We start from the raw sequence: 55,990 nt of genomic DNA, 5'->3' as shown, positions 1-55,990 counted from the left end.
GTCGAGAAGCTGCAGAACCGCCGTTTCGGTGCGGTCGCAGGCTTGAGCGTGCCGCTTGCTGCGGCCCTGGTGGCGGCAAATCACGGCGAGGCCGCGCTGGACACGATCAACCAAGCCATCGCCCAGGCACGGCGTTGCGGCTTCCTGATGGAGATGCCCGACATGCTGCGGGTGAAAGCGGAGGCGCTGATCCGCAAGGCCACGCCCGACATGTTGCAGGCGGAGCAGAGTCTCGCGCAATCGCTCGAATTGGCGCGCCGACAAGGCGCGCTCGGTTACGAACTGCGCACGGCAACCGTGCTTGCGCGGCTACGGCAGCGCCAAGGCCGCTACCGAGACGCAGAAGAACTTCTTGCACCCGTGTATGGCCGTTTCACCGAGGGGTTTGGCACGCGCAGTCTCAAGACAGCCTCGGATCTGCTCACTGAGCTGCGCTTCTACCGATCGGACAGGCTTGCGGCGCATGAGCGGGCTCTTGGTGAGGACGCCCGAGCTACTGGGTCGCCAGCTGCGCCATCAATGTCCTCGCGCGGCGCAGATCGGCGATCTCGAAACCCTCGGTGAACTTGCCGTACACGGGCTCGAGAATATCCCGCGCGTCGGCCGGCCGGCTCTGGCTCATCCGCAATCGTGCCAGACTGATCGCCGTTCGCAGCTCCCAGAATAGCGCTCCCTGACCGCCCGCCACCTCCGACGCCTGGACAAAGGCCTGCTCGGCGGCTGCCGCGGAATAATGCGCGCCGGCGTGCAGCAGCAATTCGCCCTTGATGCGCCAGAGCTCCGCCACATACCAGCGTTCGTCACGTGCTTCGCATCGCGCCAGCGCCTCGTCGACGGTCGCAAGTCCTTGCGAAATCTCGCCGGCTTTTCCGAGACATGTTGCTAGCTCCCCGAGGAGAAGCAGAAAGCGTGGCAGAAATCGCGCCTCGCCCGCCAGGCCGAGCGCCTTGCGTAGCAAGGACAGGCCGGCCTCGAGGTCGCCACCGCGCGCCACCACCATGCCCCTAAAGGCGCGTGCCCAGACGCTCCACAGCCGGATCGGGTGACGTTCGGTATGCTCGATCAGCATCGTGCAATAGCGCTCCGCCAGGACGAGATCACCGGCGAGAAAGGCGATCGGGCAGGCGCCCTGTCCGAGCACGCTGCAAAACGTCAGGGCATGACCGTTCGTGCGACCTTCCTCGACATTGCGATCGACCACGCGCAGCGCCTGATCCGCGAAGCCGAGCAGCCAGAGGATGCGCGCCTGGAAGTAATGTGCCGAGGCGCGCGGGTCGAACCGGAAACGGATGACCTGCGGCTTTGCCGTCAGGTCGGAAAGACGGGCCAAGGCCCGGTCGATGTGACGGTGCGCCAGCCGCTGATCGCCGAGATAATGCATGGTCGTGGCGAGGAGCCGTTCTGCCATCATCCGATCGACCGAATTGCTCGATCCGGCCACGACATCCGCAAAACGGCGCGCAAGACCGAGTGCCTTGCGAAACTCGCCATTGTTGAACTGATCGATACAAAGGCCCCAGAGCGATCGCAGCAGATAATCATTGTCGCCGAGCTGCTCGGCGAGCCCAAGAGTTTCGACCCAGGCAGGACCTGCTTCCCGGGCCCTTCCAATGCCATACATCAGCGACCAGGCGCGCGCAGCCGACAATTGCATGCGCAGCTGCCGCGCATTCACCGCGCTGTCGTCGAGATGGGCCAGCGCCAGCTCGGTCCGCTCGCGGCATTCCGCAAGCAGAGACAATTGCACCCATAGCGGGATCGCCGCCGCGGTCAGCGCCACTCCGATCTGCGCGTCGCCCTCGGGCGAGAAGGCCCAATCGAGGCCCGATCGCACGCTGTCGATATGGCGACAATAAAACTTGAGCCCCTCCGCCTGCGGCTGGGTTTCGCTATCGGCTTCAGCTCGCGCAAGGAAGCCGCAATAATATTGAGCGAGACGGCGAGCCGCGCCGGCAAGCTCTCCGCAAGCGCGCAGCTTGTCCAATGCGTAAGCGCGCGTGGTATCCAGCAGCCGATAGTGAGGGTGATCACCGCCGATGTCGGCAAGAACGAGCGACTTGGCCACCAGATTGGCCAGCCGACCCGTAAGCTCACCGATGCCCTCGCCGGCCACCACGATCGCGGCTTCGAGCGAAAACTCTCCGGCGAAGACGCCGAGCTGCCGCAGGATGCGCGCCTCCATCTCCGGCAGCAGGTCGTAGCTCCAGTCGAGCGTCGCGCGAAGGGTTTGCTGCCTGGGTAGCGCCGTCCGTCGGCCGGTCGTCAGGAATTTGAACCTGTCGTCCAGAAGCACGGCAATCTTCGCTGGACTCAACATCACCGCGCGCGCCGCCGCGAACTCGATCGCGAGCGGAATTCCGTCGAGCCGCCGGCAAATGGAGGCAACGGCTCCGAGATTTTCCTCATCCGGCGCAAAATTCGAACCGAGCGCCCTCGCCCTCGTCATGAACAATTCCACGGCGGTGTAAGCAGATGCGCCGCCGCATCCGACCCGGGATTCGGGCGGCACGTCCAGAGGAGGAACGCGATAGACGTGCTCGCCGTCGATGCGCAGCGCTTCGCGGCTGGTCGCAACGATGGTGGTCCCGGGACAGCGGCTGACGATCGCGTCGGCCAGTTGAGCCACCGCATCGACGACATGCTCGCAATTGTCGAGGACGAGCAACAGCTGCCGCGCGCCGACCGTGCGTGCGACTGCCCCCGGCGAGATGTCCTCGCCTTCGAGCTTGATTCCGAGCACGCTGGCGACGGCCGAGCAAACCAGCTTGGGATCGGGCAGCGAGGCAAGCTCGACCAGCAGCCGATCCGCAGCAAAACCGGGCGGCGCCGTTCTGGCGGCTTCCAATGCAAGCGCCGTCTTGCCGATGCCGCCAGGCCCGACGAGGGTCACGACCCGATAGGCCGAAAGAAGCTCCCATAGATGTGCGATGGCGGTGGCCCGACCGATTAGATCGAACGATGCATTCGGAATGTTGGTCGAGCGCAATTGTTGGGATGCTGAAGATTGTAGCGGCGCATCCGTCTGGCGGATCTGCCATGACCCCAGCAGGCGATATCCGCGTCCGACGTCGGTTGCGAGCATGTCGCGGTCCGCGCGAAAGGCTCTTCGAATCGCGGCGATGTGCACCCGAAGTGCGCTCTCCTCGACAAAAACGCCCCGCCAGACACGCTCGGCCAAATCGTTCTTGGTGACCAGATCGCCTTCGGCCCGAACCAATTCCGCAAGGATCTCAAAGGCGCGCCCGCCCAGAGGAACGACCTCACCCTGCGCGCGCAATTCGCGCCTGGCAAGATCGATCTCCCATTCCGAGCAGGTGTAAACGGGACGCTGGCCCGACTCAGCCATCATTGGCACGGCCCCGAATGGTTCATTGGTCTTGCGTGCAGTCTATCACCATCCTTCCAGGAGACCAGTTTGCCAGGCGGAAGAGCAAGACCCGGGTTCCTCTTGCACCCCATACCCTTCAGCAGCCGCGGCAGATCGAACCTTCCAGCATTTTCTCAAGGCGGGCGTCGTCCTTGTCGATGGTCGCGTCCGTGCCGAGCAGAGGCCGCTTCATCGCATGACCGCCGCCCTCCGACGAGGGAAGTGCAGTGCCGAGCGAGTTCGTCCCAGGCGCCGCGGCACTCGTACCGAGCGCGCCGCCGCGTGCCATCGACATATGCGATCCCATGCCGCCGCGGGCAGATGCTGCGCCCGACAGTCCGAGACAAGCTACGACGCAAAGGAAAGAGAGCAGTCTCATGGCTTACACTCCGCATGTTCCATGACCTGCACTCTCAAGTGGGCGTCGCGATTGATTCGACCATGCACGATCGTGCGAACGATCATGACAAAAGTGACAGGATTCGATGTCGAAGATGGACCATTCGATAAACCCCGCCTGCATGCTGGTTATTTCCGCACTCGTCTTCTCGCAAGAGTGATGCGTACCGGACAGGTTTTTTCCGCTGCACTGCCTATATGACTCGGTACAGAAGACAATTTCCGGAAACGTCACCAGCCGAGCAGCGATCATCGCCAAGCGACTCTCCGCACCTCACGAGCAATGGAGAATCGCCATGAATGTATTCAAGACCATGATCGCCGCCGCGCTGATCTCGACGGCAACGATATCCTCGGCCTCCGCGGTTTGGTCATTCGCCGACCAGGAGCCCGCCGCATTTGCATCAATGTATCCGGATCGCGACGTGCTAAACGGCGGCGCGCTGACGCCGGCAGGACGAATGGGCCTGGAGCGGCCCGGCGGCGCCGCGCCGGTGTTCGGAGCAGCGCACCCTTACGTCCGTCACTGGCATCGCTGAGCGAACGACGAAGGGCCGGCCTGCGCACGCAGCCGACCACGCCCGTCCGTGAATCCGCACGGGAGTGCGTCCGCGCCAAGTGGCGCACCCCGCCGGTCTCGCAGCATCGCGACCGCGCAGAATCGACTGTCGACCGAGCCGCCACCACGACTTCGTGCAAAGGCGAAAATGATCGTTCGATTGATACTGCTGATCTCGCACGCGCATACACATGTCTGACGGGCGAGCCGAGGCGTTCCCGGCATCGCTTTGTCAAGGAGACATGCAATGACTAATCTGAAGCTCTTGTCGGCCGGGCTGGCCGTCGCCGCCATGATTGCCTCCCCCGCGATGGCTCGCGAAGGCGGCAACAACACGCGCCGCACGAATGTCGACTCCTATGCGTCGGTTCAGCGCGTGCCCGTCACCTCCAAGCGCAACTGCGTTCGCGCTCCCGACATCGGTGCATACGCGACCGCGCCCTGGCGCCGGCCTCCCTGCGAGCCCACCTCCGGCTACTGAGCCTGTGGGCCGTACGAGCCCTTGGCTGCAAGGCAAGCGACAGCGCTGAGTCGAGAATTCTCCTCTCAGCGCTTCGCGGATTCGACGTCGCAGATGGAAGGAAAATGGCGGCGTCATGCCGGCCGTTGCTCCAACCAAGCCGATCGCCGCAGCAATCGATCCTCGGCAACTTATCTTCCCAATCGCTAGATCAAGTCAGCCGCAGCCGCATTCCGCCACCGCCTCGGCGAGTCGCCCGCGAAGCGCCTGAATGTCGTGGTGAAATGAGCCTGGCTCTGAAAGCCTACCGTCAACGCAATCTCGACGATCGGCATCTCGCAATTTCGCAGCAAATCCTTGGCGCGCCGTATCCGTTCGCGCAGGATGTATTCGTGCGGGCTGCATCCCGTGGCGATCCGGAACTGGGCGGCGAAATGCATGCGACTCAAGCCGGCCACTGCGGCAAGATCCGCGAGCTGGACCTTCCTGCAAAAGTGACTTTCGATGTAGTCGAGCACCCGCTTGAGCCGCCACTTCTGCAATCCCTGAATCTGCCTGTCACTCGCACCTAGGCAGCCGCGGACTCGCCCTTCGAACTGCCCCGGCCTGCCTGACTGCAAGGCAGACAACCGCGCAACGACGGCAAGGCGCAGGGCGTCGACGCAGATAGCGCCATCGGCGGGCGTCAAGCTTTCTACCGCGGCGAGAGCTTCGGCCAGGCTCCGGACGACAGGATCATTCTCGTTGAAGGCGAGCATCCTTGTCGCGGAGACCGGCAGCGTCGCGGACACGCTGTGCCGTGGAACCCGGACGCGCAGAAAGCCAGTATCATGCGGTCGATCACGCGATACCCTGGACTCGCGCCGTGGATCGGTCTCGACCGCTATGACGAGGCCGAGCTGATCGAAGACAATTGCGGCCGCGTCCCGGGCCGGCAGATCGTCGCTGCGCGAAACGACGGCTTTCGGAAGCGGCACGACTGATGTCATCGCGGCCGAGCGGAAGTCGGAAGCTCCGTCATCGGAGATGATGGCGGTTGGCTCGCAACCATGCCTCGGTTGTCGCGGCGGTGACAGCTGGGACATTGTTCTTACTCTAACTGCACTGGTCCAAACCGGAAGGCGCGCAACCAGCGGAATCCGCGAGCGGTGGGGCGCCTCCATCGATACGATCGTAGCAAGGCCGGGTCTGGTCGCGAGTTAAGAGACGTAAAATCAGGAAATTTCAGACGCGCTCCTGCGGACGCGTGTCGGCCCCGTCGCGCGATTGTTGCGCTCGGCCGTCGCGGCTCTCTGATTTGACACGCCTATCATCGTCACGAATTCGTTTAGGGAACAACGAGCATGTAGAGCGGCGGGGCACTGACGGCGGACGCCCGAACACGGCGAAGGTCTTCTTGACACGCCAACCGCCTCCCCTGTAGGAGACCGAGGCATAGTCATGCTTTCATAGTATTGCCAAGAGACGGTGATCTTCGGAAAACCATGACTTTCCTGGCATCACGACGGTGAATCTGATCCGCGGATCCCTATGTCGTCTTCGCCGGCCAATCGAACCTACGCCTTTGGAAACTGGCTCATCGATTGCCAGCGCAGAGAGCTGAGACACGACAACATCGCGGTGCCGATCGGCAGCCGTGCATTCGAGCTTCTCGAGAAGCTGGCGGATTGTGCCGGTCTTCTGGTGACCAAGGATGAACTGATCGGGAGCGTCTGGTCAGGCCAGGTCGTCGAGGACAACACGCTCCAGGTCCATATCTCCGCGGTCCGCAAGGCGCTCGGCAGGGATCGCGATCTCCTCAAGACGGTCTCGGGCCGGGGATATACTCTCGCGGGAAGCTGGCGAAGCGGACATCCGGATCACTCCGCAGCCGCAACCATATCCGCGCTAGCCGCGTCCTCCTTTTCGAGCAACCTGCCGAATGTGCGCGCGCCTCTGATCGGCCGCGAGGATTCCCTGAACGAGTTGATCGATATCCTCTCCGCATACCGCGCCGTGACTCTCGTCGGCCCTGGAGGCATCGGAAAGACCAAGCTCGCCATCGAACTTGCGCGGCGCGTCGCATCGTCGTTCGACGATTCCGTCGCGCTGGTCGAGCTCGCGACCTTGCAGGATCCACCGCTGGCGGTCTCTGCGACGGCCCGTACCCTGAAGCTCGCCTTGAGCGACAAGAACGTCTCGCCCGCGAGCATCGCCCAAGCCGTCGGCTCGCGGCGCCTGCTTCTCGTCCTTGACAATTGCGAGCATGTCATCGACGTTGCCGCGCAAATCGCCAGCGCGGTGCTTCGCTATTGTCCGAGTGTCTCCGTTCTTGCGACCAGCCGCGAAGCGCTGCGCATCGACGGAGAATATGTAGCGGCCATCCCGCCGCTATCGGTCCCAGGATCAGACATCCTTGATCCCGATCGGCTGCTTCGGGAAAGCGCGGTGCAGCTCTTCGTCGCGCGAACGCGGGCATTGCGAGCAAGCTTCGTTCCCGACCCAGGCGATTTGCTGAAGATCGCCGCCGTCTGCCGGCGGCTCGACGGGATTCCGCTCGCGCTGGAGTTCGCCGCAGCTCGAGTCGCGAATCTCGGGGTGGACACCGTGTTGAGCCGCCTGGACCGGCGCTTCGAGCTCCTGAGCAGCGGCCGTCGCGACCAGCTGCCGCGGCACCAGACCCTGCGAGCGACGCTGGACTGGAGTTACGACCTGTTGTCGCCCGAGGAGCAGAGGCTGCTTTGCCGGCTTGCGATATTTCCGGCCGGCTTCACGCTGGACGCGGCCATTGCAATGATGGACGGCGACCTGTCGCGGTCGGACGTCATCGAGACATTGTTCAATCTGGTTGGCAAATCGCTGGTCTCTCTGAATCCCTCGTTCGAGGGACGATGGCGCCTGCTCGAGACCACGCGGGCCTATGCTTTGGAGAAGCTAGCGGAAGCCGGGCTCGTTGCGCAAATTGCGCGACGGCAAGCGGAATTCCTCAGGCAGCTCGCTACGCCGCTTGGCGGCACTTCCCCGACCTCCGTCGATGTGTCCCGCCTCGCCCAGGAGATCGAGAACGTGCATGCCGCGCTCGACTGGGCCTTCGCGCCTGATGGCGATACTGCGCTCGGAATCGAGCTGACGGCCGGTTTCGTTCCGGTGTGGATGCAGTTGCTGTCCTTCGTCGAATGCTCCAGCCGGATCGAGCACGCCCTCGCCCATCTCGGCCCGGGGTTGACCTGCGATCCGGGGATCAAGGCACAGCTCCATGTCGCATTGGGTTTCGCGCTTCTCAACACGACCGGCTCTGCCGACCGCATGAAGGCGGCGCTCAACATCGGCCTCGTGCTCGCCGAGGAGCGGTCGGATCTCGAGCTTCAGCTCAAGGCCGTGTGGACGCTATGGAGCTACAATCTCAACTCGGGCCAATATGACGCCGCCAAATCCGTCGGCGAGCGATACCTCGAGATCGCCCTGCGAACGGAGAACTCCGCCAACGAGACCGTGGGGCGGCGCTTGATCGGCGCCGCCACTCATTTTTACGGAGCGCAGGAGGATGCAAGGCGGGAGCTCACCCTGTCCCTGGATTACGAAGCTTGCGGATCGAAGGACGGCCCGAACCAGATGTGGTTCCTGCTCAACCAGAGCGTTCTGGCCAAGGCCATGTTGGCCCGCGTCTTGCTGCTCCAGGGAAAGGTGGCGGAGAGCAGAGCTCTTGCCGCCGAATGTCTAGAGGAGGCGGAGCGGGAAAAGGACAAGCTTGCGATCGCCTACGCTTTGCGGAACGCCGTCTGCCCGATCGCGCTCATGACGCATGATCTCGCTGCGGCCGATCAGGCGATCTCGTCTCTTCTCGCACTCGTGACTCGCGAGGGAATAGCTTTCTGGACAAGCTGGACGTCATGCTTGAAGGGACAGTTGCTCGTCCTGCAAGGTCAGTACGACGATGGAATAGCGTTGCTGCGGGGTGGACTGAAGGCGCGCGCCGAGAATGGATGGCTGATGCGCAATCCGGAGTTTCTCGGATCGCTCGCCGAAGGCCTGCTCGCGAGCGGCGAAACTGCGCAGGCCCTGGCTGCCGTTGAAGAGGCCTTGAACATCGCCCGGGAAGGTCGGCAATTGTGGTGCCTTGCGGATCTTTTGCGCATCAAGGGCGAAGTTCTGCTGGCGGATGCCCCGCTCGATCTCTCCCGGTCGGAATTGCTGTTCGCCGAAGGGCTGTCCGTTGCCAGAGAGCAACAATGCCGCTTCTACGAGCTAAAGATCGCGGCGGCCTGGGCCAGGATCATGGCAGGGTCGGATCGCCAGCAGACCGCGCTCGACCTCGTCGGTCCGATCAGCGCGCAATTCGATCGGGACCTCGATCTTCCCGCGCTTGCATTCGTGCGCGGGCTCGTTGCAAGCCCGGCGACGACAGGTGGTGGCGACCGGCCAGCCTCCTGCACCTGCCACTGATACCTTCCTCCTCAATCCTACGGACGATGCTTGATCATGATCTCTCGACGACGACTCCTGGGCGGCGTTGGCCCTGCGATGCTTTCGCCCGCCATCATCCGTGCCCAGGGCACCAGACCCATCAGAATCGGCGAGATCAACTCCTATAGCAGCGCGCCCGCATTCACCCTTCCCTATCGTCGCGGCTGGCAGCTGGCGGTCGAACAGTTGAACGCAAGAGGCGGCCTGCTCGGGCGCGAGGTCGAAATCATCAGTCGCGACGACGAGGGCAAGCCGAGTGTTGCGCTTCGCGCGGCGGAAGAGCTGGTGCGCAGGAACGGCGTCGACCTCTTGGCAGGTGCGTATCTGTCGCATGTCGGGCTGGCAATCAGCGACTTCGCGCGGCAACATCGGATCCTGTTCGTGGCGAGCGAACCGCTCACGGACGCTCTGGTCTGGGACCAAGGACATCGATATTGCTACAGGCTGCGCCCATCGACCTACATGCTTGCCGCCATGCTGGTGGAGGAAGCAGCGCAGCTGAAGGCGACGCGGTGGGCGACGATCGCACCGAACTACGAGTACGGACAGTCGGCCGTGAGGTGGTTCATGCATCTTCTCCGCAGCCGTCGTCCAGACGTCGAGTTCGTTGGCAGCCAGTGGCCGCCGCTCGGATCCATCGATGCAGGCGCGGTCGTGAACGCTCTCGCCCAGCACAATCCGGTCGCAATCCTCAACGTCACCTTCGGTCCCGATCTCGCCCGTTTCGTCCGGCAAGGTCATGATCGCGGCCTGTTTAGGGGACGACGCGTCGTGTCGTTCACGACCGGCGAGCCGGAATATCTCCATCCGCTCGGACAAGACGCGCCGGAGGGGTGGATCGTGACCGGCTATCCCGTCACCGAGGTCCTGGATGATACCAACAACGGTTTCATATCCGCTTACGCCGCGCGCTATGGCGAGGCGCCCACGATGGGCTCCGTGGTCGGTCACGCCCTGATCAGCTCGCTGGCGGCTCCGATCGAGAAGCTCGGGACGCTCGATACCGAAAAAATGGCCGACGGGTTCGGCAATATCGGCTTTGACACGCCGTTTGGACGAGCGATCTGGCGCGCCATCGACCATCAGAGCACCATGGGAACGTTCGTCGGCCGCACCACGGTCAGGGACGGCAAGGCCGTGATGGTGGACTGGAAATATCGGGACGGCGAAGCCATGCTCCCGCCCGATGCCGCGATACGCAAGCTACGCCCCGCCATATGAGGCACAGAACTCTCAGCATCCCGGCGGCAGGACCGGCGCCACGCCCGGCGTCGGCGCTGCGCCTGTAGCATTGGCCGGCAACACAGTCGCGGGCGAGGCCAGGTTCATCGAGACGCCTTCCATGCAGGCGGAGCTGTTCGGGCTGGGCACAACGGCGCTTGGATCAATGCCGGTGCCGCCAGCGGCGCTAACGTCCGCCGAGATGGTGCCCGGTGCCGGACTCGCCGGCACCTGTGGGATCGAGAGTGGCAGCGATGCAGCAGTGGCCACCTGACCTCCCGGGGTTGAGCTACATGCGACCGTAGCGCCCGTTCCTGCCGGCGAGGCTGCGGGAATGGTTCCGATGGAGCTTCCGGTCAGTCCTGTGACCGGCAATATCGGAGCAACACTGCCCGACGTCGACAAGCCGGGATTCGAGACAATCGGCGTTGCCGGCACCGGCATCGGGGACGCCGATGGCGCAGCGCAGACGACCACCGTCCCCGGCATCGTCGGATCGGAAGCGAGCGGAACGGGCGCGAGCGTGGTGTCGGGCGCGTTTGGCTCGGTCGCTGCGGAAAACGGACCCGGACTGTTCAACGGCGAGATCACGATAGCGCCCGGCACCGTGGGCAGGCCCATCGCCGTGGTGCCCGTCGTTGCCACCTGCGCCTTGCTCGGCAAGCTCCCCAACAGCAGCAGAGCGAACATCGTTGCGACCATAGTCCGCATCATCACCACGCCCTAACTCATTTCGACCTTGCGAACGGTCACCTTGCTGCCCTCGGTCAGGTTCACCGCCGGATTGAGCACGACCTGGTCGCCGGGCTGCACCCCCTCACGCACTTCGACCGTGGTGCCGAAATCCCTCGCGATCGAGACCTGCTGCAAATGAACGGCGCCGTTGCGCACGAGCGCGACGTGAAGGCCGTTCTGGTCGAACACCAGCGCATCGGACGGGACGATCATCGACGGTGTCTTGCGCGGGATCGATAGTTCGACAGTGCAGTAGATGCCGGGGCTGAGCAGACCATCCGGATTCGGCACGTCGATCTCGGTCAGCAGTGTTCGGCTGCCCGGCTGCAACGCGGTCGCGATCCGCGTGACCTTCCCCGGAAACGACCGGCCCGGAATCTCGGGGACGCGGATATCGGCGTCGACGCCGGGGGCGACCCCAAAGGCCTCGTCCTGCGGTACGAAGACCTGGGTTCGGATCACGTCGGAATGCATCAGGGTGAACATGAAAGTCGATCCGGCCTGCACCAGGCTGCCATTGTCCACGTTGCGCTGTGTGATCACGCCGTCGAACGGCGCCACCACGCGCTGATAGGCCTTCTCCTGCTGGAGGACCCGGATCTGAGCCTCCTGCGCCGCGATGTTGGACTGCGCGACGCCGACGGCCGCCTGCTGCGCACGCAGGGTGAGACGGTCGTTGTCGCCTTGCTGCGCCGTCAGCCAGCCCTGCTTGACGAGATTGCTGTCCCGCGCATTGGTGACGTCGGCGAGCTCACGGCTTGCCTGCGCCTGCTGCAGCGCCGCCTGGTTCTGAGCGAGGGTCGCCTGCGCCTGCGCGATCTGCTGGTCCAGCTCCGGCGCAGTGATGTCGGCGAGCAGATCACCCTTCTTTACATGAGCGCCGATATCGACATAGCGCTTCTCGATATAGCCGCTGGTCCGCGCAAAAATGTTCGCTGCCTCGAACGCGGTCGTCGTCGCCGGCAGGCTGACCTTCATGATGTCGCCGCTAGGCTGGACCGCCGCCACCCGAACATCCGGCACGGCGGTTCTGGCCTGCTCCGCGACTGCGGCGACCTCGCGCGCGGCCTGATAGTGCCGCCAGCCGCCAATGCCGAGACCGCCCGCCAGGATCAGAACGATGCCGCCTCCGAGCAGCGCGCCACCGTAACGGCGGCCTGATCGCGTCTCCTTGCCGGGCAGCTCCACGATCCGCAGGTTTTCCGCACCGGGCCGGCCTCCCGTCTTGTCATCATTGGTCCGTATGCGAACGTCACTCATTGCGGTTGCTCCTCGAATACGCCGTGATGAAGCTTGCCATCGTTGCCCTTGCGCAGCATGGCGAACAGATAAGGCACGACGAGCAATGTCGTCGGGGTCGCGAACAGCAGTCCGCCAATGACGGCCCGTGCAAGAGCTGCATTCTGCTCCTCGCCCGGGCCTCCGATCGCCATCGGGATCATGCCGACGATCATCGCGGCGGCGGTCATCAGGACGGGACGGATCCTGGTGCGGCCGGCGCTCAGCGCCGCCTCGAATGCGGAGTGTCCCTTCAGCTGCTCGTCGCGCGCGAACGTCACCAGCAGGATGGAATTTGCGGATGCCACGCCGACTGCCATGATCGCTCCCATCAGCGAGGGCACGTTCAGCGTCGTTCCCGTGATGAACAGCATTGTCACGATGCCGCAGAACGTTGCCGGCAGCGCGAGGATGACGACGAAGGGATCGCCGAAATTCTGGTAGTTCACGACCATCAGCAGGTACACCAGGATGGCCGCGAACAGCAGTCCGATTCCGAGATCGCGGAACGACTGATGCATGCTCTGGATCTGCCCGAGAACCTGGATCGAATTGCCCGGCTGGAGCTGCTTCTGCAGCGTGGACGTAACCTTGTTGATGTCCGCTGCGACGCTGCCGAGATCGCGTCCCTGCACGCTCGCGTAAACGTCGAACACCGGCTGGACATTGGCCTGGTTCGAATTGGTGGGGACGGTGCCGCGCTTGAAGGTCGCGACATTGCTGAGCAGGCCCGGCACCGTCTGCCCGCTTGCCGCAACCGAGGTCGACACCGGCGTGTTCCCCAGGGCGTTCAGCGAATTAGCCCTATACTCCGGCGTTTGCACGGCGAGGTAATAGGGAATGCCCGACGTCGGATCGGTCCAGAAGTTCGGCGAGACCTGCGCAGACGAGCTGAGGCTCACATTGATGTTGGTCGCAACGGTGCTGGCGTTGAGGCCCAATTGCGCGGCCCGGGTCCGGTCGATGTCGGCATAAAACGCAGGAGCATCGACCTCCTGCTGGAGATGGGCATCGACGACGCCGGGGATCGTGGACAGACTCTTCTGCAGCTCCTTTGCCACGGCCAGATTGTTGGCTCCGTAACCGACCGTGCGAACATCGATCTGCGCCGGCAGCCCGAAGTTCAGGATCTGCGTGACGATGTCGGCTGCCTGGAAATAGAAGGTGTCTTCTGGGAATGCCGATGGCAGCACCTGGCGCAGCTTCGCGACGTAATCCGCGGTCGGCCTGTGTCCGTCCTTCAATGACACGAGGATGGTGCCGTCATTGCCTCCAATCGTCGACCCGTCCGTGAAGGCGAGATTGTAGGCGCGCGCCGGAAGACCGATATTGTCGACGATCAGCGCCCGGTCCCGCTCCGGAATCACCTCGCGGATCTTGTCTTCGACTGCCTGGAAGATCGCTTCCGTCTTCTCAATGCGGGTGCCCGCGGGCGCGCGAACGTGAAGCTGGATCTGGCCTCCGTCGATCAGGGGATAAAAATCGCGGCCGACATAGACGAACATGGTGGCCCCGAGCGCCAGCACCAGCACGGCTGCAACAGGCACGATAGCGCGACGATGCAGCAAGGTCAGCAGGAGCTCGGAATAGCCATTGCGCAGCCGTTCGAAGCCGCGCTCGAACGCGGCCGAGGCGCGCGCGAAGATGCCCGACGGGCTTTCGCCCTCGCCGTGGCGCCGCTCGCCCTTCAAGAGCAGGCCGATGGTGATCGGCGTGAGCGTCCGCGACAGCCCGTAGGACGCCAGCATCGCGAACACCACGGCGAGGCCGAGCGGCGTGAACAGGTATTTGGCGGGCCCCTCCAGAAACACGACCGAGGTGAACACGCAGCTGATCGCGAGCGTGGAGACCAGTGTAGGCACCGCGATCTCGGCGGCGCCGTGCAGCGTCGCCTCGGGCAACGGCATGCCCTCTTCGGTCCAGAGCCGATGCGTGTTCTCGATCGTCACCGTGGAATCGTCGACCAGGATGCCGACCGCGAGCGCAAGTCCGCCCAGCGTCATCGTGTTCAGGGTCTCGCCGAGGAAATTGAGGACGACCAGCGAGGACAGCATCGCCAGCGGGATCGAGATCAGGACGACGAGCGTCGATCGCCACGATCCCAGGAACATCAGGATCATCAGCGCCGTGAGCCCGGCTGCGATCGCGCCCTCGCGCAGCACGCCATTGACGGAATGGGTGACGAACACCGACTGATCGAACAGCTCGTTGATCTTGAGCCCCGCCGGCGCCGAGGCACGAATCGATGCCAGGGCGTTCTTCACGCCATCGACGACGGCGAGCGTAGAAGCATTGCCGTTCTTGATCACGCTGAGCAGAACGGAACGGTGGCCGTCCTCACGCACGATGTTCTGCTGCACCTGGGAGCCGTCACGGACCTGGGCGACGTCCTTCAGGAAGATCGTGGCCCCGTTCGCGAACTTGACCGGAATCTTGTTGAGATCCTCGATCGAAGCCGGCGTCGCGTTTGTGCGAACGGTGTACTGGGTGTCGCCGATCTTCGCCGTGCCGGTCGGCAGCGTCAGATTCTGGGTGTTCACCGCATTGACGATGTCGAGCGGCGTCAGACCGCGCGACAGCAGTTTGTCTGGATCGATGTCCACCATGATCTGACGGTATTTTCCGCCGGCGGGCGTCGGCAGCGTCACGCCGGGAACGGGCGCCAGTTGCTGGCGGACCCGATAGATGCCGAAATCATAGAGCTGCTGCTCGTTCAGGCTGTTGGATTCCAGGCTGAGCTGGAGCACCGGCACACTCGAGGCATTGAACTGCACGATGATCGGCGGCTGAATGCCGGGCGGCATCAGGGCGCGGATGGCGTTGGTCGCCGACACGATCTGCGAGATCGCGAGATCGAGATTGACGTCGGGCTGGAAGTAGATCTTCTGGACCGACAGGCCGTTGAGCGTCTGCGCCTCGATGTTCTTGATGCCGCTGACATTGGCGCTGATGGAATACTGGCTATAGGTGCTGACGCGCTGCTCCATCTCCGGCGTTGACAGACCGGTATAGCTCCAGATCACCGTGACAACGGGGATGCGGATCTCCGGGAAGACGTCCGTCGGCATCGACCGGATCGCGATGCCGCCGAGAAACAGAATCAGCGCCGCAAGCACGTAGAATGTGTGCGGAAACCGCAGCGCGAAGCGAACAATTCCCATGGTGGTCTGCCTGGAACGGGTGGTGCGGGATGGGAGGACAGATGAGGGCGGGCGGATATCCGTTCAAATGAAAACGCGTTCAGGGGATCATTGCCGGGACATTCGACGCGCTTGGGCGGACACGGCGTGCCGCAGGTGGCAATACTTCAGCGGCGCGTGCGGCATCCCGCGCAGCGAGGATGACGGCGCGCCTGACCTTAGCGAACGCGCGGATCTCGATCTGCCTGACGCGTTCGCTGGAGATCGACAGCTCGACGCCCAGCTGATCGAGCGTGACCGGGTGATCCGCCAGCCGTCTCGCTTCCAGGACGTGGCGCTCGCGCGCCGTGAGCTCCCCCAGCGCGGCACGTAGGGCACTGCTGCGGCGTTCCGTCTGCTCACGATTGGCTAGGACCGTCTCCGCGTCGACGGCGTCATCGACCAGCAGCGTTTCCCATTCGGCGCCATCCTCCTCGCCGCCGACCCGCGCGTTCAGCGACATGTCGCCGTTCAGGCGCGCATCCATCTCCATCACCTCGCGGGCGCTCACCCCGAGCTTCTCGGCGATGACAGCGGCGACATCAGGCGTGAGCCTTGCCATTGCGCCCCCCATGGCCTTCCGCATCTCACCGCGCAGCCGGAAGAACAGCTTCTTCTGCGCCGCCGTCGTGCCGATCTTGACCAGGGACCAGGAGCGCAGGATGTAGGCGTGAATGGAGGCCTTGATCCACGGCACCGCGTAGGTGGAGAACCGCGCGCCGCGGTCGGGCTCGAAGCGTGAGGCGGCGATGACGAGACCGAGATTGGCCTCAGCGATCAGATCGACCAGCGGCAAGCCATATCCCTTGTAGCCGCGCGCGACCTTGGCTGCGATCCGCAGGTGACTGGTGACGAGCGTATTGGCCGCGCGCTCGTCCCGTGTCTCCTGCCAGCGCCGCGCGAGCTGCTGCTCCTGACCGGGCTCGAGAAGTTTGTAGCGCTTGATGGCCGTCGCATACGCGCTGAGGAACGGGACCGGCGCAGCACCAGCATCATTTCTCGCGACCTCGTGACTGATCTGCATCTATCGCTCCCACGTTCCGAAACTGTTGTCAGGGTTTAGAAGGCTTCCGCACGGGTTGGCCACTAAACTGGGCGTCACACATCTGAATTCGGCTTCAGAGATCCGACATGTCCCGGCATCGAGAGCATCGCGCACGGCAATCACATTCAGCTCGCCCTTGCGTGACCCGGGATTGGAGATCGGCGCGCGGTGGACTTTGGCTTTTGCCGTGGAGGCCAGGATCTCTATCCGCCCCCCGGGCGCCGGACCGATGATAAGCCGAAAGCCATGCAGCTTGACGATGGCGGCCACCAGGCTCAGCCCGAGCCCAACGCCCGGCGTGTTGCGGATCTTGTCGGAGCGGTAGAACCGCCGCAGCACCGCTTCGCGCTCCTGCTCGTTGATGCCGGGCCCGGTATCGCTCACGCGCATGAGCGCCGTCCTTTCGTCCGATTCGAGTTCGAGCTTCACCTGCCCGCCTGCCGGCGTGAACTTGACGGCATTGTCCACGAGATTGGCGATCGCCTCGAACAGCAGGTCGCGGTCGCCCCACACATCCACGTCGCGATCGATGACGGCCCCAAGCGCGATGCCCTTGTCTTCGGCGATGGGCTCATAAACGTCGCACACCTCGCGCAGGATCTCGTCCAGCGCGACGGTGCCGAAGCCGGCCGTGCGGCGGTTGTTCTCGATCTCGGTCAGGCGCAGCAGGGCGGTGACGATCGCGAGCGACTGGTCGATGCCGGCAATCGCCTTGTCCGTGATCTCATGGAGCTGCTCCAGCGTGGTCGCGTGGATTCGCCCGCGCTCCAGCGCCAGCCTTGCCCGCGTGAGGGGGGTTCTGAGATCGTGAGCGATATCGTTGCCGACGCCCGCTAGCGCGTTGATCATCGTCTCCATCTCGTCGAGCATGCCATTGACGATCCTGGCCAGCCGCGCGAACGGATCGTCCGCATTGTCCTCCGGCAGCCGCTCGCGCAGCTCACCGGCCACGATTCGCTGCACCCGCTGGTTCACCTCCTCGACGCGCTTCTGGGCGCGGACGCTCAGCCAGGCGCCGGCGAGCACGCAGAGGCAGAAGGCGGGCAGCAGGCCGAGCGCAAGCGCCTGCCCCACCACGCTCGATATCTCGCGTGTCTCGTCGACGTTCCGTCCCAAAACCAGGACATCGCCGTCATCCAGGCGCCTGCCGACAGTCCTCACGATGGGCCCGCGGCCCGCGACCGTCTCGAGCCGTACGCCTTGCACCGTTCCATCGAGATCGAGCCCGCTTGGCACGCGGTCGATGTTGCCGGCAAGGCGCGCACCGCTGGCGCTGAACAGCCCGGCATAGTGCACATGCCGGGAATCCTGCTCGAGATGATCGGCAACCGCGCGGGCGCGGCGGTCCGGCGGCAGATCGACCATGAAGATGATCTGCGTGGTGATCATGCGGTCGGACCGCGCGATCAGATAGTCGTCAAGCTTCCGATAGACGAACGCGAACAATCCGACGACGAACAGCGCGAGGGTGGCGGCGACCGCCAGAGCCCAGAGAAACGTGTTCGAACGGATGAATTGCATCTGTCGGCTCGCTATTGCCGAGCGCGCAGGATGAAGCCTGAACCGCGGACATTGTGGATGAGCTGCACCTCTCCGGGAGCATCGACCTTGTGACGGAGCCGGCCCATGTGCACGTCGATCAGGTTGGTGGTCGCAGGAACGAACTTGTAGTTCCAGACCTCTTCGAGCAGCATCGCGCGCGTCAGCAATTGATCGCTCCGGCGCATCATGTATTCGAGCAGGCGGAATTCGCGCGGCAGCAGATCGATCTCGCGTTCACCGCGTCTGGCGGTGCGCTCAATCAGATCGAGCTCCAGCGGGCCCGCCACGAGAACGGTTTCGCGGTTCTCCGTCGGACGGCGCAGCAAGGCCTCGATCCGCGCGACCAGCTCGACGATCGCGAACGGCTTGGTGAGATAGTCGTCGCCGCCCATGCGCAAGCCACGCACGCGGTCGTCGACCGCCCCGAGCGCGCTCAGGACCAGCACCGGCGTCCTGATCTGGTCGTTGCGTAGCGCCTCGACGACGGTCAGCCCATCCATGCCCGGCAGCATGCGGTCGACGATCATCGCGTCGGGATGCGAGGTACGCGCCCGGTCGAGACCTTCGACGCCGTTCGGCGCCCACTGCACCTCGAAACTGCGCTCGGCAAGCTCGGCGACGATCGCCTCCGCGGTTTCAGTGTCGTCCTCGATCAGGAGAATCCGTGTCATGAGCCTCGTCCCACCTTCTGCGCGGCGGGTCGGCCTGCGGCGGGACGGCGTGGGCCCGGCGGTCTGCGACGGCATGGTCACCGTCCCGTTCCGAGCGCACGGTGCCGTTTCCCCCTGCGATCTGCCACGCGCTGCATGACCAGATGGTGCTGCGGAGCAGGCCGCAGCACTGAATTGATTTTCAGGAAGCCGGCCGTCTTTGCCACCAAGGGCGTCAGCAGGACGACAACGCGTCGTGCCATCGTCGTGATCATCTTTCGCCTCCATTCGAGCTGCGCTGTAACGGAGATATGCCCGCAATGCGCGCGCCGTTACTCTCGTAAGGCAACGAAGGTTGCCTATTCGCACGATCGTGGTCGCGTTGGCGCAGCGGCTCACAGGCCGTTGAAAGCCGGTGAGCAATTCGTGCATTTGGATCGACCCGGATCGCGCGCATCTCCTGAAGGAGCCGGCTTGATCGGCCCGCTGTCACCAAAGGAGAAGTCGAATGATCACTTCCAAGCTCTTGCCGATGGGTCTGATTGCAGCTGCCTTGATCGGAGGTCCCGTCATGGCGCGCGAACACCATGCCGCCATGCGGCAGCCCGCGATGGAATCCGACACCGTGGCATCGAGCGCGCCGATCTATCAGGACGGCCGCGCCTGCGTTCCGGCGCCGCGCGTCGGCGCGTTCGCGACGGCACCGTGGACCGGCAACAACGTGCCGTGCGAGCCCGGCACCGGCGCGTTCTGATCGCCACACATCACATCGCACGAAGGGAGCGGTCTGAACTGTTCAGTCCGCTCCCTTCGGCGCGCCGCGCCGATGCGCACCGGGATCGCTTTTCCGGCTGGCTGCCTCATTCTTGAAGCCGAATTTAGTGGGATTGCCGCGCACCGTTCCTACCTCTGGGGCATCACGAGCTTAGCCATCAGGCGCCATCTCGATCCGGCGAACACGAAGCGGACGCGAACTGCGATGACGGCGGGCGGCTCGACACGAAAGGAGTGTCCCATGAAACGAGCGATCATGATTTTGGCAACGGCAGCGCTGGCCTCGACCCTTGCCGTCGGCACGGCTGCAGCACATGGCGGTGGTGGAGGCGGCGGTCACGGCGGGTTCGGCGGTGGCGGCCACGGTTTCAGCGGCGGCGGCTTTGGCGGCGGCCATATGGGCTTCGGCGGCGGCGCGCATTTCGGCGGGATTGGACATGCCGGAGGCTTTGGCGGGGAACGATTTGGGGGCGAGCATTTTGGGATTGGCCACGTCGCCTCTGGCGGCGCAGGCTTCCGCGAGCATGCGTTTCATCACTTCGGCCGTTATCGGCCCGGCTATGGATACTACGGCTACTATCCGGATTGCTACGATTGGTACGAGCTGCACCCCGGCGTGCCGTTGCCGTTGAGCTGCAGCTAGTCTGCACGCGTGGTGTTCGGCCCCGACCGCATGCCACGATCCAGGCCGACGCAGCGCCTCGTTCTCGCGTCGGCGACACGTGGACCTTCGCGACATCTGCCGTCATCTTTTCCACTGTGTGATTTCGGTCACAACAGAATCATCGGCCATCGCCTACAATAGCCAAGCATGGCCGCAAACAAGGTAACGGCGGTACGCACGAGGCTGGGGAGGCGATCAACAGCTACGGACTTTTTCAAAGCCGCCAGGGTGCAGAACCCGGCGGCTTTTTTCTGTGGTGACGGGACGACTGGCGAGAGCGCTGCCTTGCTGCCCAGGGGAGTGCGTGAGCCCGTGACAATTGCCGCTATGACGGTGCCGGGCCCTTCCTCGATTCGCGCTCTTCTTCGACCTGCCGTTCCGCTTCGAGCCAGAATTCCAGATCGCGGTCGGCTGGGCGGCCAGCCTGCTCCCAGAGTTCGTAGGCGCGTGCCCGCACCTTGCCGCGCCGCATCATGCGGCGGAGCTTCTGCCTCATCTCCTCGGCGAAGCTCCTGAATCCACGAGACGTGGTTTCGTCCTTGACGAGCGCGGCCGCTCGCGTGGCAAGCTCGATCTGGTGCTCTATCTTTTTCTGCTCGTCCACTGCCGACGCTGCCGTGGGAAAGGAATGTTGTAGAGCCGTATTCGTCAGACAGAATTCCCATCCGGCAAGTTCTGTTCCCCTGACAGCGGGCGCGCCATTATTGTTGGAGCATGATCCTTTCGGACAAGGCCACACGCTTTTCAGACCGTGCTAATGCCACGTCGTGTCCGCTTCGACGATCACCACCCTCACTTCAGGATCTTCGGTCGTATTGCAGGTGCAGGGCATCCCTTCACCACATCTGCAGCCGCCCAGATCTTCGTTCCAGGCCCGCAGCGGATGATTTTCGCAGACCCATCCCAGACCGAAGCAGAATGGGCAGGCCTTGTCGGTCACAACGTATCCGGCGTCCGCAACGTGTTCGACTCGTCCTCGTTGCGCAGCTCCTGCTCGGCGGCGCGCCAAAATTCTTCGTCGCGACCTTCGGGCTTGCCCGCCTGCTCCCAGAGCTTGTGCGCACGTTCTCTGATCTCTTGCTCGGTCGGCTCGGGCATATCGTCTCCTGCTGATGAAGCACGGCCCCACCCTGGGGGGTATGGGGGGCTTGGAGGCGGGGCCGTGCAGACCAGCGATCGGCGGCGACGCTGGCCCGCGGAGTCAAGCCGCGATGGATGCGAGAGTTCCTATTCGTGCGTGAGCCGCACCACGCGGCGCGAGCTCCATCAATTCGCCGATAAGCGTTTTGCGCCCGGTGGTAATAGAGGAGGGCAGGACTGCAGAGCCAGGGATTCTCACGTCACACAATAACGACCTTCAAGAGAAGCCGCCCAAGGCGGAGCTTCGCTGGCGTGAACGGCAACACTGGATGCGGCTGGAGATCAGGACTTGTCGTGCGCGTATTTTTCCAGCAGCAGCCGGTTATATTCGGCCCGCATGGCCTTCCGAGAGATATGGCCCTTGCGGTCCTTGGCAATCTTCAGAAGGTCGGGATCAGTCGGTGCCCGAAATTTCCGCCCAAATCTTGCAAAGAGTCGGGTCGCCGGCGCCGACCCCGTTCCAAACAGCCAGTCAAACCATTTCATCGTGTCCTCCCGGACAAAACGACAATGACGACACTATCATCAGGAATTTGCGGGTCAAACGGACAGCAAAACTGCACTTTCCGAAAGGCTCCCGCCACGTAGTGCAGAAGGTGTAGCGCCTGAGCGGACCCAAGTTGAACGCCGTTTCAAGGCCGCAAGCCTCTGCCCTTCGCGCCCTTGCCATCCCGCCTCGGTCTCGAACACCGGACATAGCTTTGCGTTCTCGCGGCGCGTTTCGCCCGAGCTTTGCTTGATCGCTTCACCCTCTAAGCCAAGAGGGCGCAGGGAAGGCCGGGTGCTGACATCGCACCCGCGGTCTGCTGCGCAAAATTCACACGCAGAAGAACCGCACAGCAGCATACAGGTGGTGCCGATCACTCGGCCTTCCCTGCGCGATGGTCGGACGGCTTATGCCGTGCTCTCCCGGGAGCCGAGTTCCTTCTGGCCTCCCTCGCCCTCGCGGAATTCACCGGCCCTACGCCGGTTGACGCAGATGCCGCATCCGCCAGGGCTTGACCGTAGCAACGACGGCCAGGACCACACGGTTTTGCCGTACGCACAGCCCGCCATTTCGCCGCAGTATTCCCGGGCTCCGTCGACAGAGCCGGAAACTTACAGGCGAGACAAAGCCTAGCAGCGCCGTTCGTCCGCGCGAAGTCTTGGGCTCACGGAGAGCAATCCGCCCTGCCCTTGGCTTTCGCGCCCGACGCTGCCGCGTCCACCGCAAGCCCGGCTCGCGAACGTGACGACCACACGATCGCCCCTCAAGGATGAGCCGGAATGGGCGATGTGTACGATATATCCGAATTTCGGTAAACAGGAATATTTTGCGGCGGACGGGTTGACTCGGTGCGAAACAGGGATAGCCAGCTGCTTTTGGCAGCAAAGGAGTTGCCGAGTCGATTGCGAGCAAACTCGTGTTTGCTCGAAGCCTGCCCGATAACCGGCGGCAGTCAAGTCATCCGAACCCAGACGCCGTTGGCCGCGGATGACTTCACCGCAGCATCGATCAACTTCACACCTGCAAGCCCATCCTCGACCGTCGGAAAGACGACATCGGGATGCGGCCTTTCGCCGGCCGTTGCCGCACGGATGGCACGCGCCGCCTCGGCATAGATCGTTGCGAAACCTTCAAGGTAGCCCTCGGGATGTCCTGATGGAATGCGGGTGACCCGACTCGCCTCACCCGACGCTCCGGCCCCGCCGCGGGTCAGGAGCTGCCTGGGCCTGCCGTACCGTGTGAACCACAGGTGATTTGGATTCTCTTGCGCCCATTCGAGACCGCCCTTGCTCCCGTAGACACGCAGCGTGAGCCCGTTCTCATTGCCGACGGCAACTTGGCTCGCCCACAGCATGCCCCTGGCGCCGCCCTTCCACTTGAGAAGAATCTCGACATCATCATCGAGGCGGCGCCCCTCGACAAATGTCGACAATTGCGCGAGCAGCTCGTCGAGCTCGAGCCCGGTGACGAAGCACGCAAGATTGTAGGCATGGGTGCCGATGTCGCCAATGCACCCACCGACTCCGGACCGGGACGGGTCCGTACGCCATGCCGCCTGCTTCTGGCCGGTGGCCTCCACCCGCTCCGTCAGCCAGTCCTGCAGATACTCGACCTTGACGAGACGGATCTCGCCGAGATCACCATTTGCGACCATGGCGCGCGCTTGCCGGATCATAGGATAGCCGGTGTAGTTGTGCGTGACGACGAAGATCCTGCCGGTCTTCCTGACCAGCGCCACCAGTTCCTCAGCCTCGGCAACCGTTGACGTCAGCGGCTTGTCGCAGATGACGTGGATGCCAGCTTCGAGAAACGCCTTGGCGACCGGGCTGTGCATGTGATTGGGCGTCACGATCGAAACCGCCTCGATGCCATCTGCTCTCGCAGCTTCAGCCCGCGCCATCTCCTCGAAGGAGCCATAGGCACGGTCGTCGGCAATGCCGAGGTCCTTTGCGGAGGCCTTGGCTCGATCCGGATCCGACGCGAGCGCGCCGGCCACCAGTTCGAACTGGTCGTCGATGCGAGCGGCAATGCGATGGATGGCCCCGATGAAAGCACCTTGGCCGCCGCCGACCATCCCGAGACGGATACGACGATGGCCGCCAGTTCCATTGCCTGCTTCGATAGCCATGTTGCACCCTCTCGTCAGGAGATGCCGAGCATCTTGCGGTTGGCAGCATCGTCAGTGCCGGTGCCTGCGAAGTCGTCGAAGGCTCTCTCAGTAACCCGGATGATATGGTTTCGGATGAACTCGGCGCCCTCCCGCGCGCCTTGCTCGGGATGTTTCAGGGCACACTCCCACTCGAGCACCGCCCAGCTGTCGTAGTCGTATTGCGTGAGCTTCGAGAAAATGGCGCCGAAATCGACCTGACCATCTCCGGGCGACCGGAAGCGCCCGGCACGGTCGACCCAGCTCTGGAATCCCCCATAGACGCCCTGGCGGCCGGTCGGGTTGAATTCGGCGTCCTTGACGTGAAATGCCTTGATGCGCTGATGGTAGATGTCGATGTAGTCGAGATAGTCGAGCTGTTGCAGGACGAAGTGCGAGGGATCGTAGAGCAGGTTCGCGCGCTTGTGGTCATTCACCCGCGCGAGGAACATCTCGTAGGAGACACCGTCGTGAAGGTCTTCGCCAGGGTGGATCTCGTAGGCGAGATCGACACCGTGCTCGTCGGCATAGTCGAGGATGGGCCGCCAGCGCCTGGCGAGTTCGTCGAATGCCGTCTCGATCAGGCCAGCGGGACGCTGCGGCCAGGGGTAGACATAGGGCCAGGCAAGCGCGCCGGAGAAAGTCGCCTGGGCAGTAAGCCCGAGTCGCCTGGACGCAAGAATGGCGCGCTTGACCTGATCGACCGCCCATTCCGTGCGGGCCTTGGCGTTGCCACGCACTTCCGGCACGGCGAAGCCGTCGAATGCCGCGTCATAGGCCGGATGAACGGCGACGAGCTGGCCTTGGAGATGGGTCGAAAGCTCGGTGATGGAAAGGCCGTGGCGTGCCGCGACACCCGTCACCTCATCGGCATAGGCTTGAGACTCCGAAGCCTTGTTTAGGTCGAAGAGCCGGCCGTCCCAACTCGGAATCTGAATGCCCTTGTAGCCCAGGGAGGCGGCCCATCCGCATATCGTGTCGAGCGAGTTGAACGGCGCCGCGTCGGCGGCGAACTGAGCGAGGAATATCGCAGGCCCTTTGATCATCTTCATCGCATGGTTCCTTTTGCCTTGGACGTCGGGGGCGCATGCCTTCATGGTGTGAGCGACACAACGGACTACGGCGTGCAACGAGAAGAAGCTCTATACCCACACAGGGCGGCTCGCAGAATGGGTCGAACGAAGCGAAACCATTGATAGCATCCGACGCGAAGCGCGATGCGATTTCGCAAAGCTCGATCCATCCTACAGAATTCTCAGCCGGCGCAAGCTCGTTCGATTTCAGTCATGTAGGATGTCCAGTCGAACGCAAAGACGCCGACCTTCGGCAGTTTGATTTCGCTGTCATCTCCATTCTCGTACGCAAAGTCGGACCAATGCACGACGCCTTCGCGCCGCGAAACGAGCGCGGTGATCGCTCCGCACGCAAGGTCTCCGCATTCCGGGCAAATATACAAAGCCACGCGGTGACTGCCGCCGATCCGAACGGCCGTCAGAAGTCGCGCGACTCCGTTGTTCAGGCGAAGGGCAAGCTCGGGCTCCCGTTGAGGGACCGAAAGACAACCGGACAAATCGAAGTTGGAGGCCCCGGTAACAGCAAAGAGAGATTGGCCGTTGACGACAAAATCGAAGGTGTATCGCTCCGTCTTCGCGGAGCCTCCACCACCGCTTCGGTGAAGCACTGCAAGTTCAAGCTGGTCGGACATTCCCCAACACTCTGCGCCTAGTTGATCTATGCAGTACGAGCGACGCGGCCAGCAGAGCGATACGACCAGCACAATGCAACCCGTCAGCGTCGGGTCGAGCGCACTCGAACTTCTGGAGAAATGTCAGCGATTTAGGTGAGTGTGGTAGCGGGAGAACGCTACCGCCTTTCCCCACACCAACCAAATTTACGATATCTCATCCAGACTTGCGCTTGAACCAGTTCATGAGCGCCGCGGTGGGCTCAGCTCTTACACTCTTAGAAAGGCCGCGAACCCTCAGTGCGGGCTAACTCGCCGAAACTCGAAAAGTAGCGCATGTTCGGCGCCAGCATCGTACCCGGCCTCAATTCAGTACCCGTGCAGTCTCGATCTGGAAGCTAACGGAATGGAGAGCACTTCCTCTAAGTCAAAGAAGATATGCCTTGACCAGCAAATCGGGATCTGGGAGGGGACAGACAGCTTCCAAGATCCACCGCCCTCTTAGTACACAGTGCAGCCAGCAACCGCTCGGGCTTATCTCCCTTCAGGGTACGCTGACCCGCTTTGCCGGCGCCGGGAAGCCGGCGCGGAGTTGATATGCGAAATGCACTCTCATTTTCGATGAACGGTACTGAGTCTGGGACGGCGGGCCGGGCTGTGATCGCGAGGAGTGGACGACGCGCCCGCCCCACATCAGAGCTGCCCAACAGGACATCGGATCGCGAGGTGAACGCTGCCTTAGATGATCCGAGAACGCCCGCAGCCGAATAGACGTATCGGTTCTCGCCCCAGCGTATTAGCTCAGCTTGGTCCTCCTGCGCGAGTTCGAGCGCTTGTCAGCGTGCCTGCGATTAAAGAACAAACGCCTATTTCGCGGCGGCGTTTTCGGCCTTTGGTTTCTCGCAAAGAAGCTGGCTTTCCGCCCGACGGGCTTTACTCCAGATGCCCCGGGCATGGTGACCAACCAATCCTGATAGCTGCGTCGCGGGTACGATGCCGATAAAACCGGCGGCGTGAGGACGGGCTGCGTGGGTTACTTGGGAAAAGAAAAAATGTCCGCAAACCGCGTACTTTGGTTCGGCATCGTTCTCGCGCTTTGTCTCGGCCTCGGTGTTTGGCTGGTTTTGCCCGGCGGACGAGCCCGTAAGGAGGATGGTAAGGACCATGGTCTCCGTGCGGACGACGCCCTAGTCGACAAGGTTAAATCAACTTGGCGAGCGCAGGAAGGCGAGATGGCGGAGCAAATCTTCGCGAAGGCCTCGATGGTCGCCCACTTCGTTCGCAGGGGATGGGAGCTTGGACCAAAGAACGACAATGGCGAGCTCGTTGTCTTTTCATGGACCAAACGCCGGTCTGATGAAGGAAAGGAGGGGTATAAGGTCACATCGGAAGCGGCCCCCGAAGGCACGGTGAAACTTGTGGCCACCTATGCAAAAACGATGGAACTAGGCTGGCCACCGTTCGCATTTTCGCTTGTTGCTGACGAGCAAAGGGGCGAGAATCGTCGTTTTTTGCATGATCCGGCTGGCCTAAACTTCCCGACGACCTCGCAAGGCAGCCTGGATGCTCTACGGCGCGGCCGCTGCAGCAAGGAGATCTGTCATGCACGAGTTCGCTAGACTATCGCCGTGTCCACGTTCTGCTCCGCCGCGAGGAATGGCGTCACGGCCAGAACGAGACTTGCCGAATCTATCGCCGGTTGGGCCCGCAGCTGCTCAACAAAGCGCCAAGGCGCGGGTCAGAGCCAATCTGCGTGATGATCGCAGGCTAGCAACCGGTTGAACGAGACCTGAGCGATGGATGTTGTCCACGATCAGTCGGCGACGGGCATAAGCTGCCCGTGCTCAGCGGACTGACGCTTCCTGAGGCTACTCACAGACCGCTAACCGTCGCCTGAACCCGATATTCGGGTGTGATAGGTCCGCCGCAGCCTGGCGAAGCCCCGATCTGTGGCCATAAAGCGTGCTAGCATCAGCGCAATCAGCTTGGAGGGATCAACACGCTGGCCGGCTTCGTTTGCCAAAGCTTCCGCATATACCACGAGGTCTCGGTGAACTTGTGCAGGAAGCTCAGCCGTGACCTTGACCGGCTTGTCGTCTGGCACTGCCCCTATCCTGAGCTTTGGCACGGCGTCACCCTCTGTATGCTTCAAGAACAAGATCACGATTGACAATGACGCGAACTGGGAAACCAGGTCGTACCGTCAGAGTAGGCTGAATGTTGAGACTGCGCCGAACCACCTGCTGACCGGTCTGGTTCAGTGAGTCCGAAGCGCCGTGCCGCAATGCCTGGATGATTGCGCTGTCGTTGCTGTTCGTGTCCGAGCTGGCTCCCAGTTCGGTCCCGACCGCCAGAAACGTCGATAGTGCCGCAGCCTTGAAGAGCTCGCCCCAGTGATGGTCGACCTGGTCTTCGAGGCCTGCATAGCCTGCGGTGTCCGCGCCAGGCTGCCGCTCGAGAACGATAGAATGTCCATTCGGCATGATCAGCCGGGTCCAGACGAGCAGGACCCGGGACTGGCCGAAAGTGATCTGGCTATCGTAGATGCCGATCAGACGCGCCCCCTGGGGCACAAGCAGAAAGCGACCCGTCGGCGTGTCGAAAACATTCTCGGTTACCTGCGCGGTAATTTGGCCTGGCAGGTCCGATCGGATCCCGGTGATCAGGGCTCCCGGAAAAATCGTCCCAGCCTGCACGATATATGGTGAAGCTGGCTTGGTGACGCGATCAGGGCTGACTGTGCGGCGGTCCACAGACGCGTTCACGAAGGCAAGCTTGCGGTCCTGACCGTTCTGCGTAAATCCGTCGTCATTGGCACTCGTCGGGCTTTGTGATGCGATGCGATCGCCCACTACACCTGCAGCCGTGGGCTCACGCGCTTCTCTCCCGTTGGCCGGAGCGAACAGATGGCTGATGCGGGCTGCTTCGGTCTCTTGATCCCGGCGCTGCTGTTCCGGATCAGCGCCGATCGTCGGCGACTGGCCTTGGGCTGCAAGGATCGGCCGACCGAGGTCCCCGGGAAGCGGCGGCCCCAATTGCGGGATGGGTTGGCGCGGAATGCCAGCGTAGTCCTTCGGCAGCGCCGTAATACCATCGGCGACATTGTGATGGTCGGTACTGTAAAGCTCATCGGCCGCATGGTCTCGAGGGCGATTCTTCTGCAGCGACCACAGCACGGCTCCGCCGATGACAAGCAGGGCGACCGCGCTCACTCCCGCCAGAACTTTCCGCGACAACCGCGTCACGCGCGGGTGCTCCGCTCTCAAGCGAAAGCTTCCGGATTGATCCTCTTGGGTCCCAGGCAGAGACGCTTGCTCCTGATCGTTTCCATTTCTGACATTCATGACGACGGCCTCCCGTCGGCCCGGACAATACGGACCTTCTGCTGGTGCTCGCCGCCAAGCCGCAGTTCGGCGGCAGCAAAAAGCCGATCGACGATCAATACGTTGCCGTAAGCGCGATAGTTGACGAGTTCAGTCTTGCCGTCTGGACCGATGACGAAGAGCGGAGGCATCTCGCCCTGCACGATGCCTTGCGGGAATTCGACATAGACCTTGCGGCCATCGTCATATGCGGCGAGCGGCCGCCAGGGAGGACTGTCCCCTTCAATGGCATAGCGGAAGATACGCTGTGCCGGATCCGGAAGAACGGGTTTCAGAGCGACCGAACGCGATCGTTCGCGTACCGTTTCAGGATAGTACCAGGCAACGGATGGCATGTATGGCCGCTCGCGGGATCGGAGCTCAATCAGGTACGTGCGCCGGTCAGTATTGACCACCAGGTTGGTCTCGATCGAAGCTCGGGTCGGCTTGACCAGGATATGGACGCGTCGTGTATCGCCGCTCCCGCTCTCGGTATCGCCCACGACCCAGCGCACGGTATCTCCGGCCGCGATCGGCCCCGATCCCGTCAACTGCTCCCCCTCCTCGAGCGCAATATCCGTGATCTGCCCCGGTGCGGCGTAAATCTGATAGAGCGCCCCTGGACTATAGGCGTAGATTTGCGCCGCATTGAAATAGCCCCGCTTGCGCGGCTCGACCCGAGCTGCGCTGTTCGCCGTCTCAACCCGGCCGACCGGCTCGGGCTCTTCCTTCCCTCCCGACTTACCGCCCAAAGCAGGCTTCCAGAGTGGCGGAACGTGAAGCGGACGCGGTCGGTCGTCCACAGCCACTGGCGATGCCGGCAACGGAGGAACTTCCGCGTCGTAGCTAATTTCTGGCGGAATGTAAGTCGCGCAGCCACCTAGCGCCGATGAACAAAGCAGAAGCGCGGATAAAATCGCTCGCTTCGAGGTCAGGAATTCGGACCAAGTCGAATTGAGCTCTCTTTGTGAGTTGAGATGTTTCGAACGAACGTCAGACAGCGTCTTGGTCACTGACTCAACTCCTTTGACCAGTTGATGGCGCGGACGTAGACGCCAAGGGGATTCTTGCGCAGGCGTTCGGCATCGCGGGGCGTCTCGATCACGATCGAGAGAATTGCAGTCCAGCGCTCAGTCGAGCTCAGCGAGCCATAGTCGTAGACGCGCTGGGTCCAAGCGACGCGAAAGCTTTCCGACGACGCGCGAATGACGCTTGAGACGTCGACGGAGATTTGCGCCTTGCCCAGTTTGGCAAAGGGATCATTGTTGCGCGCGTAGTCGTTGAGCGCAGCGGCGCCGCGATCGGTTGTAAACTCATAGGCGCGGAGCCAGTTTTGCCGCAGAACGATGCCGTCGGCCGGCAGACCTCTGACATCCTCGATAAAGCGCGCCAGATGGTAGGCGATCTGCGCATCAGTGGGTTGATAGTCGATGTTGGCCGGCGCAACCCTTTGGGCCTGGCCGAGATGATCGACTTCGACCACCCAGGGCGTGATCGAGCCCTGGCTCGATCGCCAAACAAGGCTACCTGCGAGACCAACTGATAACATCAAGCAGCCGAACGCCATCAAGCGCCAGTTCTTGGCCTGCACGCGGGCAGATCCAATGCGTTCGTCCCAAACCTGCGCTGCCTTTTGATAAGGCGTGATGGGCTCGGGCATGCGCCCGTAGTGAACGGAAGGTCGTTTAAACATCTATCATTGCCCCTGAGATCAAGTGATCGGTGTAATGTCGGGCGGCGTCTGAATTTGAGGCGCCGCCCCACGGCGTGCGACGAACGCGCATTGGCGGCGTGTCAGCGCTCTCCTTCGGACAAATCGACGGACGAGCCGCTGCCGCCGTGATCGCCTGCGCGCACCGCCTGTCCGGCTGCCGACGCACCGTGCCGAATGGTCTCAGCACGTTTCATGCGCCGCGCCCAATCGGGCTGCCCTTCGGTCGAAGTGCTCGCGGCCTGCTCGGCCCCTTGCCCACCACCGCTGAGGACGGCCGCAGCGCGGCGCAACGGGCTCATGGCAGCCGAGCTGCCGGCCTCTGCCACACCGGCCAGGCCGCCGCTTCGATAGGCGGCGGATGCGCCGCTCAAGACGGCGCCGCCCCCACGCGCGGCGCCCGCCAACGCTCCGCCAGCGAGTCCAGCACCACCCACGGCAATACCTGCGCCGGCAGCAACAACCCCGCCAGCGGCAAGGCCTGTGCCAATCGCGGCGCCGGCGCCGAGCTGCGGCCCGCCGGACACCAGGCCATTTGCGATTCCCGGACCAAAGATGCCGAGGCCCAGCAAGGAGAGCGCCGCAAGCACCAAAGTCATCGCATCTTCAATGGTCGGCTGTGCGGCGCCGAAGCCTGCGGTAAATCGCGAGAACAGGGTCGAGCCGATGCCGACAATGACGGCCAGGACCAGGACTTTGATGCCGGAGGATATGACGTTGCCCAGGACGCGCTCTGCCGCGAAGGCAGTCTTGCCAAACAGTCCGAAGGGGATGAGCACAAAACCAGCCAGCGTCGTGAGCTTGAACTCGATCAAGGTGACGAAGAGCTGGATCGCCAGAATGAAGAAGGCGAGCAACACCACGACCCAGGCGAACAGGAGAACGACGATCTGGACGAAATTCTCGAAGAAACTGATGTAGCCCATCAGGTTGGAGATCGAATCGAGCAGCGGACGGCCGGCGTCCAGCCCTACTTGGGCGATCTTTCCCGGTCGCAGGAAATCTGCCGCGGAGAGGCTTGCGCCTGATGCTTTCAGTCCCAAGCCGGCAAAGCTTTCGAAGACGATGCGCGCCAGGCTATTCCAGTGGCCGATGAGGTAAGCAAAGACGCCGACGAAGAGCGTCTTCTTGACGAGGCGCGCGATAATGTCCTCATCCGGCCCCCAACTCCAAAACAACGCAGCAAGCGTGATGTCGATCGCCGCAAGGGTCGTTGCGAGATATCCGACATCGCTACCCAGCAGCCCGAAGCCGTTGTCGATATATCGCGTGAACGTTTCCAGAAACTGGTCGATGATTCCGGTGCCGGTCATGGCTTACTCGCGTCAGGTGTCGCCTGGGGCGGACATCCTTGCGGCATGCGACTCTGGTCCTTTGGGGCGGGCAGCAAGACTGCGGCGGAATCATCGTGGCCTGCATCCGCTGGACCGTCTTTCTTGCCAAAGAAGCGACGCCGGTTTTCGTCCCAAACCCGCTTGCAACGTTGATAGCCCGCCGCGCTCTCCGAAGTGACGCTGCGGCAGCGTGCGAGGTCTGAGCTCGTTGCGCCTGTCGTCTGCTCTGCCTTGGGCGGCGGCGGAGATTCCTCTCCACCACGAAGCTGAATCGTGCAGGCAGCGACGGCGAATACGCCGATTGTCGTAAGCAGCGACAACGCCTTGAACGCCCTTACATCGGTCATCAGTGGAACATCCGCACGTCTTGAGACTGATAGCCCTGTCCGGGCGTCAGGAACCGCCGAAGCTGTTCTCGCCCCTGATCTTGGGCCGAGGCGCGCTGAGCTGCTTCGAGGCTCTGCGCCCTGCCCTGCGCCGCCACGGCAGCCGTGAGATCGGCGAGTTGTTGCGCTTGAAGGGCGAGGATCTGATTGCCCGCCTGGGTTGCCTGCAGGGCGCCACTCGCACCCTGACTTGATGTTACAAGCGCTGAGGTCTGTATGCGGTTGGTGTCGAGATTGCCGACGACGCCGGCCTGAACACGGAGGGCATCCTGCATTGCGGCTACAGAATTTTGCCAACGCGATTGAGCGTTGGTGATCAATGCCTGGTTGGACTGGCTCCCGTTGACCGGCGCATAGCTGGTGGAGAATGCGCCATCGATTTGCTGGACGTCGTAGGCGATGCGCTGGGCCTGGGCCAACAATTGCTGGGTCCGCTGGATCGAGGATTGCAGTTGCTGCAACGATGAATACGGCAGGTTCGCCAAATTCTTTGCCTGGTTGATGAGCATCTGCGCCTCGTTCTGCAACGAGGTGATCTGATTATTAATCTGCTGCAGCTCACGCGCAGCGGTCAGGACATTCTGAACGTAATTGTTGGGGTCAAAGACGATCCACTGCGCCCGCGCGGGCGCCGTGGTACCAAGCACCACCGCGACGGTGCCAGCAGCCGCCAATAGGCCAAGTCGCATCATAGGGATTTCTCCAGATTTGCGAGATTGGGGATCAGGTCTATGGCCCAAGCGACACCACGGTGCTGGAGCCAGGCCGGCACGAAGCCTTCAGGACCATATGCGCTGAGGAGCTGCGCGATGGCAGCTTGGTCTGTCTTGGAAGACGCTGCGGTGAAGGCGAGCGCAACCTCGCCAAGGCCCAGTTCAAACATCCGGTTGCCGCGGCGGGACTGACAGTAGTAGTCGCGCTTTGGCGTTGCCCGGCTCAGAAGTTCGATCTGGCGATCGTTGAGTCCGAAGCGGCGGTAGATCGCGGTGATCTGCGGCTCGATCGCCCGCTCGTTCGGCAGCAACAGTCGCGTTGGGCAGCTTTCGATGATTGCCGGCGCAATCGCGGAGCCATCAATATCCGAAAGCGACTGCGTGGCGAAGATGACGGACGCGTTCTTCTTACGGAGCGTCTTCAGCCATTCCCGGAGCTGGCCAGCAAAATCCTCGTCGTCAAGAGCAAGCCAACCTTCATCGACAATCAGCAGCGTCGGCCGACCATCGAGGCGGTCTCCGATCCGATGAAAGAGATAGGCCAGCACGGCCGGTGCCGCGCTCGTTCCTATCAAACCTTCGGTTTCAAACGCCTGAACCGAGGCTTCGCCCAGGCGCTCGAATTCGGCATCGAGCAGGCGCCCGGACGGACCACCCAGGCAGTACGGTTGCAAGGCGCGTTTCAGCGAGTTGGATTGGAGCAGGACTGACAGGCCCGTCAGGGTGCGCTCCTCCCTCGGCGCCGAAGCGAGTGACGTCAGCGCGGACCACAGATGATCCTTGACCTCTGGGGTGATCTCGATCTTCTCCCGCGCCAGGATTGCGCCGAGCCATTCCGTTGCCCATCCGCGCTCGGAAAGATCGTCGATCCAGGCCAGCGGCTGTAGCGCGAGGGGCTGGTCGCCTCCGTCAGTCAACGCACCGCCGAGGTCGTGCCAGTCTCCGCCCATGGCCACCGCGGCCGCCCGGATCGAGCCGCCAAAATCGAACGCGAAGACCTGAGCATTCGGGTAACGGCGGAATTGCATCGCCATAAGCGCCAGGAGCACCGACTTTCCCGCGCCTGTCGGTCCGACCACTAGGGTATGGCCGACGTCGCCAACGTGGAGCGAGAACCGGAAAGGTGTCGATCCCTCGGTCTTGCCGAACAGGAGGGGTGGCCCCTTGAAGTGCAGATCCCTGGACTCGCCTGCCCACAGGGCCGACATCGGAATCATGTGGGCGAGGTTGAGGGTGGAAACCGGTGGCTGCCGCACATTGGCGTAGACGTGTCCGGGCAGACTGCCAAGCCAAGCTTCAACGGCGTTTACCGTCTCGATCATGCAGGTGAAATCGCGGCCCTGAATGATCTTCTCGACCAGCCGCAGCTTTTCGTCGGCTGCACCGGGATCGCCGTCCCACACAGTGACGGTCGCCGTGACAAAGGCTTGTCCGATCTGGTCCGACCCCAGTTCCTGCAACGCCGCGTCGGCGTCCAACGCCTTGTTGTTGGCGTCGGTATCGAGCAGCGTCGATGCCTCGTTGGTCATGACCTCCTTAAGAATGGCCCCAATGGACTTCCTCTTGGCGAACCATTGGCGGCGAATCCTGGTCAACAGCTTGGTGGCATCGGTCTTGTCGAGCATGATCGCCCGGGTCGACCAGCGATACGAGAATGGCAGGCGATTCAGATCGTCCAAAATTCCCGGCGTCGTCGCGCCCGGAAATCCGACGATCGTCAGAACTCGAACATTTGCCGAGCCCAGCATCGGCTCGAGCCCGCCGGTCAGCGGCTCGTCAGCCAATAGCGCATCGAGGTACATGGGAATTTCGGGTACCCGAACGCGATGACGCTTGGTCGAGATCGTTGAGTGCAGGTAAGTCAGCGTGTCCTGATCATCGAGCCAGGCGCATTCGGGCATGAAGCCTTCAACAAGCTGAAGCACGCGATTGGTCTGATCGATAAACCCACGGAGCACCTCGCGAGCATCTCCTCCAACCGTCCGATCGCGGCCTTCATAGAGCAGTCGCTCTGCCCTGGCGGCGCCCTCTTCCGGCGGCAAATAGAGGAAGGTCAGAAAATAGCTGGACTCAAAGTGGGCGCCTGCCTCCTCAAATTGAGCTTTGCGCTCGGCATCGACCAGTGCTGACGCAACATCAGGAAAGGTATTCGGCGGATAAGCCCCCCCAAAATGACGCTGCGCCTCCACGAACACGGCCCAGCCAGATCCGAGGCGGCGCAAGGCATTGTTGAGACGACCGGCGACGGCGACCAGTTCAGCCGGCACCGCGCTGTCGAGGTCGGGTCCGCGGAATTTGGCCGTCCGTTGGAATGAACCGTCCTTGTTCAGGATGATACCCTCGTCGACCAGGGCAGCCCAAGGCAGGAAGTCGGCGAGACGCGCGTTGGAATGACGATATTCGGCAAGATTCATCATGACCGTGAGCTCAGGTGTTGAGATGGCCGGGAAGGCGCACGTGTCGGCGCACCACGTCCACGAAGGCAGGGTCGCGTTTGGCGGCCCAGACGGCGGCCATGTGACCGATGAACCAGAGCACGAGACCCGCGATCCACAGCCGCAGTCCAAGTCCAAGGGCCGCTGCAAGCGTGCCGTTAACGATCGCGACTGACCGCGGCGCACCGCCCATCAGGATTGGCTCAGTGAGCGCTCGATGAACGGGGACGACAAAGCCTGTGACCTGCTCATGCATCAGATCACCACGCCGCCGCCGAACGAAAAGAACGACAGAAAGAAGCTCGACGCCGCAAACGCGATCGACAGACCGAACACGATCTGGATCAGCCTGCGGAACCCACCGGACGAATCGCCGAACGCGAGCGTCAGCCCGGTCACGACGATGATGATGACGGCGATGATCTTGGCGACGGGGCCTTCGACCGACTGCAGGATCTGATTGAGCGGCTGCTCCCACGGCATGTTCGACCCAGCCGCCCATGCAGGGGCTGTCGCCAAAACAAGGGTACCGAAGGCGGTCAGTGAAGCCGCATTTCGAAGAAGGCATATTTGCTGACGCATGTCAGTCTCCTGCTGATGAAAGGCTGTAGTCGCCAGAGGGCCCGAGCCCTGAGACGAGGGCGAGCTCCGCGAGACGACGATCGACGCCGCGGCCGACAAGCACGGCGACTAGGTTGATGGTTTCGGCGATCAGGGCGCGCGGAACCGTGACAACGGCTTCCTGGATAAGTTGCTCGAGCCGTCGCAGCGCGCCGAGCGCGGTGCCCGCATGAATAGTGCCGATGCCACCGGGATGGCCGGTGCCCCAAGCCTTGAGCAAGTCGAGCGCTTCGGCACCGCGGACTTCCCCAACGGGGATGCGATCAGGGCGTAGTCGGAGCGAGGAGCGGACAAGGTCCGACAGCGTGGCAACGCCATCCTTCGCCCGTAGCGCGACAAGATTGGGCGCCTTGCACTGAAGTTCGCGCGTATCTTCGATCAGCACGACTCGATCGGAGGTCTTTGCCACTTCAGCTAAGAGCGCATTCGTCAACGTCGTCTTGCCGGTCGATGTCCCACCGGCGACGAGGATGTTCTTACGAGCAGCGACCGCGCTCTTCAGAGTCCTGGCTTGCTCCGAGGTCATAATCCTCCTGCCGACGTAGTCGTCGAGCGTAAACACGGCTACTGCGGGCTTGCGGATGGCAAAAGCCGGTGCCGCAACGACCGGAGGCAACAGACCTTCGAAACGCTCGCCGGTCCCGGGCAGTTCGGCCGAAACCCGGGGCGCGCCGGCATGCACCTCGGCGCCAACGTGATGCGCTACAAGGCGAACGATGCGCTCGCCGTCGGCTGCGGACAGAGTCTCGCCTGTATCGATCAGGCCATTCGACAGCCGATCAATCCAGAGCCGCCCATCCGGGTTGAGCATCACCTCGATGATCGCTTCGTCTTCGAGGTAACCGGCAATCGCAACGCCAAGCGCGCTACGCAGCATTCGCGCACCGCGCGAACTCGCTTCCGTTTGAAAGGTATGGATTGCCACCGTCGCTCCCACCGAATGAGGGCGTCCACACACGGCCCTCGGATGGGGATGATTAGAAAAGGCACCAATGGACTTGGCGCAACAAGCGCTTTCAATGATCGTAGGCTGGCGTAGAAAAAGAAAAGGGTTCGAACAGCTATTTGACGTCCACTAGGCGTCGCATCGATTCGCTGCGGGTCGCGCAGTTCATCACCACTCTGCATCGTCATCGCTTTGCTCACAGAAAATGCCTGCTTCGACCGCGTCGAAAGCACTGAGCGGCATGATGGAAGGAATTGACCCTGCGCGCGCGCGCCTCCGTGATATTGAGAACTTGAGCCAAGGTAGCGCGAACCAGATCAACGCCGAGACCTGGATTACGACATTGAGACCGAACGCGACCTGATAGGCCACAACGGATCTATGACCATCCTCCGTGGGCCACTGCTCCAGGATCAGACCCGTCGCGTATTGGGCCAGAAATGCCCAACCAAAGTGTAGAACGTTCAAGGCGCCGTTGGCCCGACCGGCAAGTTCCGCCGGAAAGTAATCCGCTATCACCGCGAAGCTGACCACGGTTGCAGTTCCGACAATTGCGACAACGGACCATGGCAAGACGGACGGCAAAGGCGCTCGTAGTATCAATGCTAGCTCAGCTGCGATAAACAGCACTGCAATCATCGATAAAATCGTCTCAGCCCCGATTTCTCTTCGTTTGAGGTAATGGACTGTCGTACCGAACAACCAGGCACCGCCGCTAAGTACGATCGACATTGTGAACAGCTGTTTGACCAGACTTGCGCGATCAAACCCCTCTACATCGGTCAACCACGGCGATGCCCACAATCCCTGCAGGGACCAAGCCGATCCAACGCAAGTCGCCGACAACGGGGCCATTCGCCAGAAGCGCTGATCATCGAAAACGGAGCTAAGGGTGGCCGGCGCTGTTGATGGGACAATGCCTCGCTCAGGAACCACGACATAGACAAGAATCGCCGTGGCACCCGTAGCGGCCGCCAGCATCTCAAAGAGCTGCCGCCAGTCCGTCCAGGTGAGTAAGTGTTCGACGGGAGTGGTGGCGGTCACCGCTCCTAGGGACCCCAGCATGATCATGTAGCCGTTCAGCAAGGCAACTCGTTCCCTGGGAAACCAAAGAATGATCGACTTCAGTCCTGCCGTCAGTGCCGCTGCCACCCCGAGCCCGATCATTGCGCGCGCGATCAAGAGTGACAGGAAGCTGGTCGACGCTGCGAATAAGCCGGCGCCCGCAGCGGCGATCAAAAGCAGTGCACTCTGGACGCGACGGGGACCAAAGCGGTCCAGCAAGATGCCGACGGGGATCTGAGCCGCTGCGAATACCAGGAAATAAACTGACGTAAGCAACCCGAGGTCGGCAGTCCCAAGCCCGATGTCTAAGCTGAGATGACCGGCAATCAAAGCGTTGATCGTTCGAAATAGATACGAAAGATAGTATCCAAAAGCAAAAGGGAGAAAAACGCACGCGATTCGACGCAATGCTATTGAGACTTCCATGCTGGCCCCTCTCGCACTCAGCTTGTTCGAGCCGATAGCGCGGCCAGCTTTTGCCAGTTCGGCTAAATTGCTACGGTCGTACGCTGGCGTAGAAAAAGAAGGGGGCGGCTCGATGGAGTATCTCAGACACGCCGTCAGGATTCTCCGACTGGCTCCTGACGGACGACCTCTTCTGGAATCTCGCGCAGAAAGCTCTGCCCCTTTTGCAAACGGCGCCCGAGCGCCTGGACAAATCCATCAAAGCGCTCCCTGCCCTTTGCCTGCGCAGCCGCCTGCGCATCGTTCGGCAGCGGCGGCGTAATCGTCAGCCAGAAGCGGATGAAGAGGGCCAAGGTCTCTGCCGTCAAGCCGACGTCACGCTCCAGCCTCTGCATCTGACGCGACAGCCGGTCCAGCCGACGGGTGAATGCTGCTTCCTGCCTGTCCGCTCCGTCCGGCGACAGAAATGACGCGACTGCCGCTTCCACGATCGCAGACCGGGAAAGCTTCTTGCGATCGGCAAGCTCCGAGATCTGTTTCAAAAGCTCAGGTGGGAAGTAGACATTCATCCGGTCGCGCATATTTCCTCAGAGCTCCATACCGTCCTTCGGATCCATGGCGACTTGACGGGCAACACCGCGCATCTGTTGGCGTATGAGCCGGGATTGACGGACCGCATCCTCGTCATCATCTAGAACGGCAGCGAATTCTTCTGCCGGTGTCGGTTCGGTCGTCGTCTCCTTGACGATCGCGACGTGATCAGGGAGTTCGGGCTCGCGGCGCAGGCCACTGTTCGCCGTGTCTTTCTCTCCTTGCTCCTTGTCGGTTGGCGGGCCAGCCGGCTTCAGAGGCCCGAGCGCTGACCACCCGTCCGTTCGCGATGATCGGCCGGCGCTCGGCGGATCGGGCGGCGGCAGAACCCGCTCGGTGAACCGCCGATCCTCGTAGTAGCGGACCTTCTTCGCCCGGATCGGCGCCGCACCCGCCACCATGACGATCTCGTCCATCGGAGGAAGTTGCATGACCTCTCCGGGGGTCAGCAGCGGCCTTGCAGTTTCCTGGCGCGAGACCATCAGGTGCCCCAACCAGGGGTTCAGCCTGTGCCCGGCGTAGTTCTTCATGGCCCTCATCTCGGTCGCCGTACCGAGTGCGTCCGACACCCGCTTGGCCGTCCGCTCGTCATTGGTCGCGAAGCTGACGCGGACATGGCAGTTGTCGAGGATCGCATTGTTGGGCCCGTAGGCCTTCTCGATCTGGTTGAGCGACTGCGCGATCAAAAAGCTCTTGATGCCGTAGCCCGCCATGAAGGCGAGCGCGGACTCGAAAAAGTCAAGTCGCCCAAGAGCCGGGAACTCGTCAAGCATCATCAGGACTCGATGCCGGCGATCGCGAGCGTGCAGATCTTCAGTCAAGCGCCGGCCGATCTGGTTCAGCACCAGACGAATGAGGGGCTTGGTCCGCGAAATATCCGATGGTGGCACCACGAGGTAAAGCGTCGCGGGGCGGCATTCTGCAATCAGATCGGCAATCCGCCAGTCGCATCGACAGGTCACCTGGGCCACGACGGGATCGCGGTAGAGGCCTAGGAACGACATCGCGGTCGAGAGGACGCCGGACCGCTCATTCTCGGATTTGTTGAGGAGCTCGCGCGCGGTCGAGGCGACAACGGGATGAGAGCCATTCTCGCCAAGATGCGCTGTGGTCATCATCGCCTTCAGCGTCGCCTCGATCGGCCGCTTCGGATCGGACAGAAAGGCGGCCACGCCGGCCAAGGTCTTGTCCGGCTCGGCATAAAGGACGTGGAGTATGGTGCCGACCAGGAGCGAATGACTGGTCTTCTCCCAATGGTTCCGCTTGTCGAGGGAGCCTTCGGGGTCAACCAGGACGTCGGCGACGTTCTGAACGTCGCGAACCTCCCATTCCCCACGCCGGACCTCGAGCAGCGGATTGTAAGCGGATGATTTCGGGTTGGTCGGGTCGAATAGCAGGGCGCGGCCATGTCGCGAGCGGAAGCCGGCGGTCAGTCGCCAGTTCTCACCCTTGATGTCGTGGACAATTGCTGACCCGGGCCAAGCCAGCAACGAAGGAATGACGAGCCCAACACCCTTACCGGACCGTGTGGGTGCAAAACACAAGACGTGCTCCGGTCCGTCATGGCGAAGGTAGTCATGGTCGAGCTTGCCGAGCACCACCCCATCCGGGCCGAGAAGTCCGGCCGCTCGAACCTCTTCCGCATCGGCCCAGCGCGCCGAACCATAGGTCTCGACATTCTTGGCCTCGCGCGCCCGCCAGACCGACATGCCGATCGCCACCGCGATCGAAATGAACGTCCCCGACGCGGCGATGAAGGCCCCCTCGACAAAGATCTGAGACGCATAGGCGTCGTAGACGAACCACCACCAGAAGAAAACTGGTGGGTAGTAGACCTTAAAGCCCAACAGTTCGAACCAGGGTTGCCCAAGCTCCGGCTGGTAGGCAAGCCGCCAGGCGGTCCACTCGGTTGCTCCCCAAATGGCGAGCAAAACGATCAGACCGACGACGATCACCTGTCCCCAGAGGATCTTGGTTCCAGACATCCCAAACGCCTTTCCGCTATTAATTGGGGGATAGCTAGAGGCCCAGGTCGCGCTTGCGGCCAAAGCCCCATTCGATGCCGCCACCGTCCTTCACGACGCCGGTGACATGTTGGCCGGATCTCTTTTCGAGTTCACGCGACCAGGGCACGAGCTGGAAGCCGAGCCCACTGTCGATCATGGCGAAGCGTCCGGAGGCGAGTGTCAGCCGATGGCGATACGTGCCCGCTACATGCTCCCCTGAGGTGGACTTCACGTGAGGCAGGCCGGTGTCGGCCGAGACCTTTGCTGTCACCTTGTCGAGTTCGCGTCGGCGCAACGTGTTCAGGAGGTCGCGCTGCAGGATGATGCGCTGGCCCTGCCGCCGCGCCAGCCCCTCCTGGATCAAATGCGCGGTACGGGCTTCCATGGCGTCGCGGGTCTCGCGGCCGAATCCGCCCATGGCGAGCGGCATAGGCTCACGTTCGACAAGCCTGTGGTCGAGCCAGGTCGCCCCTCTCGCGGTGACCTGCGCACCAAGATCTAGATCGGAACGGGTCGTGAGCAACAAGGTGGGGCGCGGGTCCCCGGCATGACCGAAGCGCCGAACCTCGACGATGCCACCAACTGGTGGAGCCTGTTCGAAAACCTCAACTCCTGGAAAGCGCACGTGGTGAGCGCGCCCGTCTGTTCCGTCAATGAGGGCGTAAGCTTCTCCGGTCAGTTCGTCATGCAATCCCCGATCGACCAGTCGTCCGATGATCTGGGCCGCCGGTTGCCCACCTTCGATGACATAGTCGGCAACGCCGCGCGCTTCCCCACGCTGAGTAAAGACGCGATGCATGGTCTTGATGATGTCGCCGCGCATGCCGAGCTCGCGCAAGTTACGCTCGGCCTCGAGCCCGACCATCCATTCCCCTGGTGCGGCGGATGCAGCAAGGCCCAGCTTCTCCAGGTGCTGAAGGCGGCCAACCATCAGTCGCCGGATTTCAGGTTCGGAGTTGCCGGGATTGTCTGGGCGAAGATCGATATAGCCGGTCTCATCTGCCGCCAGCCGGATCTCCCGATCGAGCCGCGTCCATCGTTCCGCCGCGACTTCCCTCTCCAGCGAATTGCGGATTTCATGCTCCGGCTTTGGCCCAAGTTCGATGGCGACCAGTTCCTCGGCGCGTGAACGCAGGCCGCGGCTGATGTAGTCGCGGGAGATCACGAGATCCGCCCCTTCCTCATCGACTCCCCTAACGAGAAGATGGACGTGAGGATTGTCCGTATTCCAGTGATCGACGGCCACCCAATCGAGCCGCGTGCCGAAGTCGACCGCCATCTGTCGGGCGAGATCGCGCGTGAAGGCTTTGAGGTCGGTCATCTCGCCAGCTTCCTCAGGCGAGACGATGAACCGGAAATGGTGGCGGTCGTCCTTACAGCGCTCTGCGAAGGCAGCGCCGTCGGCACGGTCGCCGCCGGCATCGAACATCTCGGCGCGCTCGCCGCTTTGCGTCACCCCGTCGCGCTTCAGATATGAGAGGTGGGCAGTGAGTGGTGCCGAGCGGAACGCTCTTCCTTTGTGTCGGACAACACGGGCCTTCACAACGACGCGGCGTGTCGGGCTGAACATCCGGCTGCGACTGAAGGCGAGCCGGCCGCGGCCAAACGTCGAGCGCCCATAAGCAGCAGAACTTCTGCCAGCCGCGGCCTGCCCCGAGGTGTGTCCGGCTTTCTTCGCAGCACGTAGCACCTGGTTGAAGAAGGTCTTTTGCTTCGGCGCGCGGGTACTGCGGATGCGTCCGGGCCGAACACGCAGATCGCTGTCGCCTGCGGTCATGGCCGGGCCTCCCAACGATCAAAAGCGCATATGGTGCCAAAAAGGCCCTTGATTACATTCGTCAAAATGCAAGGCGCGGCACGCGCCCCGACCGGCCGGCACGCCGGAACCCAAGCCATGTCAATGGCTTGCGGTTCTAGCGGCGAGCCCCTTTTATCTCGCCGTCCTGCCGTCGTGGTCTCCCAGTCGCCGGATCCCGAAAGAGCCGTCGCGACTCGGCAGCCGGCTCGCGAAGCCGCCACTGGTTCCGAGCGCTTGCGATAGCGATCGTTACCCGAAGGGCCGAGACACCCGAAGGGTGGCTCGGTGAGGAGCGAAGCGACGAGTAGAGCGCGGGCCGAAGGCATCGCCCATACGCCATCAACACGCGGCACCTGCTTGGTGAAGCACACGAAGACTTGCGAACCCGCGCACTTGGTCATTGCGATACTCCCGCATCCGATCGAGGGACGAACACGCCAATAGGCCGGGGGACCATGGGCGAAACATCGGGCGCAGAGATTGCAGTTGTGACGCCGCCCGACGGCATGAGCGCCGGCAACCGAACGCGTGTTTTCATGAGACCGGATCGCGTAACGAATAGCGTTGCAGCTGCTGCTGACTGTCCGCTGGACGTCCATCTCGGCGGCAATTCGATGCCCAGTAGATTTGCAAGCTTCGCGACGTAGGCTCGCGTCTCCTCTGGCAGAGAGCCGCCCGCGAGATGCTCTTCATAGCGAGATGGTCCCGCGTTGTACGCGGCAAACACGCCAGGCGAGCCGTACCGGTCGAGCAGTTCGCGTAAGTAAGCCGTGCCGGCCAGAATGTTGTAGCGCGGGTCGTAGGGGTCGTTCCCGAGATTGTAGCGCTCGCGAAGTTCCGCCCAAGTCGCCGGCATGATCTGCATTAGGCCCATTGCGCCTTTGGGCGACTTGGCGTGCACGTCTCTAGCGCTTTCGACGTTAATGACCGAACTGATCCAGTTCACCGGAATTGCAAAACGCTTCGAGGCTTCGTCGACGAAAACTGCAAACGGGTTGCTTGCCGGAGCAACCGCTTGAGCCAACACTGATCCACTCTCGGCTAGAGCATCACGGTCCGACGCAGCGAAAACAAGCAGCAGCGACACGACAGCCCAAACTCGCACGCCCGACCGAGCCAAGCACGCCGTCGTGCTCGCGCCCGTCCAGGTCAAAGCCGCTTCGCGCCGGCCATGCGGCCGCCCTTGACCGCCGCGGCGCGCGTCGGCCCTGCAAGCGTTGGTCGTGACGGAGGAATGGCCCCGCGATCGATCGAACAGAGAAATGCTGGAGCAAGAGCGTCTAACACGCACGATCACTCCTCCAACGTCCACACCGGCAGCGCACGGCCGATCACGCTAGATGCCGGTAAGAATCCAAAATATCGGCCATCCAGAGAGTCGTGAGACTGCCAGTTCATCAGAAAGAGCTCGTCGTCACCGACGACGCGGCAGCCCTGCCACTTCGGCAGCGGCCGGCCGCGTCTGTCGCGATCCTGCGCCTCGCCCACCGCCACTTCGTCGACCGAGATCGCGAGCCCGCTTCTGCAAACCGTCTGCCCGGGCAGAGCCAGAACTCGTTTGAGCATGGGGACGCCAATGGGCAAATAGCCGTTAAGGTCGAGGAAGGTCGCGAGCGGCTCCGGCGGCTGCACGGCGACCAATTCAGTGACTTGGAAGTGGTCCGCCGGTCGGAGGCTGTAGAGACCGATCGGCACGCTCGCAGATGCGTTCCAGATGTAAAGCGGAAGCGGCTCCAGAACGATCGTCGCGACGAGCGCGGCAGCGACCCCAAACGCAGCGGCCAGCACCACTAGGCGGCCCGTCATCGCATCACCTTTTGGCGATGAAGCCAGGCCTGGTGGCGCGCTTTCGTATATTGGCGCGGGTTTTCATTGACGGACAGGCGGTTATGAGCGTGATGCCAATGATCAGGCGCGACGTCGACGGGATCGATACCGAGTGCCTCAACGGCATCGATCATCTGCAGCACGCGCTCGACCTTCGGCCAACCTGACAGCCGCAGCAAAATCTCCCCGCCTGGTTTCACATACGGCACGGTCGAGCAGCGCTGTCCAGGCCCGACGGCGCGCAGTATGTCGATCCGCGAAATGACCGTTCCATAGTCGTTGGACGTCCAACGTACGAAGGCAAAGATGCTGCCGGGCGCAAATGACAGGACACGCCGGTGGCGATCGATCTTGCGTTCCTCGACAACGCGACCGAACCGAACGCGGTTTTCAATCCGCTTCTCGAGCCACAACACTTCCACTTCCGTGAGATCGCTCATGCGGCGGCTCCCTGACGGTGGAGCTGGTAGCCGTGTGCTTGAGGCTCGGCGGAGAGTGTGCGTGGCCCGCAAGGGCGAGCTAGTCTGAAGGACCGCCGTTTTCGGACGCCGCCAACGCGGCTTTCCGCCTGGTCCGTTAGAAGAAATCCGAAGGATTTCTGGTTAGCCGGGGTACTGACCGGTGCCCCCTCGCCGGCCGAACTGCAGCGAAAATGCCTCGCAACGATTCGCGAACGGAACGCGCGGTGCGGTCCGGCGGTCGGCGGTGGAGGCGAATGATGGACTTCTATGCAGGGCTCGACGTGTCGCTGGAGGCGACCAACATTTGCGTGGTGGACGGCGATGGCCAGGTCGTCCGGGAAGCGAAACTCGAGACCGATCCGGACGCGATCGAGCTGTTTCTGGCGGAATGGGGCATCCACCTGAAGCGTGTCGGCCTGGAAGCCTTCTCGTACAGCGCCTGGCTGTTCACGGCGCTTTCCGAAAAGGGCCTGCCCGTGATCTGCATCGAGACCCGGCATGCCAAGGCGGCGCTGAATGCGATGCTGAACAAGACCGATCGCAACGACGCCAGGGGCATCGCGCAGATGATGCGGACCGGCTGGTTCCGTGCGGTCCATGTCAAATCGGAAGGCGCGCAAACGCTGCGGGCGCTGCTCGTGGGACGCAAGGCGCTGCTCGGCAAGGTGCTCGACATGGAGAACATGATCCGCGGCCTGTTGCGTCCGTTTGGCCTCAAGGTCGGCGAGATCTCGGTCGGCCGCTTTGACGCGCGGGTGCGCGAGATCATGGCCGGGAAGAAGGAACTGGAGGCCATCGTCACGCCGCTCTTGGACGCCCGCGGCGCAATGCGGCTGCAGCTGGCAAAGCTGCAGCGCCTCGCGCTGGCGGCGGCGCGCAGCGACAGCGCCGTGCGGCGGATGATGACGGTACCCGGTGTCGGCGCGCTGGTGGCGCTGACGTTCCGCGCCACCGTCGATGATCCGGCCCGATTCAGGAAGTCGACCAATGTCGGCGCCCATTTCGGCCTGACGCCGCGGCGCTACCAATCCGGGCAAACCGACCGGATCGGCAGCATCTCCAAATGCGGCGATGAGCTGACGCGAGCGATGCTGTACGAGGCCGCGATCGCGATCCTGACGCGCATCCCGAAGAACTTTAAGCTGCGGCTGTGGGGCCTGCGGCTCGCCAGGAAGAAGGGTCTGAAGCGCGCGGCGACGGCAGTGGCGCGCGCGCTCGCCGTGCTGCTGCACAAGATCTGGAGCAGTGGCACGACGTTCCGGTTTGGCGCCGGCGGCAAGCGCGGCCGGGTCGCTGCGGCGATGTAAGGGCCTCCGCGACCCGGCCGCTTCCACGCGCGCCTTTTCCTTCCGCCACGGCGGAGCAGCGTCTCCCGGGGAGACGGGGATGCGGGTGAGATCGCAACTTTTCTTGCCGGCGGCTTCATGACGGCATTTGAAGCCATCAAGCACGGCGCTGGTTAGCCTGACCGCCCTTTCCTCAGATTCCGGCTTGTGGTGGCCGTCGTGCCAACCACGGATGTTAGCGAGTTCTCCTCGACGAGCGAGTGGCTGCAAAAGGATGTGACGCGCATCAGGCGATGATGTTGACGTCAGTGATCGCGCAGACTTGCGCGCGATCGCGTTGGCGCGCGTGCATTGGCGACAACAATCGTATTGCAGCGAAGCCTTGCGCGTGAGAGAGTGGATGCATGAGGCATCCTCGTTGCACGCGCGGCCGACTTGTTCACAACGTACTGATTCACAACAAGAAGTTAGTGTCAGTATGTTAGTAAAGTTAGAGCGGCCGGAAAGCGCGGAGAAACAAGCCCTTAAGCTCGATTCCGGTCCCCGATAGCACGAGGATTGGGTCCCCGATAGCACGAGGGTTGCGGTCCCCGATAGCACGAGCTGATTCACAGGTTGTCCTTTCGAATTTGGATGAGACCGCGCCGGCGCAGGCGTGACGTTAAGGAAGCAACAGGCGTTGGCGTGAAGTTCAGCCGGTCGATGCCGTTCGGGTCGCGCGTGAGCACGAGCTGATAGCCAGGCAGTGTCTGGCGCTGGACGATCTGACGTACGTCATAAGCGAAGTGCTTGAGCGGCGAGAGGATGCCGGACTTGGCATGGAGATGCACAAGGTCAAAGCTCCAGCCGCCTTCCTGGCGTCCGCCGTGCTTGCGCACGAGGCGGTAAAGCCAGCGCTCAAGTCCACCCGTCAGGTCGAAGTAAGCGCGGTCGATCGTCAGCACGAGCGCGTCATCGATAACACCTGCATAGAACCAATCAGGCAGGATCAGCTCGATCCCAAATGGACGACCATTTGCATCGGCCGTCTCCTTCCACTCGTTGATCCAGGAGAAGCGATGCCGTCGCCGCTCTGTCGGCTGACGGATCGACGTCAGCACGGTCGTCGACTGAAGTCTGTCGAGACCAGCCTTCAGGCGGTCATAGTCGCGTGCGCTGGTGCCGCGGCCCACGAACGTCAAAATCTCGTAAGGCGTTGCAGCCATTAAGCGTGACGTCTTCAGGCCGGCATCGCGGGCTTCGACGATCTGAGACGCCGCCCAGATCAGAACGTCTGCATCCCAGATGGTCGCCATGCCGTGTTCCGGCACGGCTTCGACACGAATTGCGACCGCACCCGCGCGGAAATCGATCGGCACGATCCGCTTGGTCTTTGCGAGCGAGAAGAACGGATATGCCATCAGATCCTGCGCGTCGCGGGGCGCAAGATCTCCGGGCAGCGCCCGAAAAAGCTCGAGCTGATCGCGCTCGAAATGCTGTTTGCGCCGCATGATCACTGCTCTTGCACGACGATCAGCGACGTTCCTGGCCCGCATACGGGCGCAGCGCCGGATGCTTCTTGGCCGGCAGCACCGTCCCCTTCCCGGGGTCGGAGGTCGATGTCTTGGCGCCCCGGTCGGCCCATGCTTTCAGGTCATCGACGGCGTAGACGACACGACCGCCGATCTTCCGATACGTCGGTCCAGTACCGTATGTGCGGTGCTTCTCCAGCGTGCGGCCGGACAGGCCAAGATAGCGCGCAGCCTCTGGTGTACGCAGGAATCGCGGGGGAAGACCGGCCATGGGATCGGGCATTTGAGAACTCCAGGAGGACAGCGCACCACGCTTGGCTAGACCGGCGTGTGTGCGGTCATCATGGAGAAGCGCGATATCGGAGGGGGATGCCGAATATGGAGGGGGCGATTTTCGGCACCCGTGGGACTGCGCTACTAGTCCTTGCGCAGGGGCCGCAGGAGTTTGCGGTAACCACCGCGCATCAAAGCGAGGCCGCCCTGCACCAAGCGGATTGTTCGATTGCGCAGATCATGCGTCTTCCAGGCGCGATCGGGGATGCGCTTTTTGCCGAATAGCGCTTCGGCGATAACGCGATAACCGCCGCCGGCGCTGTGCGCATCGAGCGCACGGATCGCGGCGCTCAGGCGTTCGCGCCGCTGTCTAGATAGTTGATGAAAGGCAGGACCTGGCGCGCGACCATTCATCGCGCGCCACAGCCGTCGGGCTGCATAGGCACGTGCGCCGAAATCGCCATCAAACGGCAGTTCGGCTGCGTATGACGCGCCAAGCACTGGCGGCTCTTTGGACCAAACACGGTGATCGACTGCACCGATGCGCAGCACGGCATGCCAGCCGTCGACGGCGCGGCGCACCTGGCCAGCTGTAAGGTCGAGCAGTGGCTGAGACGGCGCAATGCCGGTGTCGGCCACTGAGATCTTGACGGGAACGACCGCCGCTAGAACCTCAGGCGCCCAAAAGATCGTTTGCTCGTCAAAGGACCTCTGCGGGTCATGGGCGAAAGCAGAGGCCCCACTTCCTCCTGAACTCTGGTTTCACTTCGCCATCGGGACTGCTAGCGACCATCGCTTCAAAGTCGCGTCGATAGTCGGCGTTGCGGCGGAGACATTCCGCGTCTTGTAGGCTCTTGTAGGAATCCGGCGACCGCCAGTCGAATTCAGGCATTGTTTCCGCCCCATTACACACAGCTAACAACGATTGCGCCGCAATAGGTATGAACGAAGCGGTTGTAGGAAGACCCTAGTTTGGCACCACGTGGTTCACCGGAATGACCGCCGATCCGCAAAAGAAAATAGTTCTGCCTGCGAGTCGCCAGCCGGTGATTTTCTTCTATTTGGAGCCGGTACCACGTAATAGGCGCCCCTGCTCGGTCAACCATTTGGCCCGCGCAAGGTGACTCTGAGATGCGCTCCGCGCACGGTCCGGCTCTCGCTCGGGGTCAATATGCAAGACCACTTGAGCAACTTCGCGCCAGTCCGCTCCTTCGCCCTCCGCCTGCAGAAGGCGAACATACGTGACAACATGCTGTTCGTCATACGCCGTCAGCGCCGGCTCGATTGGCGCGACATCCTCGACGTCAGGATCTAGTTGCGGTTTCGTCATAGGCGTCCCAACAAACAGCGAACGATTCCAATCTCTGGCTGGCCGACAATGTCCGCACGTCTCATTTTAGCCTCAGCGGATTGGCCGGCCAGCAGGTAAGCCGGAATACATACTATAGGAGATAAACCTCATAGTATGTAAAGACGCAATTTGCGCCGATGGACATGCGCAAGTTGGTCGGTCGGAATTTCGCTAGACTGCGGAAGCAGAAGCGCTTCACGCAGGAGAAATTCGCCGAAGTGTCCGGATTCACCCAGCAGTATATTAGTGACCTAGAGCGTGGCCGTCGCAATCCAACTGTCGTCACTCTATTCGAGCTCGCCAGCACGTTGGGCGTTAGTCATGTCGATCTAGTCCTGCCCGATGATGAGGCACGAGACGAGCGACCAAGACTGGGCAAACGACGATGATTCTTTTCAGCCACCCACTATGTCGCTTCGGAACAGCTTGAACGTGTTAGCGACGGGGTACAAAAGCAGTGTAGCGCATGGAAGCGCGACATGGAGCTAGCGAGAGTGTGTACTCATTGATCGGCTGAGATTTACTTCCGTGCAAAGGGGACGACGATGCCTTGCCCTCGCTCGAACGTGGCTTCGCGATTAGCTGACGCTTTGAGCTGAACGACTTCAGCCGCAGGCGTAGAAAACCAGCCCGGCGGAAGCGAGGTGAGGTTTTCAACGTCACCAGCCGACATCGTGAATTCGACTGCAAGCAAATCCGCCTTTGTGCGAACGCCTGCATCGGCGATCAGATTCAAAGCGTTTGCGAGCATGCGCGGCTCTGTGAGCGGCCAGGCATCATCAAGTGGCTCTTCTCGATTCCAGCCTTTAGCGGAATAGAGCTTGTACAGATCTACGTCATAGCCTTCGGGGATAAGTTCGAGATCTTTGAGGCGTTTGATCTGTGCCTTGATGGAAACGCGCCATCTCTCCTTCAAGGTCTCCAGCACAGCGAGCGACGGGCGCTTTACTTCGCGCGGGTAGGTCGTCGATGGCAACAGAAATGCGCTTGCGAGACGGAAAGCCTGCACTTCGATCTGTTTGAGATCCATGCGCAACTCTTCGGGAGAGACGTGCCTGTGCAGAACGGCATGCGCTAGCTCGTGAGCAGCATCCATCTGCCGGCGCGGAAATGACATCTTATCGGTCGCCAAAAGTATATGCGGCCGTCCCTCCGACGCAGACCAGGTGCAAACGCCATCAAGCTTAGCGGTGCCCATCTCGATCGAGCCGACGATAACCCCGATCCGTTCCAGCAAAGCGATCATATCCGTGCATGGCCCATCGCCTATCTTCCAATGTCGGCGCAGATCAAGCGCGATACGTTCGATATCTTCGTCGCGCAGCTGCTTGTAGCTTGCGCCAGCAAGCACATCAGGGATATCGACCGCCGGGAAGTCGACATAGTGCTGCAGGATCGAACTAATTTCCTGCAACCATCGCAGCTGCGACTCTTGGTAATTGATGTCACGAACAAGCGTCGAGGACAACGAGCGGTAGAAGAGAGCGTTGTCGTTCTCGTAGGTTGGACGAAGGAAAAATTCCCGGCGAACCTGGAGCGTCTCCGTCAACGCGGCCATGGCGTCGGCGTCCGGCGCGCTTGTGCCGTCTTCCCAGCGCGTGACGCTGCTCGAATTAACGCCAAGCCGTCGCGCCAACGCGGACATACTTGTTAGCCGCCGCGCTGCCCGAATTTCGGTCAGACGCGCCGGCACGAATCCGGGGGTCCCTACTCGCATGTATTCACCAATGTCGATCGTTGCTTTTGCCCGAAGGAGAAATCAGCCTTGGGCATCACCCTCCTCGCTCTTGGCCGCCGGTGCCTCAGGTGGCACAAACGGTTTCACACCCTTCTTCAACGTAACCTTCGGTTGGTCAACCGTCGGCGGCGCAATGGGCGTCGGCGCCGGAGCATCGGGTTCCACATCCCCGTCACCTAAGAGGAACGAGTCTACGGTTTCGTAGTAAAGAAATCCCTCGTAGTTGGACTCGATCACGCCGACCGCGATCTCCGCGATCTTGCCGGCGCGCTCACGGTCACGGGCAACCAATAGGGTGACAAAGATGTCGCTGATCTTCGGCCCCTTACCGTCGAAAGCCAGCCGCAGCGAGAGCTCGTAATTGACCGTCACGCCTGCCAGGCGTGACTTGTTCTTCGCCGGCAACTTGCCGCTCTCCGGCATGCTGGCCAGAGCGAGGATCACGCCCTGCCCTTCATGCTCGAAGCGCATGAACGGCTGATGCACGCGCAAATCCGTCTTCGGGATGACGCCGCCTTCGAGCAAATGTCCGCCATGCTCGGCGCAGACTTCCTCGAAGCCCTGTTCACAGACGCGGAAACGGGCCTGGCCTTCAATGGCGCGGGCGCGCAGAGGTGTCAGCCCATCAAAGCCGTCGCGGACGACTTCATGCGCGTGTAGCGCATCGGCTTTGATGCGATCCTCGAGATCAAGGATCAAAGAGCTCGGCAACACGCGGCGCAGCCGGAGACGAAGGGGAGCAATCATGCGGTTCCTCGATTCGTGCACATAACACGATTTTTATCGCATAATTTTGCGCAAAGCAAGAAAGGTTGGCTGATTATACCCTATAAGAGTTCCCGATAGCAGCGCGGCGGCTGTTCCAGCGACCGGCTGTCCACAGCCGCGGAGGTTCCTTTGCCGGATCTTTTTGAGATCGATTTTTTAGACGTCGGAGCCAAAGACAGCGGCGACGCCATCTGCCTGCGCTACCAGCTCGGCGGGGAGACCTACATCCACGTGGTCGATGGCGGCTATCAGAAGACCGGGCAGTCCGTTGTCGACCACATCAACAAGTATTACGGCAATCCCACCTTCATCGACAACGTCGTCTGCACCCATAATGACGGCGACCATGCCGGCAGGCTGCAGTCCGTGCTCGAGAGCTTCGATGTCGGCGCTCTCTGGATGCTGCGGCCGTGGATGTACGCCCAGGAATTGCTGCCGCGCTTTCCGACCTACACCGATGTCGACCGTCTCCGCGGCCGCCTTCGCTCTTCTTACAGCAATCTCGCCGCACTCGAGGATATCGCGACGAAGCGCGGCATCCCGATCTATGAGCCGTTCCAGGGCGCGCTCATCGGCGCCTTCCATGTGATGGCGCCGACGCCGCCGCGCTTCAAGGACCTGGTCGTCGAGTCGAACAAAACGCCTGAAGGTGCCGAGGATGGCCTGCTCGCGAAGGCCACCAGCTTCATCGCCGACGCTGCGCGCCAGGCAACCGCACTGGTGCGCGCCGCTTGGGCCGACGAATATTTTCCAGGCTCAGACACCAGCGCCGAGAACGAGATGAGCGTGGTTCAATATGCCCAGCTCAACGGCGAGCGCATTATGCTCACGCCGATACCGGCCGCTCTGGCTTGAGGGAGGTCATCGACTATGCACCCTATGTCGGTCTTGTCCTGCCCGGCATCGATCGGTTTCAAGTGCCGCACCACGGTGGGCGGTACAATGTAACGACGCAGCTTCTTGATGAGCTTCTGGGACCACGTTTCCCCGCAAGAGGTCAGCCGAGCACCTTCACTGCCATCATAAGCTCCGCCGACGCCGACCCTGACCACCCACGGAAGTCGGTTGTCCGAGCGATGATTCATCGCGGCGGAAAGGTGCTTACCACAGAAGGCCAGGGCAAGCGGACGCACAAGGGAGCCCCGAACCGCGGCTGGTCGGCCGCTATTCCCGTGGCTTATCCGGAAGACCAGGAGGCCTGAGCCGACATGGAGGACCTCAAAAACCTTTTCGACAGCTACAGCCGACAGGCGCGGCTGTTTCCTGCTCTCTTGACGATCTTCGCGCCGTTGTTGACGGCACTGGCCTGGTTTCCCGAGCTCCTGACCTCCCATCTCGGCTCGACATTGCTGACGATCGCGACATCATGCGGCCTGTTGTATTGGCTGAGCTCAATCGCCCGTAGCCGTGGGAAGCAGGTCGAGCAGCGCGTGCTGCAGGAATGGGGTGGTTGGCCGACCACCTATCTGCTGCGTCACGCGAGCCGGCTCGATGCCCACACGAGAGATCGGTATCACCGTTACCTCGGGCATCACGCTCCCAATCTGGTGCTGCCTTCTCCGGCCGCTGAGCGCTCGAACCCAGATGCGGCTGATGCAGCCTACGCCTCGGCTATCAAATGGTTGAAAGAGCATGTCCGCGGGAAGGCGTCGCTGGTTGACAAGGAAAACGCTCAATACGGCTTTCGGCGCAATATGCGAGGAATGAAGGCATTTGGTCTTGTCGGCGCCGTCATCGCCTTGCTTGCCTCGCTGGCGTCCATAGGGCTGCAGATCGAGTCCTGGCCACACACTCTCGGCGACGTCCGGCCCTTCGTGACGCAGCTCCGTGAGGCGGCCAATTCCGCAATCTGGGGCTCGATTATTTTTGACGTTCTGGCTTGCCTCGCCTGGGCCTGCGCTGTCACCGACGCTTGGGTGAAGGCCGGCGCAGAACAGTACGCTGAGGTCTTGTTGGCGACGATGGATCGATCCTAAGCGCGGATGCATTCTTCGGTGCACGACGTAAAGACTGTAGGCGGGCTTTTAGAAGCCCCGCCCGATTTGGTCGGACGGGGCTTGGTGGGGCGCTCTTACTCGCCGGTCTTGCGCGGCCGCGACCAGAGCAAGGTGTAGCCTTCACCGCCTTCGTCATCGAACAGGTTCGCGTAGATCGGCGCGTTGAACGAGGGGTCGTCCAGCTTGAGCGAGAGGTAGTCGCGGCCTTCCTCGGAACGCTTTGACCAGGCTGCGCCGATCTCCGCCCGGCCCACATAGATGCGGTGGCTGGGGGCGTTGTCATTGGAGCGGTTGGTCTCGGCGACGATGCGGACGCCCTTGGCCTTCAGGCTCAGGGTCACGATCTCGCCCTGGAATTCGTTGCCGACCTTCTTGAAAGAACCGATGTTAGCCATGTCACTTCTCCTGTTGTGTTTCGAGCCCGCGACCACCGCGGCCTCGATGGCGATCTAGGGCCGAAGACGATCGGCGACGCACCCGCTCGCGGGCCGGAGCGCAGCGGAGGACGTCGTTGTGGCGACTTTCTTGTCTCGCGAGGAATGGGCGAAGCCCAGGGGAAGAAAGTCGCATCAACGGCGTTGCGGCTCAGACGATCGAGGCGAAGCCGGTCTTCGGCCAGATCAAGCCATCAACGAGGCCACGTGCGTCCGCGTGCTGAACCACAATCTCTGGAGAAGCGTGGCTATCTCGATTTTGATGAACAAGAGGTCGGAACGATTCAGCGCGCAAAGAGAAATAATCTCCTGCAAAGGGCGGCATCGTCCCCCAAGAACCGATCGAGGTAATATCGCTCTGCCGCAGCTGCGTGGGCCAGACCGAACGCCGGCGGCTTGATCGAGGAGTTCCGAGGAGGACCGCCTCTCTCGCGCTCAGGTTCGATCGGGCTTCCTTCAACGCGCCGATCTACGCCAACGTGCTCGACGATGAAGGCGGAAAACGGTCATCCCCTCAGGCCATGCGGCCGTAAGAACGGACTAGGACGGGTTCTCCACCACCCCACCCGGCTCGAACTGGCGGGGCTTCGCTAAAACCATCAAGCGCGTCCATGACGTAAGGCCAATGCAAACTGCGCCGAGGCAAGCGAAGACTTCACGCCAAGCCAGCGAGGGCACTCCGATATCGGACACCGCGAACACCACATGATAGCTGGCGACGGCGGCGGGGACAGTGAATGCTGTCGCGATCGCGCTACGCAAGGCGGAGGACCGAGTAGCAGCAAAGGCGATCTGGCCGACCACGAGCGTCAGCGCACCGCCGGCCGTGGCGATAAGCAGGGCGCCAGCGAGGCCGGCGCCGCTCTGATACGCCGTCATCCCGATACTCAGTGCGACAAAAACGGCAGGGCATACACTGCGAGCACGAAAATCGCCCAGCAGAATAGACCGATGCCGAGTGTGTTGAGAACAAGCCCAATAGCGAGCATGGTGGTGGCTCCATGTGCATAGATGTACCAGTGGCGCCTTCCACCACCACCACGGCGCAACTCTGGATATTAGACTGAAACGAGGCGGAGTTGCGGCGTGAACCATTCCGCCTCGAAGGCTCGGAGTCGAGAAGACGGCGCTCACGCGCCGCCGAACCTCCAAACGGGGATGCCGAGCCGCTTCGCCTTGTCCGCGAGGTTGTCCTGAA

The 55,990-nt window shown here is 62.3% G+C and carries 58 protein-coding genes and 1 pseudogene (2 of these 59 only partly in view); 13 read left to right on the top strand and 46 right to left on the bottom strand.

Translation table 11 applies throughout. From position 1 onward, the window contains the following. Positions 1-564, top strand: partial view of an ATP-binding protein gene (locus BCCGELA001_RS08470; RefSeq protein WP_063921095.1) — the final stretch only. The gene continues 2,403 nt to the left of window position 1, outside the view; only the last 564 of its 2,967 coding nucleotides appear in the window; its start codon lies off the left edge, out of view; its stop codon occupies positions 562-564. On the opposite strand, the gene BCCGELA001_RS08465 is transcribed toward BCCGELA001_RS08470, so the two are convergent. Both BCCGELA001_RS08465 and BCCGELA001_RS08460 read right to left on the bottom strand, forming a co-directional pair. After that, entirely contained in the window at positions 494-3,349 is a 2,856-nt protein-coding gene (locus tag BCCGELA001_RS08465; RefSeq protein WP_060735051.1) for an ATP-binding protein, read from the bottom strand. The genes BCCGELA001_RS08470 and BCCGELA001_RS08465 overlap by 71 nt on opposite strands. A 115-nt stretch (positions 3,350-3,464) precedes the next feature. After that, the gene (locus tag BCCGELA001_RS08460) at positions 3,465-3,746 is read right to left on the bottom strand and encodes a hypothetical protein (RefSeq protein ID WP_060735050.1); all 282 of its coding nucleotides are present in this window, start codon (positions 3,744-3,746) and stop codon (positions 3,465-3,467) included. 316 nt (positions 3,747-4,062) lie between these two features. On the opposite strand from BCCGELA001_RS08460, the gene BCCGELA001_RS08455 reads away from it, so the two are divergent. Further along, on the top strand, positions 4,063-4,305 hold the full coding sequence (locus BCCGELA001_RS08455; protein ID WP_008560670.1) for a hypothetical protein: 243 nt from the start codon (positions 4,063-4,065) through the stop codon (positions 4,303-4,305). Positions 4,306-4,572: 267 nt separating this feature from the next. Further along, a complete protein-coding gene (locus BCCGELA001_RS08450) occupies positions 4,573-4,806 on the top strand; it encodes a hypothetical protein (RefSeq protein WP_008560672.1) in 234 nt (77 codons plus the stop codon). A 185-nt stretch (positions 4,807-4,991) separates the two neighbouring features. Here the strand turns inward: BCCGELA001_RS08450 and BCCGELA001_RS08445 are convergent, their stop codons facing one another. After that, positions 4,992-5,762 carry a helix-turn-helix domain-containing protein gene (locus tag BCCGELA001_RS08445; RefSeq protein WP_236840832.1) on the bottom strand — a complete coding sequence of 257 codons (771 nt, stop codon included), beginning with the start codon at positions 5,760-5,762 and terminating at the stop codon, positions 4,992-4,994. Positions 5,763-6,315: 553 nt separating this feature from the next. On the opposite strand from BCCGELA001_RS08445, the gene BCCGELA001_RS08440 reads away from it, so the two are divergent. Both BCCGELA001_RS08440 and BCCGELA001_RS08435 read left to right on the top strand, forming a co-directional pair. Beyond that, positions 6,316-9,207, top strand: coding sequence for an ATP-binding protein (locus BCCGELA001_RS08440; RefSeq protein WP_060735048.1), 2,892 nt, complete (start codon positions 6,316-6,318; stop codon positions 9,205-9,207). A gap of 78 nt (positions 9,208-9,285) precedes the next feature. Next, on the top strand, positions 9,286-10,449 hold the full coding sequence (locus tag BCCGELA001_RS08435; protein ID WP_060735047.1) for an ABC transporter substrate-binding protein: 1,164 nt from the start codon (positions 9,286-9,288) through the stop codon (positions 10,447-10,449). 12 nt (positions 10,450-10,461) lie between these two features. Here the strand turns inward: BCCGELA001_RS08435 and BCCGELA001_RS38745 are convergent, their stop codons facing one another. Then, positions 10,462-10,719: a hypothetical protein gene (locus BCCGELA001_RS38745; protein WP_236840831.1), complete on the bottom strand. Its 258-nt coding sequence runs from the start codon at positions 10,717-10,719 to the stop codon at positions 10,462-10,464. Positions 10,720-10,792: 73 nt separating this feature from the next. On the opposite strand from BCCGELA001_RS38745, the gene BCCGELA001_RS38740 reads away from it, so the two are divergent. Then, a complete protein-coding gene (locus tag BCCGELA001_RS38740; RefSeq protein WP_236840830.1) occupies positions 10,793-11,176 on the top strand; it encodes a hypothetical protein in 384 nt (127 codons plus the stop codon). Here the strand turns inward: BCCGELA001_RS38740 and BCCGELA001_RS08425 are convergent. From BCCGELA001_RS08425 to BCCGELA001_RS38125, 6 genes are all read right to left on the bottom strand, one after another. Then, entirely contained in the window at positions 11,173-12,444 is a 1,272-nt protein-coding gene (locus BCCGELA001_RS08425; RefSeq protein WP_060735046.1) for an efflux RND transporter periplasmic adaptor subunit, read from the bottom strand. The two genes, BCCGELA001_RS38740 and BCCGELA001_RS08425, sit on opposite strands and share 4 nt — an antisense overlap. Then, positions 12,441-15,623 (bottom strand): efflux RND transporter permease subunit, encoded by a 3,183-nt coding sequence (locus BCCGELA001_RS08420; RefSeq protein ID WP_060735045.1) that lies wholly within the window; start codon positions 15,621-15,623, stop codon positions 12,441-12,443. The genes BCCGELA001_RS08425 and BCCGELA001_RS08420 overlap by 4 nt, the downstream gene beginning before the upstream one ends. A 79-nt stretch (positions 15,624-15,702) precedes the next feature. Further along, entirely contained in the window at positions 15,703-16,665 is a 963-nt protein-coding gene (gene rpoH, locus BCCGELA001_RS08415; protein ID WP_083543318.1) for an RNA polymerase sigma factor RpoH, read from the bottom strand. Continuing rightward, positions 16,666-18,207: a sensor histidine kinase gene (locus tag BCCGELA001_RS08410; protein WP_083543317.1), complete on the bottom strand. Its 1,542-nt coding sequence runs from the start codon at positions 18,205-18,207 to the stop codon at positions 16,666-16,668. 11 nt (positions 18,208-18,218) lie between these two features. Further along, on the bottom strand, positions 18,219-18,899 hold the full coding sequence (locus BCCGELA001_RS08405) for a response regulator transcription factor (RefSeq protein WP_008560717.1): 681 nt from the start codon (positions 18,897-18,899) through the stop codon (positions 18,219-18,221). 77 nt (positions 18,900-18,976) lie between these two features. After that, positions 18,977-19,153: a hypothetical protein gene (locus BCCGELA001_RS38125; protein ID WP_162492953.1), complete on the bottom strand. Its 177-nt coding sequence runs from the start codon at positions 19,151-19,153 to the stop codon at positions 18,977-18,979. 233 nt (positions 19,154-19,386) lie between these two features. On the opposite strand from BCCGELA001_RS38125, the gene BCCGELA001_RS08400 reads away from it, so the two are divergent. Next, positions 19,387-19,632 (top strand): hypothetical protein, encoded by a 246-nt coding sequence (locus tag BCCGELA001_RS08400; protein WP_008560720.1) that lies wholly within the window; start codon positions 19,387-19,389, stop codon positions 19,630-19,632. Between the two features lie 261 nt (positions 19,633-19,893). After that, positions 19,894-20,295 (top strand): hypothetical protein, encoded by a 402-nt coding sequence (locus BCCGELA001_RS08395; RefSeq protein WP_060735044.1) that lies wholly within the window; start codon positions 19,894-19,896, stop codon positions 20,293-20,295. A 346-nt stretch (positions 20,296-20,641) separates the two neighbouring features. Here BCCGELA001_RS08395 and BCCGELA001_RS08390 read toward each other — a convergent pair whose 3' ends face one another. The 8 genes from BCCGELA001_RS08390 to BCCGELA001_RS36890 form a co-directional block, all read right to left on the bottom strand. Further along, positions 20,642-20,920, bottom strand: a complete 279-nt coding sequence (locus BCCGELA001_RS08390; RefSeq protein WP_008560726.1) for a DUF2934 domain-containing protein — start codon at positions 20,918-20,920, stop codon at positions 20,642-20,644. Between the two features lie 150 nt (positions 20,921-21,070). Beyond that, on the bottom strand, positions 21,071-21,256 hold the full coding sequence (locus BCCGELA001_RS35810) for a hypothetical protein (RefSeq protein WP_008560728.1): 186 nt from the start codon (positions 21,254-21,256) through the stop codon (positions 21,071-21,073). After that, entirely contained in the window at positions 21,253-21,414 is a 162-nt protein-coding gene (locus BCCGELA001_RS35805; RefSeq protein ID WP_008560730.1) for a DUF2934 domain-containing protein, read from the bottom strand. Before BCCGELA001_RS35805 ends, BCCGELA001_RS35810 begins: the two co-directional genes overlap by 4 nt. 324 nt (positions 21,415-21,738) lie before the next feature. Further along, positions 21,739-21,942, bottom strand: coding sequence for a hypothetical protein (locus tag BCCGELA001_RS08385; protein WP_008560732.1), 204 nt, complete (start codon positions 21,940-21,942; stop codon positions 21,739-21,741). 953 nt (positions 21,943-22,895) lie between these two features. Next, positions 22,896-24,071: a Gfo/Idh/MocA family protein gene (locus BCCGELA001_RS08380; RefSeq protein ID WP_060735043.1), complete on the bottom strand. Its 1,176-nt coding sequence runs from the start codon at positions 24,069-24,071 to the stop codon at positions 22,896-22,898. 14 nt (positions 24,072-24,085) lie between these two features. Continuing rightward, the gene (locus BCCGELA001_RS08375) at positions 24,086-25,141 is read right to left on the bottom strand and encodes a sugar phosphate isomerase/epimerase family protein (RefSeq protein WP_008561471.1); all 1,056 of its coding nucleotides are present in this window, start codon (positions 25,139-25,141) and stop codon (positions 24,086-24,088) included. A gap of 203 nt (positions 25,142-25,344) precedes the next feature. Beyond that, positions 25,345-25,794, bottom strand: a complete 450-nt coding sequence (locus BCCGELA001_RS08370) for a hypothetical protein (protein ID WP_008561473.1) — start codon at positions 25,792-25,794, stop codon at positions 25,345-25,347. A gap of 845 nt (positions 25,795-26,639) precedes the next feature. Next, entirely contained in the window at positions 26,640-26,939 is a 300-nt protein-coding gene (locus BCCGELA001_RS36890; protein ID WP_144441207.1) for a hypothetical protein, read from the bottom strand. Positions 26,940-27,362: 423 nt separating this feature from the next. On the opposite strand from BCCGELA001_RS36890, the pseudogene BCCGELA001_RS38735 reads away from it, so the two are divergent. Next, positions 27,363-27,563, top strand: a pseudogene (locus BCCGELA001_RS38735) (IS3 family transposase); the annotation flags it as partial. A 92-nt stretch (positions 27,564-27,655) separates the two neighbouring features. On the opposite strand, the gene BCCGELA001_RS08360 reads toward BCCGELA001_RS38735, so the two are convergent. From BCCGELA001_RS08360 to BCCGELA001_RS08280, 18 genes are all read right to left on the bottom strand, one after another. After that, a complete protein-coding gene (locus BCCGELA001_RS08360; RefSeq protein ID WP_060735042.1) occupies positions 27,656-27,901 on the bottom strand; it encodes a DUF2274 domain-containing protein in 246 nt (81 codons plus the stop codon). A 4-nt stretch (positions 27,902-27,905) separates the two neighbouring features. After that, the gene (locus tag BCCGELA001_RS08355) at positions 27,906-29,117 is read right to left on the bottom strand and encodes a TrbI/VirB10 family protein (protein WP_008561491.1); all 1,212 of its coding nucleotides are present in this window, start codon (positions 29,115-29,117) and stop codon (positions 27,906-27,908) included. Continuing rightward, positions 29,114-30,148: a P-type conjugative transfer protein TrbG gene (trbG, locus tag BCCGELA001_RS08350; RefSeq protein ID WP_060735041.1), complete on the bottom strand. Its 1,035-nt coding sequence runs from the start codon at positions 30,146-30,148 to the stop codon at positions 29,114-29,116. The genes BCCGELA001_RS08355 and trbG overlap by 4 nt, the downstream gene beginning before the upstream one ends. Then, a complete protein-coding gene (gene trbF, locus BCCGELA001_RS08345) occupies positions 30,145-30,828 on the bottom strand; it encodes a conjugal transfer protein TrbF (RefSeq protein WP_060735040.1) in 684 nt (227 codons plus the stop codon). Before trbF ends, trbG begins: the two co-directional genes overlap by 4 nt. 101 nt (positions 30,829-30,929) lie before the next feature. Continuing rightward, the gene (gene trbL, locus BCCGELA001_RS08340) at positions 30,930-32,159 is read right to left on the bottom strand and encodes a P-type conjugative transfer protein TrbL (RefSeq protein WP_060735039.1); all 1,230 of its coding nucleotides are present in this window, start codon (positions 32,157-32,159) and stop codon (positions 30,930-30,932) included. Further along, the gene (gene trbK-alt, locus BCCGELA001_RS35795; RefSeq protein WP_083543316.1) at positions 32,156-32,527 is read right to left on the bottom strand and encodes a putative entry exclusion protein TrbK-alt; all 372 of its coding nucleotides are present in this window, start codon (positions 32,525-32,527) and stop codon (positions 32,156-32,158) included. The genes trbL and trbK-alt overlap by 4 nt, the downstream gene beginning before the upstream one ends. Beyond that, a complete protein-coding gene (trbJ, locus tag BCCGELA001_RS08335; protein ID WP_008561497.1) occupies positions 32,527-33,258 on the bottom strand; it encodes a P-type conjugative transfer protein TrbJ in 732 nt (243 codons plus the stop codon). Before trbJ ends, trbK-alt begins: the two co-directional genes overlap by 1 nt. Then, complete coding sequence (gene trbE / locus BCCGELA001_RS08330; RefSeq protein WP_008561499.1) at positions 33,255-35,696, bottom strand: conjugal transfer protein TrbE; 2,442 nt, start codon at positions 35,694-35,696, stop codon at positions 33,255-33,257. Before trbE ends, trbJ begins: the two co-directional genes overlap by 4 nt. Positions 35,697-35,706: 10 nt before the next feature. Further along, positions 35,707-35,970, bottom strand: coding sequence for a VirB3 family type IV secretion system protein (locus BCCGELA001_RS08325; RefSeq protein WP_060735038.1), 264 nt, complete (start codon positions 35,968-35,970; stop codon positions 35,707-35,709). Further along, positions 35,970-36,296 carry a TrbC/VirB2 family protein gene (locus tag BCCGELA001_RS08320; protein WP_060735037.1) on the bottom strand — a complete coding sequence of 109 codons (327 nt, stop codon included), beginning with the start codon at positions 36,294-36,296 and terminating at the stop codon, positions 35,970-35,972. The genes BCCGELA001_RS08325 and BCCGELA001_RS08320 overlap by 1 nt, the downstream gene beginning before the upstream one ends. Before the next feature lies 1 nt (position 36,297). Continuing rightward, on the bottom strand, positions 36,298-37,212 hold the full coding sequence (gene trbB / locus BCCGELA001_RS08315) for a P-type conjugative transfer ATPase TrbB (RefSeq protein ID WP_008561509.1): 915 nt from the start codon (positions 37,210-37,212) through the stop codon (positions 36,298-36,300). Between the two features lie 237 nt (positions 37,213-37,449). Beyond that, positions 37,450-38,772: an MFS transporter gene (locus BCCGELA001_RS08310; RefSeq protein WP_060735036.1), complete on the bottom strand. Its 1,323-nt coding sequence runs from the start codon at positions 38,770-38,772 to the stop codon at positions 37,450-37,452. Between the two features lie 134 nt (positions 38,773-38,906). Next, the gene (locus BCCGELA001_RS08305; RefSeq protein ID WP_008561513.1) at positions 38,907-39,332 is read right to left on the bottom strand and encodes a CopG family transcriptional regulator; all 426 of its coding nucleotides are present in this window, start codon (positions 39,330-39,332) and stop codon (positions 38,907-38,909) included. Positions 39,333-39,338: 6 nt separating this feature from the next. Beyond that, complete coding sequence (locus BCCGELA001_RS08300) at positions 39,339-41,327, bottom strand: conjugal transfer protein TraG (protein WP_008561515.1); 1,989 nt, start codon at positions 41,325-41,327, stop codon at positions 39,339-39,341. A gap of 34 nt (positions 41,328-41,361) precedes the next feature. After that, entirely contained in the window at positions 41,362-43,125 is a 1,764-nt protein-coding gene (locus BCCGELA001_RS08295) for a relaxase/mobilization nuclease domain-containing protein (RefSeq protein WP_060735035.1), read from the bottom strand. Positions 43,126-43,543: 418 nt separating this feature from the next. After that, entirely contained in the window at positions 43,544-44,233 is a 690-nt protein-coding gene (locus BCCGELA001_RS08290; RefSeq protein ID WP_083543315.1) for a lytic transglycosylase domain-containing protein, read from the bottom strand. Positions 44,234-44,439: 206 nt separating this feature from the next. Further along, positions 44,440-44,952: a S26 family signal peptidase gene (locus BCCGELA001_RS08285; RefSeq protein WP_008561535.1), complete on the bottom strand. Its 513-nt coding sequence runs from the start codon at positions 44,950-44,952 to the stop codon at positions 44,440-44,442. Next, on the bottom strand, positions 44,949-45,413 hold the full coding sequence (locus BCCGELA001_RS08280; protein WP_008561537.1) for a DUF2840 domain-containing protein: 465 nt from the start codon (positions 45,411-45,413) through the stop codon (positions 44,949-44,951). Before BCCGELA001_RS08280 ends, BCCGELA001_RS08285 begins: the two co-directional genes overlap by 4 nt. A gap of 278 nt (positions 45,414-45,691) precedes the next feature. Between BCCGELA001_RS08280 and BCCGELA001_RS08275 the strand changes: the two genes are divergently transcribed. Continuing rightward, positions 45,692-46,741: an IS110 family transposase gene (locus BCCGELA001_RS08275; protein ID WP_063921094.1), complete on the top strand. Its 1,050-nt coding sequence runs from the start codon at positions 45,692-45,694 to the stop codon at positions 46,739-46,741. Positions 46,742-47,328: 587 nt separating this feature from the next. Here the strand turns inward: BCCGELA001_RS08275 and BCCGELA001_RS08270 are convergent. The 5 genes from BCCGELA001_RS08270 to BCCGELA001_RS38725 all read right to left on the bottom strand — a co-directional run bounded on the left by BCCGELA001_RS08270 (position 47,329) and on the right by BCCGELA001_RS38725 (position 49,834). Then, on the bottom strand, positions 47,329-48,210 hold the full coding sequence (locus BCCGELA001_RS08270; protein ID WP_060735034.1) for a replication initiator protein A: 882 nt from the start codon (positions 48,208-48,210) through the stop codon (positions 47,329-47,331). Between the two features lie 22 nt (positions 48,211-48,232). Then, complete coding sequence (locus BCCGELA001_RS08265; protein WP_008561544.1) at positions 48,233-48,514, bottom strand: helix-turn-helix transcriptional regulator; 282 nt, start codon at positions 48,512-48,514, stop codon at positions 48,233-48,235. A gap of 134 nt (positions 48,515-48,648) precedes the next feature. Next, on the bottom strand, positions 48,649-49,143 hold the full coding sequence (locus tag BCCGELA001_RS08260; RefSeq protein WP_083543314.1) for a DUF2285 domain-containing protein: 495 nt from the start codon (positions 49,141-49,143) through the stop codon (positions 48,649-48,651). Positions 49,144-49,222: 79 nt separating this feature from the next. Further along, positions 49,223-49,396: a transcriptional regulator domain-containing protein gene (locus BCCGELA001_RS39425; RefSeq protein ID WP_442855165.1), complete on the bottom strand. Its 174-nt coding sequence runs from the start codon at positions 49,394-49,396 to the stop codon at positions 49,223-49,225. Positions 49,397-49,561: 165 nt separating this feature from the next. Further along, the gene (locus BCCGELA001_RS38725; protein ID WP_060735032.1) at positions 49,562-49,834 is read right to left on the bottom strand and encodes a hypothetical protein; all 273 of its coding nucleotides are present in this window, start codon (positions 49,832-49,834) and stop codon (positions 49,562-49,564) included. A 158-nt stretch (positions 49,835-49,992) separates the two neighbouring features. Between BCCGELA001_RS38725 and BCCGELA001_RS08250 the strand changes: the two genes are divergently transcribed. Then, positions 49,993-50,244 carry a helix-turn-helix domain-containing protein gene (locus tag BCCGELA001_RS08250; protein ID WP_008561558.1) on the top strand — a complete coding sequence of 84 codons (252 nt, stop codon included), beginning with the start codon at positions 49,993-49,995 and terminating at the stop codon, positions 50,242-50,244. A 131-nt stretch (positions 50,245-50,375) separates the two neighbouring features. Here BCCGELA001_RS08250 and BCCGELA001_RS08245 read toward each other — a convergent pair whose 3' ends face one another. Continuing rightward, on the bottom strand, positions 50,376-51,500 hold the full coding sequence (locus BCCGELA001_RS08245) for an XRE family transcriptional regulator (RefSeq protein WP_008561560.1): 1,125 nt from the start codon (positions 51,498-51,500) through the stop codon (positions 50,376-50,378). 114 nt (positions 51,501-51,614) lie between these two features. After that, the gene (locus BCCGELA001_RS08240; RefSeq protein ID WP_060735030.1) at positions 51,615-52,340 is read right to left on the bottom strand and encodes a hypothetical protein; all 726 of its coding nucleotides are present in this window, start codon (positions 52,338-52,340) and stop codon (positions 51,615-51,617) included. A 150-nt stretch (positions 52,341-52,490) separates the two neighbouring features. Here BCCGELA001_RS08240 and BCCGELA001_RS08235 point away from each other — a divergent pair, with 150 nt between their 5' ends. After that, complete coding sequence (locus tag BCCGELA001_RS08235; protein WP_202815405.1) at positions 52,491-53,216, top strand: hypothetical protein; 726 nt, start codon at positions 52,491-52,493, stop codon at positions 53,214-53,216. Positions 53,217-53,569: 353 nt separating this feature from the next. Further along, positions 53,570-54,337 (top strand): hypothetical protein, encoded by a 768-nt coding sequence (locus BCCGELA001_RS08230; RefSeq protein ID WP_008561562.1) that lies wholly within the window; start codon positions 53,570-53,572, stop codon positions 54,335-54,337. Positions 54,338-54,432: 95 nt separating this feature from the next. Here the strand turns inward: BCCGELA001_RS08230 and BCCGELA001_RS08225 are convergent, their stop codons facing one another. From BCCGELA001_RS08225 to BCCGELA001_RS08215, 3 genes are all read right to left on the bottom strand, one after another. Then, complete coding sequence (locus BCCGELA001_RS08225; RefSeq protein WP_006018714.1) at positions 54,433-54,753, bottom strand: DUF736 domain-containing protein; 321 nt, start codon at positions 54,751-54,753, stop codon at positions 54,433-54,435. A gap of 579 nt (positions 54,754-55,332) precedes the next feature. Further along, a complete protein-coding gene (locus tag BCCGELA001_RS08220) occupies positions 55,333-55,671 on the bottom strand; it encodes a hypothetical protein (protein ID WP_335339438.1) in 339 nt (112 codons plus the stop codon). A 251-nt stretch (positions 55,672-55,922) separates the two neighbouring features. After that, positions 55,923-55,990, bottom strand: partial view of a DUF2493 domain-containing protein gene (locus tag BCCGELA001_RS08215; RefSeq protein ID WP_008561583.1) — the final stretch only. 856 nt of this gene lie beyond the right edge of the window; 68 of the gene's 924 nt are visible here — the last part of the coding sequence; its start codon lies off the right edge, out of view; its stop codon occupies positions 55,923-55,925.

The sequence above is a fragment of the Bradyrhizobium sp. CCGE-LA001 genome (genome assembly GCF_000296215.2).
Taxonomy (GTDB): Bacteria; Pseudomonadota; Alphaproteobacteria; order Rhizobiales; family Xanthobacteraceae; genus Bradyrhizobium.
This window is presented reverse-complemented; position numbering and strand designations above follow the sequence as displayed.

Coding starts and splice junctions, on each gene's coding strand:
- BCCGELA001_RS08465 (WP_060735051.1), bottom strand. CDS start 3,349: ATGATGGCTGAGTCGGGCCAGCGTCCCGTTTACACCTGCTCGGAATGG.
- BCCGELA001_RS08460 (WP_060735050.1), bottom strand. CDS start 3,746: ATGAGACTGCTCTCTTTCCTTTGCGTCGTAGCTTGTCTCGGACTGTCG.
- BCCGELA001_RS08455 (WP_008560670.1), top strand. CDS start 4,063: ATGAATGTATTCAAGACCATGATCGCCGCCGCGCTGATCTCGACGGCA.
- BCCGELA001_RS08450 (WP_008560672.1), top strand. CDS start 4,573: ATGACTAATCTGAAGCTCTTGTCGGCCGGGCTGGCCGTCGCCGCCATG.
- BCCGELA001_RS08440 (WP_060735048.1), top strand. CDS start 6,316: ATGTCGTCTTCGCCGGCCAATCGAACCTACGCCTTTGGAAACTGGCTC.
- BCCGELA001_RS08435 (WP_060735047.1), top strand. CDS start 9,286: ATGCTTTCGCCCGCCATCATCCGTGCCCAGGGCACCAGACCCATCAGA.
- BCCGELA001_RS38740 (WP_236840830.1), top strand. CDS start 10,793: ATGGAGCTTCCGGTCAGTCCTGTGACCGGCAATATCGGAGCAACACTG.
- BCCGELA001_RS08425 (WP_060735046.1), bottom strand. CDS start 12,444: ATGAGTGACGTTCGCATACGGACCAATGATGACAAGACGGGAGGCCGG.
- BCCGELA001_RS08420 (WP_060735045.1), bottom strand. CDS start 15,623: ATGGGAATTGTTCGCTTCGCGCTGCGGTTTCCGCACACATTCTACGTG.
- rpoH (WP_083543318.1), bottom strand. CDS start 16,665: ATGCAGATCAGTCACGAGGTCGCGAGAAATGATGCTGGTGCTGCGCCG.
- BCCGELA001_RS08410 (WP_083543317.1), bottom strand. CDS start 18,207: ATGCAATTCATCCGTTCGAACACGTTTCTCTGGGCTCTGGCGGTCGCC.
- BCCGELA001_RS08405 (WP_008560717.1), bottom strand. CDS start 18,899: ATGACACGGATTCTCCTGATCGAGGACGACACTGAAACCGCGGAGGCG.
- BCCGELA001_RS38125 (WP_162492953.1), bottom strand. CDS start 19,153: ATGATCACGACGATGGCACGACGCGTTGTCGTCCTGCTGACGCCCTTG.
- BCCGELA001_RS08400 (WP_008560720.1), top strand. CDS start 19,387: ATGATCACTTCCAAGCTCTTGCCGATGGGTCTGATTGCAGCTGCCTTG.
- BCCGELA001_RS08395 (WP_060735044.1), top strand. CDS start 19,894: ATGAAACGAGCGATCATGATTTTGGCAACGGCAGCGCTGGCCTCGACC.
- BCCGELA001_RS35805 (WP_008560730.1), bottom strand. CDS start 21,414: ATGCCCGAGCCGACCGAGCAAGAGATCAGAGAACGTGCGCACAAGCTC.
- BCCGELA001_RS08385 (WP_008560732.1), bottom strand. CDS start 21,942: ATGAAATGGTTTGACTGGCTGTTTGGAACGGGGTCGGCGCCGGCGACC.
- BCCGELA001_RS08380 (WP_060735043.1), bottom strand. CDS start 24,071: ATGGCTATCGAAGCAGGCAATGGAACTGGCGGCCATCGTCGTATCCGT.
- BCCGELA001_RS08375 (WP_008561471.1), bottom strand. CDS start 25,141: ATGAAGATGATCAAAGGGCCTGCGATATTCCTCGCTCAGTTCGCCGCC.
- BCCGELA001_RS08370 (WP_008561473.1), bottom strand. CDS start 25,794: ATGTCCGACCAGCTTGAACTTGCAGTGCTTCACCGAAGCGGTGGTGGA.
- BCCGELA001_RS36890 (WP_144441207.1), bottom strand. CDS start 26,939: ATGGTCCTTACCATCCTCCTTACGGGCTCGTCCGCCGGGCAAAACCAG.
- BCCGELA001_RS08355 (WP_008561491.1), bottom strand. CDS start 29,117: ATGAATGTCAGAAATGGAAACGATCAGGAGCAAGCGTCTCTGCCTGGG.
- trbF (WP_060735040.1), bottom strand. CDS start 30,828: ATGTTTAAACGACCTTCCGTTCACTACGGGCGCATGCCCGAGCCCATC.
- trbL (WP_060735039.1), bottom strand. CDS start 32,159: ATGACCGGCACCGGAATCATCGACCAGTTTCTGGAAACGTTCACGCGA.
- trbK-alt (WP_083543316.1), bottom strand. CDS start 32,527: ATGACCGATGTAAGGGCGTTCAAGGCGTTGTCGCTGCTTACGACAATC.
- trbJ (WP_008561497.1), bottom strand. CDS start 33,258: ATGATGCGACTTGGCCTATTGGCGGCTGCTGGCACCGTCGCGGTGGTG.
- trbE (WP_008561499.1), bottom strand. CDS start 35,696: ATGATGAATCTTGCCGAATATCGTCATTCCAACGCGCGTCTCGCCGAC.
- BCCGELA001_RS08325 (WP_060735038.1), bottom strand. CDS start 35,970: ATGCATGAGCAGGTCACAGGCTTTGTCGTCCCCGTTCATCGAGCGCTC.
- BCCGELA001_RS08320 (WP_060735037.1), bottom strand. CDS start 36,296: ATGCGTCAGCAAATATGCCTTCTTCGAAATGCGGCTTCACTGACCGCC.
- trbB (WP_008561509.1), bottom strand. CDS start 37,212: ATGCTGCGTAGCGCGCTTGGCGTTGCGATTGCCGGTTACCTCGAAGAC.
- BCCGELA001_RS08310 (WP_060735036.1), bottom strand. CDS start 38,772: ATGGAAGTCTCAATAGCATTGCGTCGAATCGCGTGCGTTTTTCTCCCT.
- BCCGELA001_RS08305 (WP_008561513.1), bottom strand. CDS start 39,332: ATGCGCGACCGGATGAATGTCTACTTCCCACCTGAGCTTTTGAAACAG.
- BCCGELA001_RS08300 (WP_008561515.1), bottom strand. CDS start 41,327: ATGTCTGGAACCAAGATCCTCTGGGGACAGGTGATCGTCGTCGGTCTG.
- BCCGELA001_RS08295 (WP_060735035.1), bottom strand. CDS start 43,125: ATGACCGCAGGCGACAGCGATCTGCGTGTTCGGCCCGGACGCATCCGC.
- BCCGELA001_RS08285 (WP_008561535.1), bottom strand. CDS start 44,952: ATGACGGGCCGCCTAGTGGTGCTGGCCGCTGCGTTTGGGGTCGCTGCC.
- BCCGELA001_RS08280 (WP_008561537.1), bottom strand. CDS start 45,413: ATGAGCGATCTCACGGAAGTGGAAGTGTTGTGGCTCGAGAAGCGGATT.
- BCCGELA001_RS08275 (WP_063921094.1), top strand. CDS start 45,692: ATGGACTTCTATGCAGGGCTCGACGTGTCGCTGGAGGCGACCAACATT.
- BCCGELA001_RS08270 (WP_060735034.1), bottom strand. CDS start 48,210: ATGCGGCGCAAACAGCATTTCGAGCGCGATCAGCTCGAGCTTTTTCGG.
- BCCGELA001_RS08265 (WP_008561544.1), bottom strand. CDS start 48,514: ATGCCCGATCCCATGGCCGGTCTTCCCCCGCGATTCCTGCGTACACCA.
- BCCGELA001_RS39425 (WP_442855165.1), bottom strand. CDS start 49,396: ATGCCTGAATTCGACTGGCGGTCGCCGGATTCCTACAAGAGCCTACAA.
- BCCGELA001_RS38725 (WP_060735032.1), bottom strand. CDS start 49,834: ATGACGAAACCGCAACTAGATCCTGACGTCGAGGATGTCGCGCCAATC.
- BCCGELA001_RS08250 (WP_008561558.1), top strand. CDS start 49,993: ATGGACATGCGCAAGTTGGTCGGTCGGAATTTCGCTAGACTGCGGAAG.
- BCCGELA001_RS08245 (WP_008561560.1), bottom strand. CDS start 51,500: ATGTCCGCGTTGGCGCGACGGCTTGGCGTTAATTCGAGCAGCGTCACG.
- BCCGELA001_RS08240 (WP_060735030.1), bottom strand. CDS start 52,340: ATGATTGCTCCCCTTCGTCTCCGGCTGCGCCGCGTGTTGCCGAGCTCT.
- BCCGELA001_RS08230 (WP_008561562.1), top strand. CDS start 53,570: ATGGAGGACCTCAAAAACCTTTTCGACAGCTACAGCCGACAGGCGCGG.
- BCCGELA001_RS08225 (WP_006018714.1), bottom strand. CDS start 54,753: ATGGCTAACATCGGTTCTTTCAAGAAGGTCGGCAACGAATTCCAGGGC.
- BCCGELA001_RS08220 (WP_335339438.1), bottom strand. CDS start 55,671: ATGACGGCGTATCAGAGCGGCGCCGGCCTCGCTGGCGCCCTGCTTATC.